Source organism: Kineococcus rugosus (assembly GCF_050871975.1).
Lineage (GTDB): Bacteria > Actinomycetota > Actinomycetes > Actinomycetales > Kineococcaceae > Kineococcus.
Window position 1 is genome coordinate 1 of record NZ_JBJLSJ010000031.1, and the last position, 56,417, is coordinate 56,417.

General features: G+C 75.0%; 53 protein-coding genes, 3 tRNA genes and 2 riboswitches (1 of these 58 running past the window's edge). Of the genes, 36 read left to right on the forward strand and 20 right to left on the reverse strand.

Annotated elements, in window-relative coordinates; all coding sequences use genetic code 11:
- Positions 1–228 precede the first annotated feature (228 nt).
- Genes ACRYM6_RS16940 through allB form a run of 4 tightly spaced genes read left to right on the forward strand, consistent with a single transcriptional unit; the run spans position 229 to position 4,565 of the window.
- A complete protein-coding gene (locus tag ACRYM6_RS16940; protein WP_432544056.1) occupies positions 229–1,728 on the forward strand; it encodes an NCS1 family nucleobase:cation symporter-1 in 1,500 nt (499 codons plus the stop codon).
- Positions 1,728–2,495: an aspartate/glutamate racemase family protein gene (locus tag ACRYM6_RS16945; protein WP_432544057.1), complete on the forward strand. Its 768-nt coding sequence runs from the start codon at positions 1,728–1,730 to the stop codon at positions 2,493–2,495. Before ACRYM6_RS16940 ends, ACRYM6_RS16945 begins: the two co-directional genes overlap by 1 nt.
- A 13-nt stretch (positions 2,496–2,508) precedes the next feature.
- Positions 2,509–3,210, forward strand: a complete 702-nt coding sequence (locus tag ACRYM6_RS16950; RefSeq protein ID WP_432544058.1) for a GntR family transcriptional regulator — start codon at positions 2,509–2,511, stop codon at positions 3,208–3,210.
- Positions 3,207–4,565 carry an allantoinase AllB gene (gene allB / locus ACRYM6_RS16955; protein WP_432544059.1) on the forward strand — a complete coding sequence of 453 codons (1,359 nt, stop codon included), beginning with the start codon at positions 3,207–3,209 and terminating at the stop codon, positions 4,563–4,565. The genes ACRYM6_RS16950 and allB overlap by 4 nt, the downstream gene beginning before the upstream one ends.
- A gap of 3 nt (positions 4,566–4,568) precedes the next feature.
- On the opposite strand, the gene ACRYM6_RS16960 is transcribed toward allB, so the two are convergent.
- Both ACRYM6_RS16960 and ACRYM6_RS16965 read right to left on the reverse strand, forming a co-directional pair.
- Positions 4,569–6,788, reverse strand: coding sequence for a SpoIIE family protein phosphatase (locus ACRYM6_RS16960; RefSeq protein ID WP_432544060.1), 2,220 nt, complete (start codon positions 6,786–6,788; stop codon positions 4,569–4,571).
- Positions 6,789–6,828: 40 nt separating this feature from the next.
- A complete protein-coding gene (locus tag ACRYM6_RS16965; protein WP_432544061.1) occupies positions 6,829–8,364 on the reverse strand; it encodes a helix-turn-helix domain-containing protein in 1,536 nt (511 codons plus the stop codon).
- Positions 8,365–8,505: 141 nt separating this feature from the next.
- Here ACRYM6_RS16965 and ACRYM6_RS16970 point away from each other — a divergent pair, with 141 nt between their 5' ends.
- The 3 genes from ACRYM6_RS16970 (at position 8,506) to ACRYM6_RS16980 (ending at position 12,770) form a co-directional block, all read left to right on the forward strand.
- Positions 8,506–9,906 (forward strand): aspartate aminotransferase family protein, encoded by a 1,401-nt coding sequence (locus ACRYM6_RS16970; protein WP_432544062.1) that lies wholly within the window; start codon positions 8,506–8,508, stop codon positions 9,904–9,906.
- A 102-nt stretch (positions 9,907–10,008) separates the two neighbouring features.
- A complete protein-coding gene (locus ACRYM6_RS16975; protein ID WP_432544063.1) occupies positions 10,009–11,655 on the forward strand; it encodes a methyl-accepting chemotaxis protein in 1,647 nt (548 codons plus the stop codon).
- Positions 11,656–11,678: 23 nt separating this feature from the next.
- Positions 11,679–12,770, forward strand: a complete 1,092-nt coding sequence (locus tag ACRYM6_RS16980; protein WP_432544064.1) for a sugar ABC transporter substrate-binding protein — start codon at positions 11,679–11,681, stop codon at positions 12,768–12,770.
- Between the two features lie 16 nt (positions 12,771–12,786).
- On the opposite strand, the gene ACRYM6_RS16985 is transcribed toward ACRYM6_RS16980, so the two are convergent.
- Positions 12,787–13,689, reverse strand: a complete 903-nt coding sequence (locus tag ACRYM6_RS16985; RefSeq protein WP_432544065.1) for a LysR family transcriptional regulator — start codon at positions 13,687–13,689, stop codon at positions 12,787–12,789.
- Between the two features lie 72 nt (positions 13,690–13,761).
- Here ACRYM6_RS16985 and ACRYM6_RS16990 point away from each other — a divergent pair, with 72 nt between their 5' ends.
- Positions 13,762–14,451, forward strand: a complete 690-nt coding sequence (locus tag ACRYM6_RS16990) for an aspartate/glutamate racemase family protein (protein WP_432544066.1) — start codon at positions 13,762–13,764, stop codon at positions 14,449–14,451.
- 6 nt (positions 14,452–14,457) lie between these two features.
- Here the strand turns inward: ACRYM6_RS16990 and ACRYM6_RS16995 are convergent, their stop codons facing one another.
- A complete protein-coding gene (locus tag ACRYM6_RS16995) occupies positions 14,458–15,987 on the reverse strand; it encodes a diguanylate cyclase domain-containing protein (protein WP_432544067.1) in 1,530 nt (509 codons plus the stop codon).
- 93 nt (positions 15,988–16,080) lie between these two features.
- Between ACRYM6_RS16995 and purS the strand changes: the two genes are divergently transcribed.
- The 5 genes from purS (at position 16,081) to ACRYM6_RS17020 (ending at position 21,015) form a co-directional block, all read left to right on the forward strand.
- Positions 16,081–16,347 (forward strand): phosphoribosylformylglycinamidine synthase subunit PurS, encoded by a 267-nt coding sequence (purS, locus tag ACRYM6_RS17000; RefSeq protein WP_432544068.1) that lies wholly within the window; start codon positions 16,081–16,083, stop codon positions 16,345–16,347.
- Complete coding sequence (gene purQ, locus ACRYM6_RS17005; RefSeq protein ID WP_432544069.1) at positions 16,344–17,021, forward strand: phosphoribosylformylglycinamidine synthase subunit PurQ; 678 nt, start codon at positions 16,344–16,346, stop codon at positions 17,019–17,021. Before purS ends, purQ begins: the two co-directional genes overlap by 4 nt.
- Entirely contained in the window at positions 17,018–19,309 is a 2,292-nt protein-coding gene (gene purL / locus ACRYM6_RS17010) for a phosphoribosylformylglycinamidine synthase subunit PurL (protein WP_432544070.1), read from the forward strand. Before purQ ends, purL begins: the two co-directional genes overlap by 4 nt.
- Positions 19,310–19,414: 105 nt before the next feature.
- Positions 19,415–20,125: a copper homeostasis protein CutC gene (locus tag ACRYM6_RS17015; RefSeq protein WP_432544071.1), complete on the forward strand. Its 711-nt coding sequence runs from the start codon at positions 19,415–19,417 to the stop codon at positions 20,123–20,125.
- Positions 20,122–21,015 (forward strand): aminoglycoside phosphotransferase family protein, encoded by an 894-nt coding sequence (locus ACRYM6_RS17020; protein WP_432544072.1) that lies wholly within the window; start codon positions 20,122–20,124, stop codon positions 21,013–21,015. The genes ACRYM6_RS17015 and ACRYM6_RS17020 overlap by 4 nt, the downstream gene beginning before the upstream one ends.
- On the opposite strand, the gene ACRYM6_RS17025 is transcribed toward ACRYM6_RS17020, so the two are convergent.
- The 3 genes from ACRYM6_RS17025 to ACRYM6_RS17035 form a co-directional block, all read right to left on the reverse strand.
- Positions 20,965–21,576, reverse strand: coding sequence for a hypothetical protein (locus ACRYM6_RS17025; protein ID WP_432544073.1), 612 nt, complete (start codon positions 21,574–21,576; stop codon positions 20,965–20,967). The genes ACRYM6_RS17020 and ACRYM6_RS17025 overlap by 51 nt on opposite strands.
- The gene (locus tag ACRYM6_RS17030) at positions 21,552–22,307 is read right to left on the reverse strand and encodes a hypothetical protein (protein WP_432544074.1); all 756 of its coding nucleotides are present in this window, start codon (positions 22,305–22,307) and stop codon (positions 21,552–21,554) included. The genes ACRYM6_RS17025 and ACRYM6_RS17030 overlap by 25 nt, the downstream gene beginning before the upstream one ends.
- A gap of 78 nt (positions 22,308–22,385) precedes the next feature.
- On the reverse strand, positions 22,386–22,871 hold the full coding sequence (locus tag ACRYM6_RS17035) for a heme-degrading domain-containing protein (protein ID WP_432544075.1): 486 nt from the start codon (positions 22,869–22,871) through the stop codon (positions 22,386–22,388).
- A gap of 278 nt (positions 22,872–23,149) precedes the next feature.
- Here ACRYM6_RS17035 and ACRYM6_RS17040 point away from each other — a divergent pair, with 278 nt between their 5' ends.
- Positions 23,150–24,619, forward strand: a complete 1,470-nt coding sequence (locus ACRYM6_RS17040; RefSeq protein WP_432544076.1) for a sugar porter family MFS transporter — start codon at positions 23,150–23,152, stop codon at positions 24,617–24,619.
- A 68-nt stretch (positions 24,620–24,687) separates the two neighbouring features.
- On the opposite strand, the gene ACRYM6_RS17045 is transcribed toward ACRYM6_RS17040, so the two are convergent.
- Positions 24,688–25,425 (reverse strand): GntR family transcriptional regulator, encoded by a 738-nt coding sequence (locus ACRYM6_RS17045; RefSeq protein ID WP_432512192.1) that lies wholly within the window; start codon positions 25,423–25,425, stop codon positions 24,688–24,690.
- A 254-nt stretch (positions 25,426–25,679) separates the two neighbouring features.
- Between ACRYM6_RS17045 and iolC the strand changes: the two genes are divergently transcribed.
- From iolC to sigJ, 10 genes are all read left to right on the forward strand, one after another.
- The gene (gene iolC, locus ACRYM6_RS17050) at positions 25,680–26,624 is read left to right on the forward strand and encodes a 5-dehydro-2-deoxygluconokinase (protein ID WP_432544107.1); all 945 of its coding nucleotides are present in this window, start codon (positions 25,680–25,682) and stop codon (positions 26,622–26,624) included.
- Positions 26,617–27,510: a Cgl0159 family (beta/alpha)8-fold protein gene (locus ACRYM6_RS17055; RefSeq protein WP_432544077.1), complete on the forward strand. Its 894-nt coding sequence runs from the start codon at positions 26,617–26,619 to the stop codon at positions 27,508–27,510. Before iolC ends, ACRYM6_RS17055 begins: the two co-directional genes overlap by 8 nt.
- Positions 27,511–27,520: 10 nt before the next feature.
- A complete protein-coding gene (gene iolB / locus ACRYM6_RS17060) occupies positions 27,521–28,435 on the forward strand; it encodes a 5-deoxy-glucuronate isomerase (RefSeq protein WP_432544078.1) in 915 nt (304 codons plus the stop codon).
- Between the two features lie 9 nt (positions 28,436–28,444).
- Positions 28,445–30,376, forward strand: coding sequence for a 3D-(3,5/4)-trihydroxycyclohexane-1,2-dione acylhydrolase (decyclizing) (iolD, locus tag ACRYM6_RS17065; protein ID WP_432544079.1), 1,932 nt, complete (start codon positions 28,445–28,447; stop codon positions 30,374–30,376).
- Positions 30,377–30,657: 281 nt separating this feature from the next.
- Entirely contained in the window at positions 30,658–31,545 is an 888-nt protein-coding gene (locus tag ACRYM6_RS17070; RefSeq protein WP_432544080.1) for a TIM barrel protein, read from the forward strand.
- 40 nt (positions 31,546–31,585) lie between these two features.
- Positions 31,586–32,677 carry an ABC transporter permease gene (locus tag ACRYM6_RS17075; protein WP_432544081.1) on the forward strand — a complete coding sequence of 364 codons (1,092 nt, stop codon included), beginning with the start codon at positions 31,586–31,588 and terminating at the stop codon, positions 32,675–32,677.
- Positions 32,674–33,498 carry an ATP-binding cassette domain-containing protein gene (locus ACRYM6_RS17080; RefSeq protein WP_432544082.1) on the forward strand — a complete coding sequence of 275 codons (825 nt, stop codon included), beginning with the start codon at positions 32,674–32,676 and terminating at the stop codon, positions 33,496–33,498. Before ACRYM6_RS17075 ends, ACRYM6_RS17080 begins: the two co-directional genes overlap by 4 nt.
- A 121-nt stretch (positions 33,499–33,619) precedes the next feature.
- A complete protein-coding gene (locus ACRYM6_RS17085) occupies positions 33,620–34,582 on the forward strand; it encodes a Gfo/Idh/MocA family protein (protein WP_432544108.1) in 963 nt (320 codons plus the stop codon).
- Positions 34,583–34,739: 157 nt separating this feature from the next.
- Complete coding sequence (locus ACRYM6_RS17090) at positions 34,740–35,741, forward strand: substrate-binding domain-containing protein (protein ID WP_432544083.1); 1,002 nt, start codon at positions 34,740–34,742, stop codon at positions 35,739–35,741.
- A gap of 163 nt (positions 35,742–35,904) precedes the next feature.
- On the forward strand, positions 35,905–36,819 hold the full coding sequence (gene sigJ, locus ACRYM6_RS17095) for an RNA polymerase sigma factor SigJ (protein WP_432544084.1): 915 nt from the start codon (positions 35,905–35,907) through the stop codon (positions 36,817–36,819).
- 46 nt (positions 36,820–36,865) lie between these two features.
- Here the strand turns inward: sigJ and ACRYM6_RS17100 are convergent, their stop codons facing one another.
- Both ACRYM6_RS17100 and ACRYM6_RS17105 read right to left on the reverse strand, forming a co-directional pair.
- A complete protein-coding gene (locus tag ACRYM6_RS17100; protein ID WP_432544085.1) occupies positions 36,866–37,864 on the reverse strand; it encodes a sugar phosphate isomerase/epimerase family protein in 999 nt (332 codons plus the stop codon).
- A 20-nt stretch (positions 37,865–37,884) separates the two neighbouring features.
- Positions 37,885–39,102, reverse strand: coding sequence for a Gfo/Idh/MocA family protein (locus ACRYM6_RS17105; RefSeq protein ID WP_432544086.1), 1,218 nt, complete (start codon positions 39,100–39,102; stop codon positions 37,885–37,887).
- A 133-nt stretch (positions 39,103–39,235) separates the two neighbouring features.
- On the opposite strand from ACRYM6_RS17105, the gene ACRYM6_RS17110 reads away from it, so the two are divergent.
- The 4 genes from ACRYM6_RS17110 (at position 39,236) to ACRYM6_RS17125 (ending at position 43,521) form a co-directional block, all read left to right on the forward strand.
- Positions 39,236–40,303, forward strand: coding sequence for a LacI family DNA-binding transcriptional regulator (locus tag ACRYM6_RS17110; protein ID WP_432544087.1), 1,068 nt, complete (start codon positions 39,236–39,238; stop codon positions 40,301–40,303).
- Positions 40,304–40,317: 14 nt separating this feature from the next.
- A complete protein-coding gene (locus ACRYM6_RS17115) occupies positions 40,318–40,707 on the forward strand; it encodes a tautomerase family protein (RefSeq protein WP_432544088.1) in 390 nt (129 codons plus the stop codon).
- A gap of 62 nt (positions 40,708–40,769) precedes the next feature.
- Positions 40,770–40,861: riboswitch (glycine riboswitch) on the forward strand.
- Position 40,862: 1 nt separating this feature from the next.
- A riboswitch (glycine riboswitch) is annotated at positions 40,863–40,965 on the forward strand.
- Between the two features lie 39 nt (positions 40,966–41,004).
- Positions 41,005–42,114: a glycine cleavage system aminomethyltransferase GcvT gene (gcvT, locus tag ACRYM6_RS17120; protein ID WP_432544089.1), complete on the forward strand. Its 1,110-nt coding sequence runs from the start codon at positions 41,005–41,007 to the stop codon at positions 42,112–42,114.
- Between the two features lie 30 nt (positions 42,115–42,144).
- On the forward strand, positions 42,145–43,521 hold the full coding sequence (locus ACRYM6_RS17125) for an L-serine ammonia-lyase (protein ID WP_432544109.1): 1,377 nt from the start codon (positions 42,145–42,147) through the stop codon (positions 43,519–43,521).
- Here the strand turns inward: ACRYM6_RS17125 and ACRYM6_RS17130 are convergent.
- Positions 43,502–44,464 carry a LysR family transcriptional regulator gene (locus tag ACRYM6_RS17130; protein ID WP_432544090.1) on the reverse strand — a complete coding sequence of 321 codons (963 nt, stop codon included), beginning with the start codon at positions 44,462–44,464 and terminating at the stop codon, positions 43,502–43,504. The genes ACRYM6_RS17125 and ACRYM6_RS17130 overlap by 20 nt on opposite strands.
- Before the next feature lie 75 nt (positions 44,465–44,539).
- Here ACRYM6_RS17130 and ACRYM6_RS17135 point away from each other — a divergent pair, with 75 nt between their 5' ends.
- Genes ACRYM6_RS17135 through purM form a run of 5 tightly spaced genes read left to right on the forward strand, consistent with a single transcriptional unit; the run spans position 44,540 to position 49,206 of the window.
- Positions 44,540–45,790, forward strand: coding sequence for an MFS transporter (locus ACRYM6_RS17135; RefSeq protein WP_432544091.1), 1,251 nt, complete (start codon positions 44,540–44,542; stop codon positions 45,788–45,790).
- Between the two features lie 40 nt (positions 45,791–45,830).
- Positions 45,831–46,202: a sterol carrier family protein gene (locus tag ACRYM6_RS17140; RefSeq protein WP_432544092.1), complete on the forward strand. Its 372-nt coding sequence runs from the start codon at positions 45,831–45,833 to the stop codon at positions 46,200–46,202.
- On the forward strand, positions 46,199–46,561 hold the full coding sequence (locus ACRYM6_RS17145; protein WP_432544093.1) for a hypothetical protein: 363 nt from the start codon (positions 46,199–46,201) through the stop codon (positions 46,559–46,561). Before ACRYM6_RS17140 ends, ACRYM6_RS17145 begins: the two co-directional genes overlap by 4 nt.
- Positions 46,562–46,573: 12 nt before the next feature.
- A complete protein-coding gene (gene purF, locus ACRYM6_RS17150) occupies positions 46,574–48,121 on the forward strand; it encodes an amidophosphoribosyltransferase (RefSeq protein WP_432544094.1) in 1,548 nt (515 codons plus the stop codon).
- Positions 48,118–49,206: a phosphoribosylformylglycinamidine cyclo-ligase gene (gene purM / locus ACRYM6_RS17155; protein WP_432544095.1), complete on the forward strand. Its 1,089-nt coding sequence runs from the start codon at positions 48,118–48,120 to the stop codon at positions 49,204–49,206. Before purF ends, purM begins: the two co-directional genes overlap by 4 nt.
- A 70-nt stretch (positions 49,207–49,276) precedes the next feature.
- On the opposite strand, the gene ACRYM6_RS17160 is transcribed toward purM, so the two are convergent.
- Positions 49,277–49,534, reverse strand: a complete 258-nt coding sequence (locus tag ACRYM6_RS17160; protein ID WP_432512214.1) for a DUF3073 domain-containing protein — start codon at positions 49,532–49,534, stop codon at positions 49,277–49,279.
- 226 nt (positions 49,535–49,760) lie between these two features.
- Between ACRYM6_RS17160 and xylB the strand changes: the two genes are divergently transcribed.
- A complete protein-coding gene (gene xylB / locus ACRYM6_RS17165; RefSeq protein WP_432544096.1) occupies positions 49,761–51,200 on the forward strand; it encodes a xylulokinase in 1,440 nt (479 codons plus the stop codon).
- A gap of 7 nt (positions 51,201–51,207) precedes the next feature.
- On the opposite strand, the gene ACRYM6_RS17170 is transcribed toward xylB, so the two are convergent.
- The 4 genes from ACRYM6_RS17170 to ACRYM6_RS17185 all read right to left on the reverse strand — a co-directional run bounded on the left by ACRYM6_RS17170 (position 51,208) and on the right by ACRYM6_RS17185 (position 54,179).
- Entirely contained in the window at positions 51,208–52,038 is an 831-nt protein-coding gene (locus ACRYM6_RS17170) for a GGDEF domain-containing protein (protein ID WP_432544097.1), read from the reverse strand.
- Entirely contained in the window at positions 52,035–52,355 is a 321-nt protein-coding gene (locus ACRYM6_RS17175) for a hypothetical protein (RefSeq protein WP_432544098.1), read from the reverse strand. The genes ACRYM6_RS17170 and ACRYM6_RS17175 overlap by 4 nt, the downstream gene beginning before the upstream one ends.
- A 102-nt stretch (positions 52,356–52,457) precedes the next feature.
- Complete coding sequence (locus ACRYM6_RS17180; protein WP_432544099.1) at positions 52,458–53,156, reverse strand: DUF6518 family protein; 699 nt, start codon at positions 53,154–53,156, stop codon at positions 52,458–52,460.
- A 96-nt stretch (positions 53,157–53,252) separates the two neighbouring features.
- Positions 53,253–54,179, reverse strand: coding sequence for an NAD(P)H-binding protein (locus ACRYM6_RS17185; RefSeq protein WP_432544100.1), 927 nt, complete (start codon positions 54,177–54,179; stop codon positions 53,253–53,255).
- A gap of 72 nt (positions 54,180–54,251) precedes the next feature.
- On the opposite strand from ACRYM6_RS17185, the gene ACRYM6_RS17190 reads away from it, so the two are divergent.
- Both ACRYM6_RS17190 and ACRYM6_RS17195 read left to right on the forward strand, forming a co-directional pair.
- Positions 54,252–54,686: a MarR family winged helix-turn-helix transcriptional regulator gene (locus ACRYM6_RS17190; protein ID WP_432544101.1), complete on the forward strand. Its 435-nt coding sequence runs from the start codon at positions 54,252–54,254 to the stop codon at positions 54,684–54,686.
- Positions 54,687–54,770: 84 nt separating this feature from the next.
- Positions 54,771–55,325 carry an MOSC domain-containing protein gene (locus ACRYM6_RS17195; protein WP_432544102.1) on the forward strand — a complete coding sequence of 185 codons (555 nt, stop codon included), beginning with the start codon at positions 54,771–54,773 and terminating at the stop codon, positions 55,323–55,325.
- Positions 55,326–55,395: 70 nt separating this feature from the next.
- On the opposite strand, the gene ACRYM6_RS17200 is transcribed toward ACRYM6_RS17195, so the two are convergent.
- From ACRYM6_RS17200 to ACRYM6_RS17215, 4 genes are all read right to left on the reverse strand, one after another.
- Positions 55,396–55,468: transfer RNA gene (locus ACRYM6_RS17200), tRNA-Phe, on the reverse strand.
- Between the two features lie 30 nt (positions 55,469–55,498).
- A tRNA-Asp gene (locus tag ACRYM6_RS17205) sits at positions 55,499–55,572 on the reverse strand.
- Positions 55,573–55,673: 101 nt separating this feature from the next.
- Positions 55,674–55,746 (reverse strand) — tRNA-Glu (locus ACRYM6_RS17210).
- An 82-nt stretch (positions 55,747–55,828) separates the two neighbouring features.
- Positions 55,829–56,417: the 3' portion of a DNA topoisomerase IB gene (locus tag ACRYM6_RS17215; protein WP_432544103.1), read on the reverse strand. Its footprint extends 518 nt past the window's final position; the window shows 589 of its 1,107 coding nt (coding positions 519–1,107); its start codon lies off the right edge, out of view; its stop codon occupies positions 55,829–55,831.

A 56,417-nucleotide genomic window follows, 5' to 3' on the forward strand; every position in this document is an offset into this window, starting at 1 on the left:
GGATGGAGCCGCCGGGAGAGGGGCGCCCCCACCCCGGCCCCCCCCGCGCCCACCCACGCGCCCCCCCGGGGCGCCCCCCCCCCCCCCCCCCCGCCCGGCCGGGCCCGACGAGGGGCCCGGCCGCGCGTGGTCACGGATATATCCGCGAGGTTACAAGCGTGAAACCTGAGGTCAATAGCGTGGTCGACGCACCGCCCGCCGGTGCACCCCACGACCGCAGGAGCTGCCATGACCGACGTGACCCGGGCCGAGGTGGAACTCGCCGCCCACTCGCACGCAGCCGGTGACGGTGTCGTCGAGGAGGGCTACGACCCCCGGCTGACGAACTCCGACCTCGCCCCGCTGAGGCAGCAGGGCTGGAAGTCCTACAACTTCTTCGCCTTCTGGATGTCCGACGTGCACAGCGTCGGGGGTTACGTGACGGCCGGCAGCCTCTTCGCCCTCGGCCTGGCCGCCTGGCAGGTCCTCATCGCGCTGCTGGTGGGGATCGTCATCGTCTACTTCCTCTGCAACCTGGTCGCCAGGCCCAGCCAGGTCACCGGGGTCCCCTACCCCGTCGCCTCCCGCGTCGCCTTCGGGGTGGTCGGAGCCAACGTCCCCGCCGTGATCCGCGGGCTCATCGCCGTCGCCTGGTACGGCATCCAGACCTACCTGGCCTCCAACGCCCTGGTGCTGCTGGCCCTGAAGATCGACCCGTCGTGGGCCCCCTACGCCGACGTCACCCAGCACGGGTTCGTCGGCCTGAGCACCATCGGCTGGATCGCCTTCGGCACCATGTGGGTCCTGCAGGCGCTGGTGTTCTGGCGAGGCATGCAGGCCATCCGGAAGTTCATCGACTTCTGCGGTCCCGCCGTCTACGTCGTGATGTTCGCCCTCGCCGCCTACCTGGTGGCGGAGGCGGGTGGGTTCTCCGAGATCTCCCTCAACCTCGGCAGCGTCGAGCACAGCGGCTTCGCCGCGGTCGGGGTGATGGTCAGCGCCGTCGCGCTGGTCGTCTCCTACTTCTCCGGGCCGATGCTGAACTACGGCGACTTCGCCCGGTACGGGACGTCGATGGCGGCGGTGAAGAAGGGGAACTTCCTCGGGCTGCCGGTGAACTTCCTCGTGTTCGCGATCCTCTGCGTCGTCACCGCCTCGGCCACGGTGCCCGTGTACGGGGAGCTCATCACCGACCCGGTCGAGACGGTCTACCGCATCGACAACCTCACCGTCGCCGTCCTGGGCTGCCTGACGTTCATCATCGCGACCATCGGCATCAACATCGTGGCGAACTTCGTCTCCCCGGCCTTCGACTTCTCCCACGTCTCCCCGCAGCGCATCAGCTGGCGCACGGGCGGCATGATCGCGGCCGTCGGGTCCGTGCTCATCACCCCGTGGAACCTGTACAACTCTCCGGAGACCATCCACTACACCCTCGACACCCTCGGTGCGTTCATCGGGCCGCTGTACGGGGTCCTCATCGCCGACTACTACCTCGTCAAGAGGCAGCGGGTGGAGGTCGCCGACCTGTTCACCATGAGCCCCGCGGGGACCTACCACTACAGGAACGGCTGGAACACCGTCGCCATCGGGGTGACCGCCTTCGCCGCCCTCGTCGCCATCCTCGTGGTGTTCTTCACCAACCCCACCGCGGCGTCGTTCAGCTGGTTCATCGGGGCCGGGCTCGGCTTCGGGCTCTACCTGGCGCTCAAGAACTCCATCCCCGCGAAGGCGAAGGCGCAGGTCTGATGCCCGCCACGATCCTGGTCGTCAACGTCAACACGACCGAGGCGGTGACCGAGGTGATCCGGGCCTCGGCCGAGGCGGCGGTGTCGGCGACGACCAGGGTCGTGGCCCTCACCCCGCGGTTCGGCCCGGCGTCGGTGGAGTCGAACTACGAGAGCTACCTGTCCGCGGTCGGCGTGCTCGACGCCGTGCAGCGCCACGACGGGGAGTTCGACGCCGTCGTGCACGCCGGCTTCGGCGAGGTCGGCCGGGAGGCGCTGCAGGACGTGCTGGACGTCCCCGTCGTCGACATCACCGAGGCCGCCGCCCACACCGCGTGCCTGCTGGGCCGCAGCTACGGCGTCGTGACGTCGCTGGACCGGGCCGTTCCCGCGATCCACGACCGCCTGCTGCTGGCCGGGCTGGCCGGGCGCTGCGCCGGTGTCCGCAGCGTCGACCTGCCCGTGCTGGAGATCGAGGCGAACCCGGAGCTCACCGCGAAGGCGTTCGTCGACCGGGCCACCCGGCTCGTCGAGGACGACGGCGCCGAGGTCGTCCTGCTGGGCTGCGCCGGCATGGCCGGGGTCCACGAGGCCGTCGCGGCCGCGCTGACCGTCCCCGTCGTGGACGGCGTCGCCGCGGCCGCGCGCCTGGCCGAGTCCCTGGTGGCCCTGGGGCTGTCCACGTCGAAGGCCCGCAGCTACGCTCCGCCGCGAACCGGGGACGTGCGGGGATGGCCCCTGCGCGCAGCCGGTGGAGGAGGACGGTCGACGGGTGGATCCGGCGAGTAGGGGGTCGCGACCGGTGCTGGACGCGATCCGCAGCGACATCGTCGAGGGCATCGTCCCCCCGGGGACGGCCCTCGAGGTCGACGTGCTCGCCGCCACCCACGACGTCAGCCGCATCCCCGTGCGCGAGGCGCTCATGACCCTCGTCGGCGAGGGCCTCGTCGAGCACCAGCCGCGGCGCGGGTACTCCGTGACCCGGCTCGCCGACGGTGAGCTGGCCGAGCTCTTCGGCGTCCGCGGGACCCTCGAACTGGCCGCGCTCGCCGTCGCGGTGCGCCTCGGGGGACCGGCCGACGTCGCCGCGGCCCGGGCTGCCCACGACGCGCTGCAGCGAGCCGTCGACGCCGGTGACGAACGCGGCTACCACCACCAGAGCCGCGCCTTCCACACGGCCCTGACGCGGCCGTCGGCCATGCTGCGCCTGCTCGGGGTGCTCGACCGGACCTGGGACCTCACCGAGCCCTACCGCCCGATGGGCGACCTCGGTCGCGACGAGGCCCGGGCGCTGCACACCGAGCACGAGGACATGCTGACCGCCTTCGCGGCCGGTGACGCGGAACGGTTGCTGGCCACCGCGGCGGCGCACCAGGAGAACCTCGCGGCCCGGGTGCGGGCCCGCGAGTTCCCCACCCGCCCGGCCGCGGCGCCGTCGCGGCGCACCCGGCACCGCACGCTGGGGGCCACGCGCGGCAACCGGACGACGGAGGACGAGCGGTGACGGACAACCCCCCGGTGGAACTGGTGCTGCGCGCGGCGCGCGCGGTCGTCGACGGTGCGGTGCGCCCGGTCTCGGTGGGGGTGCGCGACGGGCGGGTCGTCGCCGTGGAGGCGTTCGACCACCCCTGGGACACGGCTCGCGAGGTCGTCCTGGCCGACGACGAGGTGCTGCTGCCGGGTCTGGTCGACACCCACGTCCACGTCAACGAACCCGGCCGCACCGAGTGGGAGGGTTTCGCCTCCGCCACCCGCGCCGCTGCCGCCGGCGGCATCACCACGATCCTCGACATGCCGCTCAACAGCGTCCCGGCCACCCTCGACCCCGACGCCCTCGCGGTGAAGCGGGCCGCCGCGCGGGGGAAGTGCGTCGTCGACGTGGGGTTCTGGGGCGGGGCCGTCCCCGGCAACGCCGACCAGCTCGAACCGCTGCACGAGGCCGGGGTGTTCGGCGTGAAGTGCTTCCTGCTCGACTCCGGCGTCGAGGAGTTCCCCCCGCTGGACGCCGCCGGGCTGGAGCGGGCGCTCACCGCGCTCGCCCGCTTCGACGGCCTGCTGCTGGCCCACGCCGAGGACGCGGAGGAGATCGCCGCGCACACCCACCCCGGGGGCGTGCGCTTCGCCGACTTCGTCGGCTCCCGCCCCCCGAGCGCCGAGGCCGCCGCGGTGCGGACCGTCGCCGAGGCGGCCGCGCGCACCGGCGCCCGCGCGCACGTCGTGCACCTGTCGTCCTCGGCGGGGCTCGCCGAGGTCGCGGCGGCCAAGGCGGCCGGCACCAGGATCAGCGTCGAGACCTGCCCGCACTACCTGACCCTGGACGCCGGCTCCGTCCCCGACGGGGCGACGTCCTACAAGTGCTGCCCCCCGATCCGCGACCGCGCCGAGCAGGACGCGCTGTGGCGGGGGCTGCTGGACGGCACGATCGACTGCGTCGTCTCCGACCACTCCCCGTGCACCGCCGAGCTCAAGCGTCTCGACGAGGGGGACTTCGGGACCGCCTGGGGCGGGATCGCCTCCGTGCAGATCGGGCTGCCCGCGGTGTGGACCGCGGCCCGCGAGCGCGGGGTGCCGCTGGAGACCGTCGTCGGCTGGATGTCGTCGGCGACGGCCGACCTCGCCGGGTTGTCCGACCGGGGCCGGATCGCCGCCGGGAACGTCGCCGACTTCGCGGTGTTCGCCCCCGAGGAGGAGTGGGTCGTGCGGGCGGAGGCGTTGCAGCACAAGAACAAGGTGACGCCCTACGAGGGGCGGACGTTCACCGGTGCGGTCCGGGGGACCTGGCGCCGCGGGGAGCTGCTCGACCTCGACGGTGAACCCCGCGGGGAGCTGCTGCACGCCCCGCCGCGCTCCCGCGGGTAGGTCTCAGCCGCCCGGGGCGCCGCGCAGCTCGGCCCACACGGTCTTCCCCGCACCCTCCACGACGACGCCCCAGGCCGCGCTGACCGCTTCGACGATGGCCAGGCCCCGCCCGCCGAGGGCGTCGTCGGCGGCGTCGCGCTCGCGCGGGTGGCGGGTGGAGGCGTCGCGCACCGCGACGGTGAGGCGGCGGTGGGCCGGCTGGAAGCGCAGCGTGACCCCGGCGGGGGAGTCGGTGTGGACGAGGGCGTTGGTCACGAGTTCGCTGAGGACGAGCTCGGCCTCCTCGAGCAGCTCCGCGACGTCCCACGCGGTGAGGGCGGCGGCGAGGAACGCGCGCGCCCGGGCGACGGCGCGCAGGTCCGAGGACAGCGGGAGGGCCGCCTCCTCGACCTGGGTGCTGGGGCCCCGGTAGGCGAGCACGAGCATCGCGGCGTCGTCGTCGAGACGGTGCGGGATGCCCGCCATGATGCGCCCCGCGAGTTCCTCGGCGTCGGCTCCGGCGGCGGCGAGGACGTTGCGCCGCAGGGCTTCCGCTCCCGACTCCAGCTGGTCGGAGCGGGACTCCACGACCCCGTCGGTGTACATCACGACCCGGCAGTCGCCGTCGAGGCGGTAGGACCGCTCGGGGTAGGTCGCGGTGTGCTCGACGCCCAGCGGCGGGCCCGGCTCCAACGCCAGCTCCCTCAGCTCGTGCCCCTCCAGGACCAGCGGCGGCGGGTGCCCGGCGCTGGCGACGGTGACGGTGCCCGACTCCTGGTCCAGCCGCACCAGGGAGCAGGTGGCGAACAGCTCGTCGGTCTGGTCGACCAGCAGCCGGTTGGTGCGTTCCAGGGCGGCGCCGGGCCCGTGCCCCTCGCTGACGTAGGCGCGCACGGCGGTGCGCAGCTGCCCCATGAGGCCGGCGGCGGTCGTGTTGTGCCCCTGGACGTCGCCGATGACGAAGACCACCCCGTCCTCGACCTCGAGGGCGTCGTACCAGTCGCCGCCGACCTCCGCGCCGACGACGGCGGGCTGGTAGCGGACGGCGACGCGCACCCGGTCCAGCACGGGCAGGCGCTGCGGCAGCAGTCCGCGCTGCAGGGTGCGGGCCAGGTCGGTGAGGGCGGCCACCGACCCGGACAGGCTCTCGCGGGCGGCGCGCTCGGCGTCGAGCAGGTGCGCCCGTTCCAGGGCGAGGGCGACCTGGGCGGCCACGCTCTCGAAGAGGGCCACGTCGTCCGCGCGGTCCTCGCGCCCCAGCCAGTCCACGGCCAGCGCCCCGATGGCGCGCCCGCTGCGCTCGACCAGCGGGACGGCCAGCCCGGAGCGGGCCGCGGCGTCGGGGACGCCGTGGGTCTCCAGGTAGCGCGCGATCTGCTCCGGCGCGGCCACGACGGGTCGCGCGGTGAGCACGGCCTCGGTGACGGGGTTGCCGGCGTCGAGGGGCATGGATCCGGCGGTGGCCTCGTGCTCGGGGGAGACGGGCGGGTGGCCGTGGCGCACGAGCAGCCCCCGCGAGTCGTCGCGCAGGAACAGCGCGGCCGAGGTGCAGTCCATCGCCTCGGCGACCCGGCGCGGCAGCGTGCCGGTGATGTCGGCGGTCGTGGCGCTGGTGGAGAGCAGGGCGGTCACCGACTGCAGCAGCGCGGTCCGCGCGGCGGCGGTGGCGGCGGCGGCCTCGCGGTCCTCGGCGAGGCGGCGGGCCTCCAGCTGCTCGCCGAGCAGCAGCGCGTTGTCGATGGCGACGGCGGCCCCGCGGGCCGCGGACAGGGCCGTGGCCTCGGCCTCGGCGTCGAAGCGGCCGGGGGCGGAGTGCCCGAACAGCATGGCCCCGACGACGTGGGTCTCCTCGTCGACGGCGGTGACGGGGACGGCGAGGTAGCTGCGGACGGCGCGGTGGTTGCCGGGGATCCCGTGGGTCGAGCCGTGGCCGAAGCGGGGGTCGAGGTGGACGTCGTCGATGCGCACGGGGTCGGCGCCCTCGAAGGTGGGGGCGAAGAGGGCGGTGTGCCGGACGGGCTCGGCTCCGGGGAACTCCCGCACGGCGGCCCCGGCGAGGGTGAGCAGGTCCAGGCGGTCGCCGTGCACGTCGCGGTCGTGGTAGAAGAACGCGCCGTACTCGGCGCCGACGGCCTCGGTGGTGGCCCGGGTGGCGGCGTCCAGGACGGTCCGCAGGTCCCGGCCGTCGCGCAGCGCGAGGTGGGTGATGGCCAGCAGGGGCTGGTCCCTCCGTCGCTCGACCACTCACTGAGGTTAGTCCATGACGCACAGTGATCGAATGGCGTCAAGGGTCCACGGTCACGGACTGCTGCCCCCGCACCAGCAGCGCCAGGTGCAGCGCCAGCCGGGTCTCGGGGTCCTCCAGGTCCCGCCCCAGCCGCCGCGCCAGCCGCTCCACCCGGCCGTAGGCCGCCGGGCGCGACAGGTGCAGGAGGCCCGCGAGCCGCGTCATCGACCCGCCCGAGCTCATCAGGTGCGCCAGCAGCTCCAGGTCCGCGCGGCCCCCGTCGGGGCCCGCCAGCAGCGGGGCCAGCTGCTCCTCGGCGAACCCGGCCACCCGGGCGTCGTCGCGCAGGCGCCACAGCAGCCCCCGCACGCCCAGGTCGGCCGCGCGGTGGACCGCCCCGGGGACGCGCCCGGGGGCGGTCGCCGCCACCTGCGCGACGTGCCGGGCCTCGGCGAAACCCTCCCCGGTGGCGCTGAGGCGCTCCACCGCGGCGGTCACCCCCAGCGTCGCCGACGCCGGCAGCTCCCGCGCCAGCCGCGGCAGCGACCGCTCCGCGGCCCCCACCAGCAGGACGCCCACGACGTCGGGCGCCAGCACCCCCGTCAGCCCGACCACCCCCGCCGCGCGCAGCGCGCCGGCCACCGCGGGCCGGTCCGCGCCCCCCGGGGTGTGCACCGCGCCGGCCGTGAACCCGCCGCGCGCCGGCAGCCCGAGGGCGCGCAGGCGCTGCCGCAGGGCGGGCTCGTCGACGGCCCGGGCCCGCAGCAGGTCGCTCACCAGGTCGCCGTGGGCGCGGTCGACGCTGATCTCGCCGGGGCCGTCCGCCGCCAGCAGCCGCAGGACGGTCAGGACCTCGGCGGCGCGCTCGAGGACCAGGGCGACGTCCTGCCCCGCGCCCCGCCCCGGCAGGACCAGCCGGCCCCACCGCTCGCCCGGCGTCCCCACCGGGACCGCCGTCCACCCCTCCGGGCCGCCCGCGGCGCCCTCGCGGCGCGAGCGGCGCGGCCAGTCCCGCAGCACCTCCACCGTGCCGCGGGCGCCGGGCACGTGGTCCAGCACGTGGTGGGCGGGGTCCTCCAGCACCACCGGTGCGTCCAGCAGCCCCGCGGCCCGCTCCAGGACCTCCCGGGTCGAGGCCCCGGAGGTCCCCAGCGCCGCGAACGTCGAGTGCACCCGCTCGGCGAAGCGCAGCCGCTCGTGCTGGTCGTCCAGCAGGCGGGTGTGGACCCGCTCGGTGACGTCCACGAACCGCACCGCCCGGTGCAGCTCCACCAGCGGGAGGCGGGCCGCCCGGGCCGCCCGCAGCAGCGGGGCCGGCAGCGCCGGCAGGACCTCGCCCAGCTCCACGACCAGGCCCGCCGCGCCCGCCTCGACGAGGGCGGCCACGTACGCCTCGGCGTCCAGCCCCGCCCTGGCCAGGCCCAGGCCCGTCGTCAGCAGCAGCTCGCCCCCGCCGAGCAGACCGGTCACGTCGACCTGCTCGCTGACGTGCACCCAGCGGACCGGCGCGCCGAGGCGGTCCTCCCCGGCCCGCACCAGCGGGGCACCGGCCTCCAGGACGGGCAGGGCGAGGACGTCGGCGACCGTCAGCACGCCCCGAGGCTACGACGGTCCGTCGGTGCTCGGCGGGTCCCGCCGACGGAACGTCGCTGGTGGTGGGGTGCTCCCGGGCGGCAGGGTGGGGGGATCGACGTCGGCCGCCGACGCGCTGACAGGACCCGAGGAGGACCGGCCATGACCGTGACCGAGCAGACCGTGACGGGTGCGGGGGGTTCCGGCCTCGCCGAGGCGGCCCGCGACCACCTCTGGATGCACTTCGCCCGCATGGGGGCCTACCAGGACCGGCCCGCGCCCGTCATCACCCGCGGCGAGGGCGCGTACATCTGGGACGACCGGGGCCACAAGGTCCTCGACGGCCTGTCCGGGCTGTTCGTCGTCCAGGTCGGGCACGGCCGCGCCGAGCTCGCCGAGGTCATGGCGAAGCAGGCGCGCGAGCTGGCGTTCTTCCCCGTGTGGGGGTACGCGACCGAGCCGGCGATCGAGCTGGCCGACCGCATCGCCGGGTACGCCCCGGGGGACCTGAACCGGGTGTTCTTCACCACCGGCGGCGGCGAGGCCGTCGAGAGCGCCTGGAAGGTCGCCAAGCAGTACTTCAAGCTCACCGGCAAGCCGATGAAGCACAAGGTGATCTCCCGGGCCACCGCCTACCACGGCACCCCGCAGGGCGCCCTGGCCATCACCGGCCTGCCCGCGATGAAGCAGGCGTTCGAGCCGCTGACCCCCGGCGGGTTCCGGGTGCCGAACACGAACATCTACCGCGCCGAGCGCATGGGCGCCCCGACCGACCCGGTCCTGTTCGGCACGTGGGCCGCCGACCGCGTCGAGGAGGCCATCCTGTTCGAGGGCCCCGACACCGTCGCGGCCGTCGTGCTCGAACCCGTGCAGAACTCCGGCGGCTGCTTCACCCCGCCGCCGGGGTACTTCCAGCGGGTCCGGGAGATCTGCGACCGGTACGACGTCCTGCTCGTCTCCGACGAGGTCATCTGCGGCTTCGGCCGCCACGGCACGATGTTCGCCGCGGAGAAGTTCGGCTACCAGCCCGACATCATCACCTGCGCCAAGGGCATGAGCTCCGGCTACGGCCCCATCGGCGCGATGATCGCGACCGACCGCATCATGGAGCCGTTCCTGCAGGGCAAGAACTTCTTCCCGCACGGCTACACCTTCGCCGGGCACCCGGTGTCGGCCGCCGTCTCGCTGGCCAACCTCGACATCTTCGAGCGCGAGGGCCTGAACCAGAACGTCCTGGCCCACGAGCAGGCGCTGGGGGACACCCTGCGCAAGCTCCTCGACCTCGACATCGTCGGCGACGTGCGCGGCGACGGGTACTTCTGGGCCGTCGAGCTGGTCAAGGACAAGACCACGAAGGAGACCTTCGACCTCGGCGAGCGGGAGACGCTCGTCAAGCAGTTCCTGCCCGGTGCGCTGTTCCGCAACGGCCTGTACTGCCGCCCCGACGACCGCGGCGAGCCCGTCATCCAGGTCGCGCCGCCGCTGACCTGCGGGCAGGCGGAGTTCGACGAGATGGAGCAGATCCTGCGCGCCACCCTGACCGAGGCGATGACGCTGGTCTGAGGTTCCCCGGACGGTCCCCCCGACCGGCTCAGGTCGGGGGGCGACCGGCCGATGGTCCCCTGTGCGGTCGACCGGCCGCCGGGACCAGCAGGAGTGACCGGGATGTCGCAGGCGCCCACGGGCCGCACGCAGCAGGAGGAGCCGCGCCGCCGTCGCCGGTTCGCCGACCGTTCGGTGGCCACCAAGCTGGGAGCCCTCGTCGGGGTGTCCTCGGTGATGGCCGCCGCGCTGCTCGGCGTGGGCCTGACCGGCGCCTCCTCGGTCAACGACCGCGCGCACGCCATCTACGCCGAGGACCTGGTGCCGTCCGGCCAGCTGGCCGGCATCCGGGCCGGGGCCGTCGAGGCGCAGCGCGACCTCGCCAACCTCGCCCTCGCCCAGGACGACGCCGCCCGCGCGGACCTGCAGGCCCGCCTGACCGCCGGCGACGAGGAGCTCGACGGCCTCCTGGAGCAGTTCTCCGCGACGGTCCGCACCGACCAGCAGCGGGCCCAGCTGAAGGAGTTCACCGTCTGGTGGGACTCCTACCGGGCCACCCGCGACAACTTCCTCCTGCCGCTGGCCACCTCCGGCGACCCCGCCGACCGCGCCACGTTCCAGACCCTCTACCTGGGCAACGTCGCGATCCTCGCCGACCACGCCCAGGACGCCCTCGACGCCCTCGACGCCTCCAGCGACCGCCACGCCGCCGCGTCGGTGGCCGCCGCCACCGACAGCTACTCCACCGCCCGCCTCACCATGGTCCTCGTCGCCCTCGCCGGGCTGCTGGTCACGGCGCTGCTGGCCGGCTGGACGACCCGCCTGGTGGTCCGGCCCCTGCGGCGCGTCGTGGAGGTCCTCGACCGCGTCGCCCGCGGCGACCTCACCGCCACCGCCGACGTCGCCCAGCGCGACGAGGTGGGCCGCATGGCGCAGGCCCTCGGCACCGCGACCGGCGCCATGCGCGACACCGTCTCCAACCTGCACGGCGAGGCCGTCGCGCTCGCGTCGGCCGCCGAGGAGCTGCGCGCCAACAGCCGCCTCATCGCCGGCGGCGTCGACGACGTCTCCCGCCGCGCCGCCGAGGTGGCGTCCTCGGCCGGCGACGTCAGCGCGCACATCGCCGGGGCCGCCGCCGGCGCCGAGGAGATGGGGTCCTCGATCCGCGAGATCTCCTCCAACGCCTCCCGGGCCGCCGACGTGGCCGGCGACGCCGTGCGCATCGCCGCCGAGACCGGGCAGACGATGGCGCAGCTCGGGCGGTCCTCCGCCGAGATCGGCGACGTCGTCAAGACCATCACCTCCATCGCCGAGCAGACCAACCTGCTGGCCCTGAACGCCACCATCGAGGCCGCCCGGGCCGGTGACGCCGGCAAGGGGTTCGCCGTCGTGGCCGGGGAGGTCAAGGAGCTGTCCGGCCAGACCGCGCGCGCCACCGAGGACATCGCCCAGCGGATCGAGACGATCCAGCGGGACGTGGAGCGGGCGGTGGCGGCCATCGGCAGCATCGGCGCGGTCGTCGCGGAGATCAGCGACTACCAGGGCACCATCGCCGCCGCCGTCGAGGAGCAGGCCGCCACGACCCAGGAGATGGGCCGCAGCGTGGCCGACGCGGCCGGCGGGGCGGGGCAGATCGCCGCCACCGTCGACACCGTCGCCACCGCCGCCCAGACCACCGGGTCCGGGGCCTCCGACAGCGAGCGCGCCGTCGGGGAGCTGGCCGAGATGGCCGCCCGCATGCGCACCGCCGTCTCGCACTTCACGTACTGACGACCAGAGGCCGGAGAACCACGATGAGCCGCACCACCGCGCGCACGGCGACCCTGCTCGCCGGGGCCACCCTCCTCGCCGGCGCCCTCGCCGGCTGCGGCGGGGGCACCACCGCCACCACCCCGGCCGCCGCGCCGGAGGGGCCGCACGTCGCCTTCCTGGTCCCGTCCACGTCGCTGCGCTCGATGGCCTACGACGTGCCGAACTTCTCCGTCGAGCTCTCCCACCGCTGCCCGACGTGCGTGGTGGACGTGCACACCGCCGAGGACCAGGCCGAGCAGAACGCCCAGGCCCAGGAGGCGATCCGCGACGGCGCGCAGGCCGTCGTCGTGGTCGCCCTCGACGGCGCGCAGGCCGGTGACCTGGTCTCGGCGGCGAACGCCGCCGACGTGCCCGTCGTCGCCTACGACCGGCTGGTCAAGGGCGCGGCGATCGACTACTACGTCTCCTTCGACGGCGGGGCCGTCGGGGAGCTGGGCGGGCAGGCGGTCCTGGACGCGGTCGGCGGCGACACCGCCGGGGGCGCGATCGTCATGCTCCAGGGCGACCCCGCGGACAACAACGCCGGGTTGTTCGCCGCCGGGGCCCACTCCGTGCTCGACGGGAAGGTCGACATCGCCTCCGAGCGCTACGTCGCCGGGTGGAGCGCCGACCAGGCCGCCGTGGAGATGCGCTCGGCCCTGGCCGACCTGGGCGGACGCCGCCTGCTGGGCGTCTACACCGCCTACGACGGCCTGGCCGCCGGGGCGCTGCAGGCGCTCACCGAGGCCGGGCTGTCCGGGGTCCCGATCACCGGGCAGGACGCGGAGACCGCTGCGCTGCAGCGCATCCTGGCCGGCACGCAGACCATGACGGTGTACAAGGACCTGCCCGGTCAGGCCCGCGCCACCGCCGACCTGGTCGCCGACGTCCTGGACGGGAAGACCCCGGAGACCACCGGCACCACCGACAACGGGGCCGGGTCGGTCCCCACCGTCCTCCTGCAGCCGCAGGCGGTCGGGAAGGCGCAGGTCCAGAGCGAGGTCCTCGCCGACGGCTACACGACGGTCGACGCGCTGTGCGCCGGGGCCGCGAGCCAGACCTGCGCGGCCGCGGGGATCTCCGCGGGCAGCTGAGCGCCGCGCGGCCCCCTCACCGGGCGAGGCGGTCGGCGAAGGCCGTCGCGGGCCCGGTCGCCGGGGTCCCCTCCCGGACCAGGACGGCCAGGTCGCGCCCGGTGGGCGGGTCGAGGGGCAGGGCCGCGAGGCCGGGGCGGCGGTGGGCGGTCAGCGCCAGCTCGGGCAGGACCGCCAGCCCCTGACCGGCCGCCACCATCGCCTGCATCAGCACGTAGTCGTCGGTGACCTGGTGGTGCAGCCGGGTCCGGACCCCCGAGCGGGCGCAGTGCCGTTCCCACCGGGCCCGGCAGGTCGGGCACCCCGCGAGGACGTCGGTGCCCCCCAGCGCGGCCAGGGGGACCCGCGGGCCCCGCGCGAGGGGGTGGTCGGTGGGCAGGACGAGCACGAGGGGGTCGTGGCCCAGCGGCCGGACCGCGGTGCCGGGGTCGGTGGGGCCGGCGGGCTCGCCGGTGTCGTGGAAGACCACGGCCACGTCGGCGGCGCCCTCGCGCAGGGCCTGCAGCGCGGCCGGCGGTTCGGCCTGCAGGACGTCGACCCCGAGGTCGGGCTCGCTCGCCGCGAGGTCGCGGACGGCGTCGAGGACGAGCGTGGCGCAGGCGGTGGGGAAGGCGGCGACGCGCAGGCGCGCGGGCCGGTCGGTGGCCAGGGCCGGCAGGCAGTCCCCGGCCGCGCGCAGCGCGGCGGCGACGTTCGCGGCGTGCCGGGCGAGCACCGCGCCGGCCGCGGTGGGGCGCACCCCGCGCCCGTGGCGCTCGACGAGGGCGCACCGGGCGGCCCGTTCCAGCCGGCGCACGTGCTGGGCGACGGCGGGGTGGGTCCACCCCAGCTCCCGGGCGGCACCGGACAGGGACCCGTGGCGGACGACCAGGTGCAGCACGACGAGGCTGCGGGGGTCGAGGTCCAGCGGCGTCGACATGGAAGCCATGGTTGCAGGTGGTGCCACGAGATCGCTCTTCTCCTTCCGCCCGCGGGCCGTCACGCTGGACGGGTGCAGAGGATCGGGGTCATCGGGGGGATGAGCTGGGAGTCGACCGCGGAGTACCTGCGGTTGATCAACCAGGGGGTCCGCGGACGCCTGGGGGGGCTGCACTCGGCGCGGCTGGCCGTGGGGGCGGTCGACTTCGCCGACGTGGAAGCGCTGCAGGTCGCCGGCCGCTGGGGGGCGGCCGGCGACCTGCTGGCGGCGGAGGCGCGGGGGCTGGAGGCCGCGGGGGCGGACCTGCTGCTCATCGCCTCGAACACGATGCACGAGGTGCACGACGCCGTCGCCGCGGCGGTCGCGGTGCCGGTGCCGCACCTCGCCGACGTCACCGCCGCGGCCGTCACGGCGGCGGGGCTGTCCCGCGTGGGGCTGCTGTCGACGCGGTACACCGCCGAGCGGGAGTTCTACCGGGGCCGGCTCGCCGACCGGGGGGTGACCACGCTCGTGCCGGACCCGGCCGGCCGCGAGGAGGTCCAGCGGATCATCTTCGAGGAGCTGTGCACGGGCCGGGTCGAGGCCGCGTCCCGGCAGCGGCTGCTGGCGGTCGCGCAGGACCTGCTCGCCGCCGGCGCGGAGGGGATCGTGCTGGGCTGCACCGAGCTGGAGCTCAGCGTCGGCGCGGACGACCTGCCCGTCCCCGTCTTCCCCACCACCACCCTGCACTGCCGGGCGGCGCTGGACCTGGCCCTGGGCTGAGCCGGTTCAGGCCTCGTCGACGGCCAGCACGCTGCGGCACCCGCCGGCGCGCTTGGCGGCGTACATCGCGGCGTCGGCCCGGTGCAGCAGCGCCTGGGCCGCCTCGCCGGGGACGGCGGGGGCGATGCCCACGCTGGCGCTGATGGTGGCGGGGCCGGCGCTCAGCAGGAACGGCTCGCGCAGGGCCGCGACCAGGGCGTCGCCGGTGTCCTCGACCTGCCCGGGGTCCCGGTCGGGCAGCAGGACGGCGAACTCGTCCCCGCCCAGGCGCGCCGGCCGCCCCTGCGCCCCGACGGTGGCCAGCAGCCGCCGGGAGACCTCCACGAGCAGCTCGTCCCCGGCCGCGTGGCCCAGGGTGTCGTTGACGGCCTTGAACCCGTCGAGGTCGACGAAGAGCACCGCGACGGCGGTCTGGTCCGCGACCGCGTCGGTGAGCTGCTGGGTGAAGGCGCGCCGGTTGCCGAGCCCGGTGAGCGGGTCCAGCAGGGCCGCCCGCTCGGAGGCCTCGGCCTGCGCGACCCGGTGCACCGCGGTGGCCGCGATGAGGGTCAGCGCCTCGACCGCGGAGGTGTCGAAGCCCGCGGAGTCCCGGTTGGTGGGCGCCGGGGTGACGATCCAGCGCGGGGCGCCGTCGGGGCCGGGCGGCAGCGGGCGGCCGCTCTCGCCCGGGCCGGGGGCGCGGTCCAGGACCCGCAGGAGGCCGCCGGACAGCAGCGCCGAGCCGTGCCGCTCCAGCGCGGCGACGAGCTCGGCGTCGGTGCTGACGGTGTGCATCCGCACCGAGGCCTGGAAGAGCTCGTGCTGCTGGGCGCGCCGCTGGGTGGCGGTGCGCCAGCCCCAGGAGGCGACGACGACGGCCGCGCCGGGCACCAGGGTCAGGTTCGTGACCCAGCCGGGCATCGCGAGGTCCACCGCGGCGGACAGGTAGCCGAGGCTGGCCACGACGAGGAACAGCGCCCCGCCGACGAACGTCCCCGGGTGCAGCAGCTCCGCGGCCAGCGGCCGGTGGTGCTCCACGGCGATGGACACCGCGGACAGCAGGGCGTCGAGGAGGTAGTAGGTGCCCGCCGCGAGCAGCACGGCCAGCAGCTGGCGGGGGCTGACCGGGTCGGCGGCCGGCTGCACGGCCACGCTCACCGCGGTGGCGCCCAGCGCGGCCAGCAGCGAGGACCCGGCGTTGAACAGCCGGCTGGTCCAGGCGCGGCGGTCGACCAGGTACGAGGCCAGGCCGGTGCAGCACCAGGCCAGCAGCGCCGTCGCGGGCCGGTCGGCGTGCGAGGTGAGCAGGAAGAACAGCAGCACCGGGGCGAAGGGCACGAGGATGCCGGTGTTGATCCCGGTGACCATGAGCGGGAAGCGGGTCAGCAGCCAGCCCGTCGGCAGGCAGACCGCCAGGGCGACGAGCAGGGAGGGGTCGGACCCCTCGGCGCGCCAGGTCAGCAGCGCCCCCACCAGCACGCCCAGGCCCAGCACGAAGACGACGGTGTCGACGAGGGCCGACGCGCTCGGGCGACGGAACCTCCGGCTGGATCCCACGTCGTCACGTCGGCACGGGCGGCGCGGTCCTTGAGCCCTCCCGGCGGCGGTAACCTGGGGATCGCCGATCCCCCTCTCGAAGGAGCGCCGCGCATGGGCCGCGTCGTCATCGACGTCATGCCGAAACCCGAGATCCTCGACCCGCAGGGGAAGGCCGTCGTCGGCGCCCTCCCGCGCCTGGGGTTCGATCTCTTCACCAGCGTCCGCCAGGGCAAGCGCTTCGAGCTGGAGGTCGAGGGGGACGTCACCCCCGAGGTCCTCGCCCAGGCGCGCCAGGCCGCCGAGAAGCTGCTGTCCAACCCCGTGATCGAGGACGTCGTGAGCGTCCGCGAGGCGAGCGCGGCCGAGGCCCGGGCGTGAAGGTCGGGGTCGTCACCTTCCCCGGGTCCCTCGACGACGGCGACGCCCGCCGCGCGGTGACCCTCGCCGGTGGCGAGGCCGTCGCGCTGTGGCACGCCGACGCCGACCTCCGGGGCGTCGACGCCGTCGTGCTGCCCGGCGGCTTCTCCTACGGCGACTACCTGCGCTGCGGCGCCATCGCCCGGTTCGCGCCCGTCATGACCGAGGTCGTGCGCGCCGCCGGGGGCGGGATGCCCGTCCTGGGCATCTGCAACGGCTTCCAGGTGCTGTGCGAGTCGCACCTGCTGCCCGGCGCCCTGGTCCGCAACGACCACCAGAAGTTCCTGTGCACCGACCAGCGCCTGCGCGTGGAGTCGGCCGCCACCGCCTGGACCTCCTCGTTCACCGAGGGGCAGGAGATCACCGTCCCGCTGAAGAACGGCGAGGGCGGGTTCGTCGCCGACGAGGCCACCCTGGACCGCCTCGAGGGCGAGGGCCGCGTGGTCTTCCGCTACCTGGGCGGCAACCCGAACGGGTCCCTGCGCGACATCGCCGGGATCAGCAACGACCGCGGCAACGTGGTGGGGCTCATGCCGCACCCCGAGCACGCCGTGGAGGAGGTCTTCGGACCCGGGCTGGACGGCCTGGGCCTGTTCACGTCCGTGCTGACGGCCGGGCTGGAGGCCATCGCGTGAGCACCCTCGACACCGTCACCCGCGCCGCGCAGACCCCCGACCACCCGCAGCCGTGGTCGGAGCTGGGCCTGAAGGCCGACGAGTACCAGCGGATCCGCGAGATCCTCGACCGCCGCCCCACGGGCGCGGAGCTGGCCATGTACTCGGTCATGTGGAGCGAGCACTGCTCCTACAAGAGCTCCAAGGTGCACCTGCGGACCTTCGGCGACCACGTCACCGAGGCCATGAAGGAGCACCTCATGGTCGGCATCGGGGAGAACGCCGGGGTCGTCGACATCGGCCAGGGCTGGGCGGTGACCTTCAAGGTCGAGTCCCACAACCACCCCAGCTACATCGAGCCCTACCAGGGCGCGGCCACCGGCGTCGGCGGGATCATCCGCGACATCATGGCCATGGGCGCCCGCCCGATCGCCGTCATGGACTCCCTGCGGTTCGGCGCGATCGACCACCCCGACACCGCGCGCGTCGTGCCCGGGGTCGTCTCCGGCGTCGGCGGGTACGGCAACTGCATCGGGCTGCCCAACATCGGCGGCGAGGTCGTCTTCGACCCCACCTACCAGGGCAACCCGCTCGTCAACGCCCTGTGCGTGGGCGCCATGAAGCACGAGGACCTGCACCTGGCGAACGCCCGCGGCGCGGGCAACCTCGTCGTCCTGTTCGGCGCCCGCACCGGCGGCGACGGCATCGGCGGCGTCTCGGTGCTGGCCAGCGAGACGTTCGACGCGACCGGCCCCTCGAAGCGGCCGGCGGTGCAGGTGGGGGACCCGTTCCAGGAGAAGGTGCTCATCGAGTGCTGCCTGGAGCTGTTCCACGCGGGCCTGGTCGAGGGCATCCAGGACCTCGGCGGCGCCGGGCTGTCCTGCGCCACCAGCGAGCTGGCCTCCGCCGGGGACGGCGGGATGCTCATCCACCTCGACCGCGTCCCGCTGCGCGACCCCTCGCTCTCGCCCGAGGAGATCCTCATGAGCGAGTCGCAGGAACGCATGATGGCGATCGTCACCCCCGCCAACGTCGACGCCTTCCTCGCGGTCACCGCGAAGTGGGACGTCGAGACCGCGGTCCTCGGGGAGGTCACCGACGGCGACCACCTCGTCGTGCAGTGGCACGGCGAGACCGTCGTGGACGTCCCGCCGCGCACCGTCGCCCACGACGGCCCGGTGTACCAGCGCCCGTACGCCCGGCCCGCCTCGCAGGACGCCCTGCAGGCGGACGTCCCGGACTCCCTGCCGCGCCCGTCGACCGACGAGGAGCTGCGGGCGACGCTGCTGCGGATGGCCGGGTCGCCGAACCTGTCCTCGCGGGCCTGGGTCACCGACCAGTACGACCGGTACGTCCTGGGCGGCACCGCGCTGGCCACCCCCGACGACGCCGGGGTCGTGCGCGTCGACGAGGAGACCAACCTCGGCGTCGCGCTGTCCCTGGACGGCAACGGCCGGTTCGCCCGGCTCGACCCCCGCACCGGCGCCGCGCTGGCGCTGGCCGAGGCGTACCGCAACGTCGCCGCGGCGGGCGCGAAGCCGCTGGCCGTCACCGACTGCCTGAACTTCGGCTCCCCCGAGGACCCCGGCGTCATGTGGCAGTTCGCCGAGGCCGTGCAGGGCCTGGCCCTGGCCTGCGAGGAGCTCGGGGTCCCCGTCACCGGCGGGAACGTGTCGCTGTACAACCAGACCGGCGACGAGGGGCTGGACTCGGCGATCCTGCCGACGCCCGTCATCGGGGTCCTCGGCGTCCTGGACGACGTCCGCCGCCGCACCCCCTCGGGGTGGCGGGAGTCGGGGCAGAACGTCTACCTGCTGGGCACCACGCGCGGGGAGTTCGGCGGGTCGGAGTGGGCCTGGGCCGAGCACGGCCACCTCGGCGGGCTGCCGCCGGTGCTGGACCTCGCGCACGAGAAGCTGCTGGCCGACGTGCTCGTGCAGTGCTCGCGCGACGGCCTGGTCGACGCCGCGCACGACCTGTCCGACGGCGGCCTCGCGCAGGCCCTCGTCGAGTCGGTGCTGCGCTACGGCGTCGGGGCGCGGGTGTGGCTGGACGAGCTGTGCGAGCGCGACGGGATCGACGCGTTCACGGCGCTGTTCTCCGAGTCCGCCGGCCGGGCGATCGTGTCCGTGCCGCGTGAGGAGGAGGTGCGGTTCACCGACATGTGCACCGCGCGCGGCCTGGCGCACCTGCGCATCGGCGTGACCGACGCCGAGCCCGGCGTCCTGGACGTCCAGGGCCGCTTCCAGGTGCCGGTGGCCGAGCTGCGCGCGACGCACACCGCGACGCTGCCGGCGCACTTCGGCTGAGCACACCCGTCCCCGGAGGGCCGGTCCGCGCTGCGGGCCGGCCCTCCGTCGTCCCCGCGCCGGCAGGGGTGGTCGGGGCGCCCGATCCACGACAGGGTGGGCGCCGTGCCGAGGGTCGAGATCGCCGTCACCGACGTCGCCGGGGTCCGCGTCGCGCGGGCCGCGGGGGCGCACCGCGTGGAGCTGTGCGTCGCGCTGGAGGTCGGCGGGCTCACCCCGTCGGTCGGCCTCGTGGAGCGGGCCGTGGAGGCGGCCGGTCCCGTCGGGGTGCACGTGCTGCTGCGCCCGCGGCCGGGGGACTTCCAGCACGACGCCGACGAGTTCGCCGTCGTCCTGCGCGACGGCTGGGCCTCCCTGGACGCGGGCGCGGCCGGGCTGGTCGTGGGCCCGGTGCGCCCCGACGGCCGGCTCGACGTCGACGCGCTGCTGCGGTTGCGCGAGCTGGCCGGCGACGCCGAGCTGACGGTGCACCGCGCCTTCGACGTCCACCCCGACGTCGAGCGGGGGGTGCAGGACCTCCTGACCGCGGGCGTCGACCGCGTCCTGACGTCCGGCGGCGCCGCCTGCGCCCACGACGGGACCGCCCGCATCGCCCGGACCGTCGCGGCCGCCGCCGGCCGGGTCGCCGTCACGGCCGGCGGTGGCGTGCGCCCCGAGCGGATCGGCGAGCTGGTCGCGGCGACGGGGGCCGACGACGTCCACCTGTCGGCCCGCCGCCCGGCCGCCCCCGACGAGGGGTTCGGCGCCCGGTCCGTCGTGGACCCCGACGTGGTCCGCGCGGCGGTCCGCGCGGCCGGGGCGGCGGTGCCGGCGTGAACCCGCGGATGCACGACGACGAGGTCGAGGTGCCGCAGGCGCTGGTCGCCGAGCTCGTGCGCACCCGGTTCCCGGACTGGGCCGGGCTGCGGCTGACGGCGCTGCGCGGCACGGGCACGGTGAACGCGGTGTTCCGGCTCGGCGAGGACCTCCTGGTCCGGCTGCCGCGCCGCCCCGGCGAGGCCGCGCGGCTGCCCGCGGAGCTGGCGGCCACCCGGGAGCTGTTCGGCCGCACCCGGTTCCCCACGCCGGAGGTCGTGGCGGTGGGTGAGCCCGCGGCGGGGTACCCGTTCGGCTGGAGCGTCCTGCGGTGGATCCCCGGCACGCCCGCCGACGAGGTCGACACCGCCGGTGCGCAGGACCTGGCGACCGACCTCGCCGAGTTCGTCCGCGGGGTCCGCGACCTGTCGCTGCACGGGCGCCGGTTCTCCGGCGACGGCCGCGGCGGCGACCTGCACCGGCACGACGGGTGGGTGCGGGAGTGCCTCGCGCGCAGCGGGGACCTCCTCGACGTCCCCGCGCTGCGCGCCCTGTGGGAGCGCTGCCTGAGGCTGCCGCACGTGTCGGCGGACGTCGTGACGCACGGCGACCTCGTCCCGGGGAACGTGCTCGTCGGTGGCGGGCGGCTGGCGGGGGTCCTCGACGTCGGCGGCCTGGGGCCGGCCGACCCCGCCCTGGACCTCATCGCGGGGTGGCACCTGTTCGAGGGCCCGGCGCGGGAGCGGTTCCGGGCCGGGTGCGGCGGCCGGGACCTGGACTGGGTCCGGGGCCAGGCGTGGGCGTTCGTGCAGGCGGTCGGGCTGGTCCGGTACTACGCCCGCACGAACCCGGCGATGAGCTCAGTCGGCGCGCGCACGCTCGGCCGGGTCCTCGCCGACCCGCTGGTGTGACCGCTCGCGGGTGGTGACGAGCGCGACGACGACGGCGACGTCCACGACCACGGCCAGCAGGGCCGGGCCGCCGTCGACGACCCGGTCGGTCACGTCCACCCGCGGCGCCCCCACGTGGTCGGCCCGCTGCCGCGCGGCGGGACCGGTGACCAGGGCCCACCCGGCGACCGCGGTGGTCAGGGCCGTCCACAGGGCGCACCCGGCGGCCAGGGTGCCCAGGACGAGGCGGGGGCGCCCGCTCCCGCGGGCCAGCCACGCGGGCCGCCCCGAGACGACGACCGCGGCCAGGGCGAGCAGGGCGGCCGCGGTGGTGACGGCGGGGGGAGTGAGCTGCGTCAGGAGCGTCACGACCTCCCACCGGTCGGCGAAGGGGCGCCCGGACTCGCGGGCCCACAGCCCGCCGTTGACGGACGCCTGCACACCGTCGTCGGTCAGCACGTGCACCACGGTGACCGCGGACAGCGCCACGGGCGCGGCGGCGGCGGCGACCAGCGCACCGAACACCCACGACCACCGGTCGGCCCGCGGGCCGTCGCTCACGGCTCCGGGCGGCGGTACCACGCGTACTCCTCCTCGCTGGGGCGCGGCAGCTCCTCCGGCCCGGGGTCCGGCGCGGGCTCGGACGCGGGTGCGGGTTCGGGCTCCGGTTCGGGCTCGGGCTCGGGGTCCGGCGGTGGGGCGGCGCGCGGCGCGGGGGCCGCCGGGCCCAGCAGGACGACGGCGGCGACGACGGCGAACGCGGCGCACGCGAGGGCGGTCGCCACCGGCGTCGCGAAGGCCACGAACTGCGAGGGCCAGCCCGCGCCGTACCCGGTCTGCTCCTGCCGGGTCGACAGCACGAGGGTGGTGGCCTGGGCGGTGGCGGCGAGCGCGCAGCCGGCGCCGGTGGCGGCGGCCACGGCCCGCAGCGGCCGCGCCAGCCGCCAGCGGCCGCGGCCGGCGAGGTGCAGGCCGGCGAGCGCGGCGGTCGCGGCGGTGGCGGCGAGCAGGGGCCGGTCGAGCACGACGAGCCCGCTCAGCACGGCCCAGCGGTCCCAGAAGCCGATGTCGGGGGCGAGGGTCGGGGTGCCGTCCTCGGCGTACCCGGTCAGGTAGGGGTCGTCGACGGCGCCGGTCAGGACGCGGGCGGCGACGACGGCGACCAGCACCGGCTGGGCGAGGGCCACGACGGCGAGCACCCACGCGGCCGCGGCGAGCGGGCGGGGCAGGGGCCCGGCGCGCTCCGGGTCCTCCGGCGGGTCCTCCTGCGGGGCCGGGGCCGGTGGCGTCGCGCCGTGCGGGGGGTCGACCACGCCACCACCCTAGGAGGGCCCGGGCGCCGGGAGGTGGACTTCCCCGGCGCCCGGCGCCTCCGTCGGGCCCGCCCCGTCTCAGCCGGCCGAGGCGAGGAACTCGGCGAGGGCCCCCACGACGAGCGCGTGGTCGTCGGCCTGGGGCAGGCCCGAGACGGCGACGGCGCCGACCACCCCGACGCCGCGGACGCGGAGGGGAAAGGCCCCGCCGTGCGCGGCGAACGTCCCGGGGTCGAGCTGGGAGGCGGCGTCGACGTCTCCGCCCGCCAGCCGCCGGCGCGTCCCGGCCAGGTACGAGGAGCACCCGAACTGGTCGACGACGTTCATCTTGCGCCGCAGCCAGTCGTCGTGGTCGGCCACCGACCCGGGCAGCGCGGCGTGGAACAGCCGCTGGCCGTTGCGGCGGATGGCGACCGCGACGGGCAGGCCGGCGGCGCGGGCGCGCTCGACGAGCAGGCCGCCGAGCCGCCAGGCGTCGTCCTCGTCGAAGCGGTCGAGCACGAGGCGCTCCTCGTCGGCGGTCAGCCGGGCCAGCAGCTCGACGTCGGTCTCGGGGGTGCTCACGGGGACTCCTGGGGTCGGGGGCGGGGGAGGGGCCGGGGCGATCCTCTCGCGTCCCCGGCCCGGACGGGGCGGGGGTCCGGGCTGCGCGGTCCCGCAGCGTGGCGGACACTCGACGGTGAGGTGACCGAGGGCTCCCTGAGGTGCCTTTGTCTTGACATCTTGACGATTACCGACCTACCGTCCCCCGGTGTCGTCACCGCCGGTGCCGCGGTGACCGCCGAGCCCGCCCGGACGGTGAGCTCGAGCGCGAGACCCAGCGCCAGGACGAAGGAGTTCTCTTGTCGACCACCCAGGGCCAGTCGGATCCCGTCGGTGGGGGCGTGCGCCACGCGCTGCCGCCGCTGACGGCCGGACCGCACGCCAAACGCCTCGGCACCGTCGCCCTGGTCGCCACCTTCGGCGGTCTGCTCTTCGGGTACGACACCAGCGTCATCAACGGCGCCCTCGAGCCGATGGTCGTCGAGCTCGGCCTCACGACGCTCACCGAGGGCGTCGTGACCAGCTCGCTGCTGTTCGGCGCCGCCGTCGGCGCCATCTCCGGCGGCCGGCTCTCCGACGCCTGGGGGCGTCGCAAGGCCATCCTGCTGATGGCGGTGTTCTTCTTCGTCGGCGCCCTCGTCTGCGTGTTCGCCCCCAACTTCGAGGTCATGGTCGTCGGGCGGGTGCTGCTGGGCCTGGCCGTCGGTGCGGCCTCGACCGTCGTCCCGGTGTTCCTGGCCGAGCTGGCGCCGTACGAGATCCGCGGCTCCCTCTCGGGCCGCAACGAGATGATGATCGTCGTCGGCCAGCTCGCCGCCTTCGTCGTCAACGCGATCGTCGGCAACGTCTGGGGCGAGTACGGCGGCGTCTGGCGCATCATGCTGGCGGTCGTCACGCTGCCGGCGGTCGCGCTGTTCGTCGGCATGCTGCGCGTGCCGGAGTCGCCGCGCTGGCTGATCGACCGCGGCCAGTACGACGAGGCCGTCGAGGTCCTCAAGCAGGTCCGCTCGCCCGAGCGCGCCGAGGCCGAGGCCCGCCAGATCGCCGACCTCACCTACGAGGAGTCCAAGCGGGAGAACCTCGACTGGCGCAGCATCCTGTCGAACCGCTGGCTGCGCCGGATCCTGCTGGTCGGCATCGGCCTCGGCGTCGCGCAGCAGCTCACCGGGATCAACTCGATCATGTACTACGGCCAGGTCATCCTGAAGGAGGCCGGCTTCGCCGACGGCACGGCCCTCGTCGTGAACATCGCCCCCGGGGTCATCGCGGTGATCGGCGCCTTCATCGCGCTGCGCATGATGGACAGCTTCAGCCGGCGCAAGACCTTCATCATCGGCTTCACCCTGACGACGGTCTGCCACCTGCTCATCGGCCTCGGCTCGCTGCTGCTGCCCGTCGGCAACCCGCTGCGGCCGTGGGTGATCCTCTTCCTCGTCGTCGCGTTCGTCGGCTCCATGCAGACGTTCCTGAACGTCGCGGTCTGGGTCACCCTCGCCGAGATCTTCCCGCTGAAGATGCGCGCGTTCGGCATGGGCGCCTCGGTGTTCGTGCTGTGGCTGACCAACGCCTTCCTCGGCCTGTACTTCCCGACCCTGGTGGACGCCCTGGGCATCACCGGCTGCTTCTTCGGGTTCGCCGTGGTCAACCTGCTGGCGCTCGCCTTCGTCAAGAGCCAGGTCCCCGAGACCCGCGGGCGCACCCTGGAGGAGCTCGAGGAGGCCGTCACCACCGGCCGCATCTACGACAAGGCCGTGCGCGACTTCGCCTGAGGGCGCTCCGCGCGCACGCGGCCCCGGGGACCGGAGTCCCCGGGGCCGCGTGCGTGAGCGGGCCGGGCTCAGCGGTCGACGAGGGTGACCTCGAAGGCGTAGCGGCTGGCGCGGTAGACGTGCCGGCCGTACTCCACGACGCGGCCGGAGTCGTCGTGCGTCGTGCGTTCCATGGTCAGCAGCGGGGAGCCGCGGCGCTCGTCGAGCAGGGAGCACTCCTCGCTGCTGCCGCGGCGGGCGCCGATCCGCTGGCGGGCCACGCGCATGCCGACGCCCCGGCTGCGCAGCAGCTGGTACATGCCGCGCTCGGTCAGGGCCTCGACGGAGAGGTCGGTGAAGGGCGCGGGCAGCCAGTTCTCCAGGACCGCCAGCGGCTCGCCGCCGGACATCCGCAGGCGGCGGATGTGCAGCAGCGGGGTGCCCGGGCTGACGGCCAGGCTGCCGGCGACGTCGTCGTCGGCGCCGCTCATCTCGTGCAGCAGGACCTGCGTCGAGGGCTGCTGCCCGGACTGCACGAGGTCGTCGTGCAGGCTCGTCAGCTCCACCGGCCGGGTGACCTGGCCGTGGACGACCTGGGTGCCGACCCCGCGCTTGCGCACGAGCAGCCCCTTGTCGACGAGCTGCTGGATCGCCCGGCGCATCGTGGGCCGGGACAGCCCCAGCTGGTCGGCGAGGTGGATCTCGTTGTCCAGGCGCGAGCCCGGGGGCAGCCGGCCACCCTCGATGGCCTGCTCGATCTGCCGCGCCACCTGGAAGTACAGCGGGACGGGGCTCGAGCGGTCGAGGTCGACGAACAGATCGCTCACCACTGGTTGCTCCTGAGTCGTGGGGGGCGCGCCCGCAACGTCGCCGACGGCCGTCCGCACATGGTAACGGTCCCGAGGTCCGTACGTCAGGAGGTGTGTTTGTCAGGACAAAGCTTGACAGAAGGACCTCTCACGGAGCACGCTCGACCCTGCCACCGCGCCGCTGCGGCCCGGGACGGCAGAGGGCAACCGGACTGGGAGGACTCCTCGTGAGCGAAGGCGTGAGCAACTCGGCCGCGCTGGACGTCGTGACCATGGGCAGGGTCGGCGTCGACATCTACCCGTTGCAGGACAACGTGGGCCTGGAGGACGTCGAGACCTTCGGGAAGTACCTCGGGGGCAGCGCGACGAACGTCGCGGTCGCCGCCGCCCGGCACGGGCGCTCCTCGGCCGTCATCACCCGCACCGGCCGCGACGCCTTCGGCACGTTCATCCACAAGGCCCTGGCCGAGTTCGGCGTGTCCGACCGGTTCGTGACCGCGGTGGAGGACCTGAACACCCCGCTGGCGTTCTGCGAGATCTACCCGCCGGACAACTTCCCGCTGCTGTTCTACCGCCAGCCCACCGCGCCGGACCTGCAGATCAGGGCCGAGGAGCTCGACCTCGACGCGATCCGCGACGCGGGCGTGTTCTGGGCGACCGTCACGGGGCTGTCGGAGGAACCCAGCCGCGGGGCGCACTTCGCCGCGTGGCGGGCCCGCGCGCGCAAGCCGTTCACGGTGCTCGACCTCGACTACCGCGAGATGTTCTGGGCCTCCCCGGAGCTGGCGACCGAGCAGGTCCGCGCGGCCCTGCCGCACGTCACCGTCGCGGTCGGCAACAAGGAGGAGTGCGAGGTCGCCGTCGGCGAGACCGAGCCCCGCCGGGCCGCCGAGGCGCTGCTGGACGCCGGGGTCGAGATCGCCATCGTCAAGCAGGGGCCCCGCGGCGTCCTCGGGGCGACCCGGACCGCCGACGGCACGACGGGGTTCGTCGAGGTCCCCCCGACCCCGGTCTCCGTGATCAACGGGCTGGGGGCCGGCGACAGCTTCGGCGGCGCCCTGGTCCACGGGCTGCTCTCGGGCTGGGAGCTCGAGCGCACCCTGCGCTTCGCCAACGCCGCCGGCGCGATCGTGGCCACCCGCCGCGAGTGCTCCACCGCCATGCCGTTCACCGCCGAGGTGGAGGCCCTGCTCGAGGAGGTCGCTGCCCGTGCCTGACACCACCCCAGCGTTCGCGAAGGACTACGCCGAGGTCGCCGAGATCCGCGCCCGCCACCCCGAGCGCATCGCCGAGCTGTCCCGGGCCCGCCGCCGCCGCCCGCTGCTGGAGGCCGACGGCCGGCTCATGGTCATCGCGGCCGACCACCCCGCCCGCGGGGCCAACGGCGTCGGCTCGAACCCGATGGCGATGGCCGACCGCACCGAGCTGCTCGACCGCCTCCGGGTGGCCCTGGCGGTCCCCGGCGTCGACGGCCTGCTCGGCTCGGCCGACATCATCGAGGACCTCACGCTCCTGGGGGCGCTGGAGGGCAAGGTCGTCTTCGGCTCCATGAACCGCGGCGGCCTGCAGGGCGCCACGTTCGAGCTCGACGACCGCTTCACCGGGTACGACGCGCAGGCGATCGAGGACATGAACCTCGACGGCGGCAAGTTCCTCACCCGCATCGCGCTGGACTCCGAGGGCACCCTGCCGACGCTGACGGCCTCGGCCGACGCGATCAGCGACCTGGCCGCGCGGAGGCTCGTCGCGATGATCGAGCCGTTCTGGTCCTCCGTCCGCGACGGCAAGGTCGTCCACGACCTGACCGCCGAGGGCGTCATCAAGTCCATCAACGTCGCGCAGGCGCTGGGCCGCACCACGGCCTACACCTGGCTGAAGATCCCCGTGGTGGACGACATGGAACGCGTCATGGACACCACGACGTTCCCGACGCTGCTGCTCGGCGGGGACCCCGCGACCTCCCCGGAGGAGACGTTCGCCACCTGGCGCAAGGCGCTCGCCCTGCCCTCGGTGCGGGGCCTGACCGTCGGGCGGACGCTGCTCTACCCGCCGGACGGCGACGTCGAGTCCGCCGTGAAGACCGCCGTCTCGCTCGTCCGCTGAGGAGCCCGCAGTGACCGACCCGAACCTGTACGTCCCCGCCGGTTCCGCCGCGGCGGACGGTTTCGACCTGGTCGTCACGCCGGAGTCCGCCGGCTGGGGGTTCTCCAGCCTGCGGACCCTGACGCTGGCCCCCGGTGCCTCGCACACGTTCCCCACCGGTGAGGACGAGCTCCTCGTCCTGCCGCTGTCGGGTTCGGCGTCGGTCACCGTCGAGGGCGAGACGATCGAGCTCACCGGTCGCACCGGCGTCTTCGACGGCGTGAGCGACTTCGCGTACGTCGGCCGCGACAGCGAGCTGACGGTCCACAGTGCCGCAGGCGGCGTGTTCTCGTTCCCGGGCGCACGGGCGACGCGCCGCCTGCCCTTCCGGTACGGCCCCGCCTCGGGCGTGCCCGTCGAGCTGCGCGGGGCCGGCCAGGCCAGCCGCCAGGTCAACAACTTCGCCACCCCGGCGGTGTTCGAGACCGACAAGCTCATCGCCTGCGAGGTCATCACCCCCGGCGGGAACTGGTCCTCCTACCCGCCGCACCGGCACGACCGGTCCAGCGACGTGGAGAGCGAGCTGGAGGAGATCTACTACTACGAGTTCCGGGCGCTGGCCCCCGAGGGCGTCCCGACGGTCCCCGGCGGGCTGGGGCTGCAGCAGGCCTACGGCGACGACGAGCGCCCGCTGGAGGTCCTGGAGGAGGTGCACGGCGGGGACGTCGTGCTGCTCCCGCACGGCTGGCACGGCCCCTCGGTCGCGTCCCCGGCCTACGACATGTACTACCTCAACGTCATGGCCGGTCCCGAGGCCGAACGCGCCTGGAAGATCTGCGACGACCCGGCCCACGGCTGGGTCCGGTCGACCTGGGAGGGGCAGGCCGTCGACCCGCGGCTGCCCTTCTACTCCACCCCCGACACCGACGTCCGCGCCGAGAACTGAGAGAGACCGATGAGCGCAGTACCCCCGAACCCGGCCGTGCAGACGGTGCGGCTGACGGTCTCGCAGGCCGTCGTGCGTTTCCTCCAGGCGCAGTTCAGCGAACGCGACGGCGTCCGCCGGCAGTTCTTCGGCGGGGTGTTCGGCATCTTCGGGCACGGCAACGTGGCCGGGGTCGGGCAGGCCCTGCTGGAGGCCGAGGAGGGTGCGCTCGGCGACGGCTGGGTGCCCCCGGCGCAGGTCCCGTACATCACGGGGCGCAACGAGCAGTCGATGGTGCACGCGGCCGTCGGGTACGCCCGCCAGCAGGACCGCCTGCAGACGCTCGCGGTGACCGCCTCGGTCGGCCCGGGCTCGTCGAACATGCTGACCGGCGCGGCGCTGGCCACCATCAACCGCATCCCGGTGCTGCTGCTGCCCAGCGACGTCTTCGCCACCCGCGTCGCCTCCCCGGTGCTGCAGGAGCTGGAGCAGCCCCACGGGTACGACGTGACGGTGAACGACGCGTTCCGCCCGTTGTCGAAGTTCTTCGACCGCGTGTGGCGCCCGGAGCAGCTGGTCTCGGCCCTGCTGGGGGCGATGCGCGTGCTGACCGACCCCGCCGAGACCGGCGCGGCGACCGTCTGCCTGCCCGAGGACCTGCAGGCCGAGGCGTGGGACTTCCCCGTCGACCTGTTCAGGGAGCGCACCTGGCGCATCGCGCGCCCGGTGCCGGAGCAGGTCGCGATCGAGGAGGCCGCCGCGGTCATCCGGTCCGCGAAGGCCCCGCTCGTCGTGGCCGGCGGCGGTGTCGTGTACTCGCAGGCCACCGAGGCGCTCAAGGCGTTCGTCGAGGCGACGGGCATCCCGGTCGGGCAGTCCCAGGCCGGCAAGGGCGCCATCCGCTACGACCACCCGCTGTCCCTGGGGGCCATCGGCTCCACGGGCACGACGGCGGCGAACGAGATCGCGGCCGAGGCCGACGTCGTCATCGGCATCGGCACCCGGTACTCGGACTTCACGACCGGTTCGCGCACCGCGTTCCAGAACCCGGACGTGCGGTTCGTCAACGTCAACGTGGCCTCGCTCGACGCCGTGAAGCACGCCGGGGTCCCCGTGCAGGGCGACGCCCGCACCGCCCTGGAGCTGCTGACGAGCGCCCTGGAGGGCTTCTCCACCCCCGACGCCTACCGGGAGCGGGCCGCCCGCCTGAACCGCGAGTGGGACGCCGTCGTGGAGGAGTTCTACGGCTCGGGCATCGGCGAGCGCACGGGGCTGCTGGCCCAGGCCGAGGTCATCGGCGCCATCGACGAGGTCGTGTCCGACCGCGACGTCGTGGTGTGCGCGGCGGGGTCGCTGCCCGGGGACCTGCACTGCATGTGGCGCAGCCGCGACCCGAAGCAGTACCACGTGGAGTACGGCTACTCCTGCATGGGTTACGAGATCCCCGGCGGCATCGGGGTGGCGCTGGCCGCCCCGGACCGCGACGTGTTCATCACGGTCGGGGACGGCTCGTACCTGATGTCCCCGACGGAGCTCGTGACGGCCGTCCAGGAGGGCGTGAAGGTCATCGTGGTGCTGCTGCAGAACCACGGCTTCGCCTCCATCGGCGCCCTGTCGGAGCAGCACGGTTCGCAGCGCTACGGGACGAAGTACCGCAAGCGCTCGGCGTCGGGCCGGCTCGACGGCGACAAGCTGCCGGTGGACCTGGCGGCGAACGCCGAGAGCATGGGGGTCCGGACGCTGCGCCCGACGAACCGCAAGGAGCTCGTGGAGGCGCTGCACGACGCCAAGGCGTCCACCGAGTCGACCGTCGTGCACGTCGAGACCGACCTGTACTCCGAGGCGCCCGACGGCGGCGGCTGGTGGGACGTGCCGGTCTCGGAGGTCTCGCACCTGGAGTCCACCCGCACCGCGCGCACCTGGTACGAGGGCAAGAAGGCCGCGCAGCGGCCGCTGATCTGACCCGAGAGGACCGCGACCTCCCCGGAGCACGCCGGCCGGGGAGGTCGCCTCGCGTTCTGCGGCAACGGTTCGGTCACGGACCACCGCCGGATGCCGACACCCCCGGTGCCCGTTACCGTTCACGGGTGCCCGCACGGCACCCCCGCGCGCTTGATGCGCCTGGGAGGTGAGTATGTAACGACAATCGCTTGACAGCCTGCGGCTGTTCGCGCGACAGTTCCTGCAGTCGCACTCCCCGCCGGGGAACCTGCGACGCACGACGACGTGGAGGAAAGTTCCCCATGGGCCGCTCCATCACCATCGGCACCGCCCCCGACTCCTGGGGCGTCTGGTTCGCCGACGACGAGCTCCAGACCCCCGCATCCCGCTTCCTCGACGAGGTCGTCGAAGCCGGCTACGAGTGGATCGAGCTCGGCCCCTACGGCTACCTGCCGACCGACCCGGCGGAGCTGTCCGACGCGCTGGCCGCGCGCGAGCTCAAGGTGTCCGCCGGCACGATCTTCGCCGCCCTGCACCGCCCCGACCACTACGCCGAGGCGTGGGCGCAGGTCGAGCAGGTCGCCAAGCTGACCCAGGCCATGGGCGGCACCCACCTGGTCGTCATCCCCGGCCAGTGGCGCAGCGACAAGACCGGCGAGCAGATCGAGCCGCGCGACCTCGACGACGAGTCGTGGGCCCGCCTGGCCGAGGGCATGAACCGCCTGGGCCGCGACGTCAAGAACGGCTACGGCCTGCAGGTGGCGGTCCACTCGCACGCCGACACCCACATCGACACCCAGGACCAGGTCGAGCGCTTCCTGGGGATGACCGACGCCGACCCGGTCAAGCTCTGCCTCGACACCGGTCACGTGTCGTACTCCGGCGGGGACAACCTGGCGCTCATCGAGAACTTCCCCGACCGCATCGCCTACGTCCACCTCAAGCAGGTCGACCCGGCGATCGTGGCGAAGGTGAAGGAGCAGGACCTGCCCTTCGGCGAGGCCGTCAAGCTCGGCGCGATGGTCGAGCCCCCGCAGGGGATCCCGGCCATGCCGCCGATCCTGGAGGCCCTGGAGGGCCTGGGCCGCGACATCTTCGCGATCGTCGAGCAGGACCTGTACCCGGTCGCGTTCGACAAGCCGCTGCCGATCGCGACCCGCACCCGCACCTACCTCAACTCCTGCCGCTAAGCCCGCCGGTTCGGCTCGGCACCCCAGAGAGGACGGATCGATGGAGATTCGCACGGACGCGGGCGGGGCCCCCAGCCCCACCCCGGCCCCGACGACGCACGCGGGCGGCAGGGCCACCTCGGCCGACGACCGCGTGCAGCGCCGCTCACCGCTGGCCAGCCTGCTCTCGCGCCCGGAGATCGGGTCGCTGATCGGGGCCATCGCGCTGCTGGTGCTGTTCCTGGTGGTGGCCCCGACCCTGCGGTCGGGGGCGTCGCTGTTCACGGTGCTGTACTCGTCGTCGACCATCGGCATCATGGCGGTGTCGGTGGCCCTGCTGATGATCGGCGGCGAGTTCGACCTGTCGGCCGGCGTGGCGGTGACCACGGCGTCGCTGACGGCGTCGATGGTGGCCTACCAGCTCCACCTGAACGTGTGGGTGGGCGTGCTCGCGGCGCTGGTGCTGGCGCTGGCGGTGGGGCTGTTCAACGGCTGGCTGCTGGTGCGGACGGGGTTGCCGTCGTTCATCATCACGCTCGGGTCGTTCTTCATGCTGACGGGCCTGAACCTGGGCGTCACGAAGGTGATCACCGGCGGGGTGTCCTCGCCGACCATCAGCGACATGGACGGGTTCGCCTCGGCGAAGGCCTTCTTCAACTACACGCTGCCGATCGGCAACGGGCTGCGGGTGCCGATCCTGTTCTGGCTGGTGCTGGTGGTCGTGGCGACGTGGATCCTGCTGAGGACGAGGATCGGCAACTGGATCTTCGCGGCCGGGGGCGACCCGGCGGCGGCCCGGGCGGTCGGGGTCCCGGTCAAGGCCACGAAGATCGGGCTGTTCATGGCGGTGGGCTTCACCGCGTGGCTGCTCGGGATGCACAACCTGTTCGCCTACTCCAACGCCCAGTCCGGCAACGGCGTCGGCAACGAGCTGTACTACATCATCGCGGCGGTCGTGGGCGGGTGCCTGATGACCGGCGGGTACGGATCGGCGATCGGCGCGGCGATCGGTGCGCTGATCTACGGGGTCGTCACGAACGGCATCGTGTACGCCGGCTGGCAGGCGGACTGGAACCGGCTGTTCCTGGGCGCGATGCTCGTCATCGCGACCGTCGTCAACCTCGTCGTGAAGAACCAGGCGGCCAAGCGATGACCCCGAACGCGTCCACGCTCTCCCCGAACACCGAGATCCTGTCCCTGCGCGACGTCGGCAAGCGCTACGGCAACGTGCACGCCCTGCGCGGGGTGTCCCTGTCGGTGAGGCAGGGTGAGATCACCTGCGTGCTCGGCGACAACGGCGCCGGCAAGTCGACGCTCATCAAGATCATCGCCGGGTTGCACGCCCACACCGACGGGACCCTGGTCGTCAACGGCGAGGAGGTGACGTTCACCTCCCCGCGCGAGTCGCTGGACCGGGGCATCGCCACCGTCTACCAGGACCTCGCCCTGGTGCCGCTGATGTCGATCTGGCGCAACTTCTTCCTGGGCCAGGAGCTCCGCAAGGGCTGGGGCCCGTTCGCCCACCTGGACGTGAAGCGGATGATGCAGATCACCGGCGAGGAGCTCACCAAGATGGGGATCTCCGTGCCGGACCTCGACCGCCCGGTCGGGGCCCTGTCCGGCGGCCAGCGCCAGTGCATCGCGATCGCCCGGGCCATCTACTTCGGCGCGAAGGTGCTGATCCTGGACGAGCCGACGGCGGCCCTGGGGGTCAAGCAGTCCGGCGTGGTGCTGAAGTACGTGGCCAAGGCCCGCGACGCGGGGCTGGGCGTCATCTTCATCACCCACAACCCGCACCACGCCTACCTGGTGGGCAACCACTTCGTGATCCTCAACCGCGGGAACGTGTCCCTGGACTCCTCCCGTGCTGACATCACCCTCGACCGTCTCACCAACGAGATGGCCGGCGGCGCGGAGCTCGAGGCGCTGAGCCACGAGCTGTCCGCCGTCACGGCAGCGACCGACGCCAACTGAGAACAGGAGCGACCGCCCCCTCATGAGCACCACGAGCACCACGCCCAGCCTGAACCCGGACAGCGCCCGGCAGGGCTACGACCGGGACCGCCAGGTGCGGGTGGCCGTCCTCGGGGTCGGCATGATGGGCCAGGACCACGCCCGCCGGCTGGCGACGCTGACGGCCGGCGCCGAGCTCGTCGCCGTCAGCGACGTCGACGTGGCGCGCACCGACGCCGTGGCGAAGGAGTTCGGGGTCCGCGCGATCCACGACCCCAAGGCCGCCATCGTCGACCCCGAGGTCGACGCCCTGGTCATCGCGACGCCGGGCTTCACCCACGAGGAACTGGTCCTGCTGGCCCTGGAGGCGGGCAAGCCGGTGCTGTGCGAGAAGCCGCTGACGACGTCCGCGGAGACCTCCCGGCGCATCGTCGAGCGGGAGGCCGAGCTCGGCCGCCCGCTCGTGCAGGTCGGCTTCATGCGCCGCTTCGACGCCGGCTACCAGCAGTTGCGCGCCGCCATCGCCTCCGGCGACCTCGGCGCCCCGCTGTTCCTGCACTGCGCGCACCGCAACGCCACGACGCCGCCGAACTTCAACTCCGAGCAGCTCATGCTCGACTCGGTGGTGCACGAGGTGGACGCCACGCGCTACCTGACCGGGGAGGAGATCGTCGCGGTCCGCGTCCTCGCGCCGCGCTCGACCACCTCCGCGCCCGAGGGCCTGCTCGACCCGCAGTTCGTCATCATGGAGACCGAGTCCGGCGTCCTGGTGGACGTCGAGATCTTCGTGAACACGACGTTCGGGTACGAGGTCCGCACCGAGCTGGTGGCCGAGAAGGGCCAGGCCCGCATCGGCCAGCACGAGGGCATGGTGACCCAGTCCGCCGCCGGGTGGGGCGGGTCCATCGCCAAGGACTTCAAGGAGCGCTTCGGCGCCGCCTACGACACCGAGTTCCAGCGCTGGATCGACGCGGTCCGCGACGGGCGCAACGTCGACGGCCCGGGCGTGTGGGACGGCTACGCCGCCGCGGCCGTCTGCGCCGCCGGCGTCGAGTCCCTGCGGACGGGGCAGCGGGTCGAGGTCGACCTCGGTCCGCGCCCCTGACCCCGGGGCGACGCTGCGGCGGCCGGCCGATCCGGTCGCCGCAGCACCACGGATGCACCGCCCGGCCCGGCCGTCGGCGCAGGTGATCACCACGAAGGGCCGGACCGACCGCCGATCCGCACCGTGCGGACGGCACCTGTCGACGAGGATGGGGAGCATGAAGACGTCTCGCAGAGGTTTCCGCACCACGGCCCTGCTCGCGGTGGCCGCTCTCGGCCTGGCCGCCTGCAGCAGCTCCGGTGGTGCCCAGGACGACGAGGACACCGCCGGTGGCGGTGAAGCGGCGAGCACCCCGAAGTACAAGGTCGCGCTGGTGACGCACGCCTCCTCCGGCGACACCTTCTGGGACATCGTCCGCAAGGGGGCTGAGGCGGCGGCCAAGAAGGACGGCATCGAGCTGCAGTACGTGAACAACGACAACGCGTCCCAGCAGGCCACCCTGATCCAGAACGCCGTGGACTCGAAGGTGGACGCCATCGCGGTGACGATGCCGAACGTCGGCCCGCTCACGGCGTCGATCGCGAACGCCCAGTCGGCCGGGATCCCGGTCATCGGGCTCAACGCCGGGTACAACGACTGGAAGGAGCAGAACCTCATCGGCTACTTCGGCCAGGACGAGGCCATCGCCGGGCAGGCCGGTGGGGCGCGGCTGGCCGAGGAGGGCGCGAAGAAGGTCCTCTGCGTGATCCAGACGCAGGGCCAGTCGCAGCTGGAGGACCGCTGCAAGGCGATCACCACCGGCCTCGGCGCGGCCGGCACGGTCGAGAACATCTACGTCAACGGCACCGACGCGGCCGCGACGCAGTCCACGATCACCGCCAAGCTGCAGCAGGACACCAGCATCGACCACGTCATCACCCTCGGGGCCCCGATCGCGCTCATCGCGGTGGACTCCGTGCGGGAGTCGGGCAGCGCCGCCAAGATCGCCACCTTCGACACCAACGGTGAACTCGTGGCCGCCATCAAGGACGGCAGCGTCGCGTGGGCGATCGACCAGCAGCCGTACCTGCAGGGCTACGAGGCCATCGACGCCCTGTGGCTGTACCTGACCAACGCCAACACCCTCGGGGGTGGTGAAGCGGTCCTGACCGGACCGGCGTTCATCGACTCCGAGAACATCGACGCGGTGTCCGAGTACGCGAAGGCCGGCACCCGCTGACCTGAGCACCGCACCGCACGCACCACTCCGGACCCCGGTGGGCTCTGCCCACCGGGGTCCTCCCGTTCCCGGTGGGCGGACCGGGGAGGTGGCGCGACCGCGGGCGAGCACCCCGTGGCACCCTGCCCCCAGGTGGTCGGCGGGTGGCGGGGAGGGGGGACCGGTGGCGGTCGAGGAGGCGGTGGACGTCCACGCCGAGCGGCGGCGGCTGGTGGCGCTGGCGTACCGGGTGCTCGGCACGACGGCCGAGGCCGAGGACGCCGTGCAGGAGACGTACGTCCGCTGGTACCGGATGGGCGAGGCCGAGCGGGCGGCGGTGGCGAACCCGGCGGGCTGGCTGACGACGGTCGCGAGCCGCGTCTGCCTCGACGCGCTCGGGTCGGCGCGGCACCGCCGGGAGAGCTACGTGGGGCAGTGGCTGCCCGAACCGGTCCCGGCGCAGCACTTCACCGGGGCGGCGGCGGAGGCGGCCGACCCGTTCGAGCGGGTCAGCCTCGAGGAGTCGGTGAGCACGGCGGTGCTGGTGGTCATGGAGGCCATGACGCCGGCGGAACGGGTCGCGTTCGTGCTGCACGACGTGTTCGCGCTCCCGTTCGGCGAGATCGCGACGATCGTGGGCCGGACCCCGGCCGCGGTGCGGCAGCTGGCGTCCTCGGCGCGGCGGCGGGTCCGCGAGCGCGGGGCGGTGGGGGTGGACCGCACGGTGCACGACGACGTCGTCCGGGCGTTCGCGCACGCCGCCGGCACGGGGGACCTGGCGGCGCTGTCCGCGCTGCTGGACCCGTCGGTGACGCTGACCAGCGACGGCGGCGGGGTGGTCAGCGCGGCCCGGCGGCCGGTGCTGGGCGTCTCGAACGTGGCGCGGTTCGTCCTGGGCACGATCGCCCAGGACCCGGCGCTGCGGCTGGAACCCGCCGTCACCGGGGACGGGCTGGCGTTCCGCGTGGTGCGCGGGGACGAGGCGACCGGGGTCGAGGTGCGCGGGGTGGTGAACTTCGGCGTCGTGGACGGGCGGGTGCGCGACGTGTGGATCCAGGTGAACCCGGCCAAGCTGCGGACGTGGGGCGCCCGCCCGTGACGGGGCCCCGGCCGCCGGTCCGCGCGGTCGGGGCCCCGGGCCGGGGTCAGACCCCGGCGAGGGCCGCGGCGTCCCGCAGCACCTCCGCGGCCACCTCGAGGCCCTCGACGCGGCCGAGCTCGACGTCCTCGTGCTCGATGTTGCAGGCCATGTCGGGGTCGACCTCGTGCAGCGCGCGCAGGAACTCGGCCCAGAACGCGGTGTCGTGGCCCTTGCCGAGGGCGACGAAGTCCCAGGCGGACTCCTTCGGCCACTCGTTGACCCACTCGTCGCCGCCGAGGTTCGTGCGGTCCTCGGACGGGTCGAGACGCCGGAAGCGGTTGTCGAGCACGCCGTGGATCGCGGCGGCCGGGTTGATCCGGACGTCCTTGGCGGCGGCGTGGAACACCAGCGGGCCGAGGTCGCGGACGACGGCGACGGGGTCCATCTGCTGCCAGAACAGGTGCGAGGCGTCGAGCTCGACACCGAGGTGCGTGGTGCCGGCGCGCTCGACGAGCTCACGGACGCTCGCCGGGTTGAAGACGAGGTTCTGCGGGTGCAGTTCGAGCGCCACCTTGACGTCGAGGTCGCGGCCGAGCGCGTCGATCTCCTGCCAGAACGGGACGGCGACGGACCACTGGTGCTCGAGGATGTCCAGGTCGCGGGAGTTCCAGGCGTTGACGACCCAGGTCGGGTGGACCGCGGTGGCGTCGGCGCCGGGCAGGCCGGACATCGTCACGACGCGGTGCTGGCCGAGGCGGTGGGCCAGCCGGATCGAGCGGCGGACGTCCTCGGCGTGCTCGGCGCCGATGACCTCGTTCGGGTGCAGCGGGTTGCCGTTGCAGTTCAGGCCGGCGGGGGAGACGCCGGTGCCCTCGAAGATCCCGAGGAAGTCGTCGCGGGCGGTGTCGCTGACGAGGATGTCGTCGAAGGTGGGGACGTGCACGGCCGGGAGGAAACCGCCGGTGTTGATCTCGATGCCGGTCAGGCCGAGTCCGGCGATGACCTCCAGGGCCTCGGGCAGCGAGCGGTCGTGCAGGATCGCGTCGTAGACGCCGAGCTTCATCGCTTCTCCTCCTGGTCGGCTCAGTCGACGGGGACGGGTTCGCCGGTGCCGTCGGCGGCCTTCGTGACCGCCTCCAGCACGCGCAGGTTGTGCAGGCCGTGAGCCATCGGCGGCACCACGGGCAGGTCGCCGATCGGGGTCCCGACGCCCCCGGCGATCTCGTTGAGGAACGCCCGGCACTGGAAGGTGAAGAAGTCGTTCTGGCCGTGGCCGACGCTGGGGAAGTCCATCGGCAGGCCGCCGGCGACGTAGGGGTGCGCGGGGCCCACGAGCACCTGGCGGTACCCGCTGACCGCGCCGGGGGCGGTGTGGTCGGCGATGGTGAACTCACCCGTGCGGTTGAGGTCGAAGGCCCCGGCGCCGTTCTCGGTGAAGATCTCGAAGCCGAGGCCGTTGGGCAGGCCGTGGGCGATGCGGGAGACCGAGAACGTTCCGGTCGCGCCGTTCGCGAACGTCGCGGTGAAGGTGACGAGGTCCTCGTTCTCGACGTCCTCGAACTCGGTGCCGATCTCGGCCATCGCGTGCCCGACGACGGCGCCGACGGGTTTCGGGCGGCGCGCGGTGACCTGGGAGAACACGGTGCCGCGCACCGACTCCAGCGGCCCGCAGAAGAACTCGCCCAGGTCGACCAGGTGGCTGCCGATGTCGGCCAGCGCGCCCGAGCCCAGGCCGCCCTTGTACCGCCAGCTGATGGGCGCGTCCGGGTTGGCGGCGTAGTCGCACCAGTAGTGCCCGTTGAAGTGGCGGACCTGGCCGAGGTGGCCGTTGAGCACCTGCTCGCGCAGGCCGTTGATCGCGGGGGAGCGGCGGAAGGTGAACCCGACGGCGGCGACCTGGTCGGGGTGGGCGGCGGCCGCGGCGACCATGGCCTCGGCGTCGGCGACCGAGGGGGCCAGCGGTTTCTCGCACAGGACGTGCTTGCCGGCGGCGAGCAGCCCCTCGACGATCTCGCGGTGCAGGTGGTTGGCGACGACGACGCTCACGGCGTCGACGTCGTCGGCCTCGGCGATCGCCTGCCAGCTCGTCTCGGCGCGCTCGTAGCCGTAGCGGGCGGCGGCGGCCTGCGCGAAGGGGGCGTGCGCGTCGGCGACGGCGACGAGGCGCACGGGCGGCAGCCCTTCGCCGTGGGGGCCGCCGGCGAGCGTGGTGGCGGCGCGGTAGCCGGCGGTGTGGGCGCGGCCGGCCATGCCGGCGCCGATGACGGCGACGCCGAGGGGGCGGGTTCGGGTGGCGGACATCCTCGTGGGCCTTCCGGGGGCAGGGGTGGGGGAGCGCCAGCGGGGGCGCGGACCGGCTTTCAAACCGGTTTGAACCGCTGCGAGTAGAATCGGTTCGATCCACCGTCGCTGTCAAGCTGCCCCAGGAGGTCCGGTGCCCGGTCCGGTCGGTCGCCCCACGATCAAGGACGTCGCCGCGCTGGCGGGCGTCTCCAAGGGGATGGTGTCCCTGGCGCTGCGGGGCGCTCCGGGGCCGAGCGCGCAGACCGCCGCCCGCGTGCTGCGCGCCGCCGAGGAGCTCGGCTACCGCGCGGACCGGGCCGCGAGCTCGCTGGCGCTGCGCCGCACGCGGCTGCTCGGGGTCGCGATGAACGTGCGCAACGCCTACCACGCCGAGCTCGTCGAGGAGCTGGTGTCGGCGGCCGGGGAGACCGGGTACGAGGTGGTCCTGGCGGCGGTGACCCGCACCCGCGGCGAGCGGGCCGCCGTCGAGACGCTGCTGGACTCCCGGTGCGAGGCGCTGCTGCTGCTCGGTCCCGGCTCCAGCGCCGCCGAGCTCGCCGAGCTCGACGCCCGCACCCCGGTGGTGGTGCTGGGGCGCCGGGCCCGCGCGGGGTCGGCGCCGGGGCGCGGCCCCGACGTCGTGCGCGCCTCGGACGAGGTGGGGATGCGGCTGGTGGTCGAGCACCTCGCCGCGCTGGGGCACCGCGACCTGCTGCACGTCGGCGGGGGACCGGGGGACATCGCCGAGGACCGCCGCGCGGGGGTGGAGGCGGCCGCGGCGGCCCGGGGCCTGCGGGTCCGCACGGTCCAGGCGGGTTTCGACGAGGAGGCCGGGGTGGTCGCGGCCCGCCGCGCGCTGGGGGAGGGGTGGGCGCCGACGGCCGTGGTGGCCGCCAACGACCGGGTGGCGGTCGGGTTCCTGGACGTGCTGAACCGCGAGGGCGTGACCGTCCCGGGCGACGTCTCGCTGACCGGGTACGACGACAGCCCGCTGGCCCGGCTCGGGCACGTGCGGCTGACGTCGGTGAGTCAGGACCCGGCCGAGCAGGCGCGTTGCGCGGTGCGGCTGGCGGTGGGCCGGCTCGACGGCCCGGGGGACGAGGGCGAGACCGGGGGCGGTGGGGCCGTCGACGTGGTGCTCGAACCGCGGCTCGTGGTGCGCGGCACGACCGGGGGTCCCGGCGCCGGGCTCGCATGTCAGAATGACAGGACAAACTAGTCCTGGAGGTTCCCGTGCCCCTGCTCCGCTTCGACCTCGTCGCCGGCCGCACCCCGGCCGAGCTCACCGCGCTGCTCGACGCCGCGCACGCCGCCGTCGTGGAGGCCTTCACCGTCCCCGACGGCGACCGCTACCAGGTCGTCCACCAGCACCCCGCGGGCGAGCTGGTCGTCCACGACACCGGCCTGGGCATCGAGCGCACCCGGGACGTCGTCGTCCTGCAGGTGACCAGCCGCCGGCGCTCCCAGCAGCAGAAGGAGGCCTTCTACCGGCTGCTGACGCGCAACCTCCAAGAGCAGGCCGGCGTCGCCCCCGCCGACGTCGTCGTCTCGATCGTCGAGAACTCCGACGCCGACTGGTCCTTCGGGCACGGCCGCGCGCAGTTCCTCACCGGCGAGCTGTAGCCGCCCCGGTGGCCGTGTGCGAGGCTGTCCGGCGAAGCACGCACAACTGAACACACGGCCGCTGCGCCCCGGCGGGAGAGCTCCACCGCCCGCGGTGGACACCGAAGGAGCAACCACCCCGGAACCTCTCAGGTCCACGTACCGCCACGGGCAGGCCGCTCTGGAAAGCAGGACCCCCCGGGGTCCTCACCGACGGGGAAAGCCCGTGCGCGGCGCCGCGCACCGGGTGAAGCTCTCAGGTCCCGTGACAGAGGGGGTCCACCCGGCCGCACCCGCGGCCGCGACGAGAGGAGCCCCGTGACCACCGCCGCCACCCCCACCGCCAGCCCGCTCGCCGCCCGGCACGCGGCCCTCGGCGCCTCCTTCACCGACTTCGCCGGCTGGTCCATGCCGCTGCGCTACACCTCCGAGCTCGCCGAGCACCGCGCCGTGCGCGAGACCGCCGGCCTGTTCGACCTCTCCCACATGGGCGAGATCCGCGTCACCGGCCCCGGCGCCGCCGCCGCCCTCGACGCCGCCCTCACCGGCCGCCCCTCCGCGATGCCCGTCGGCCGCGCCGCCTACGGCCTCGTCGTCGACGCCGACGGCGGCATCGTCGACGACCTCGTCACCTACCGCCTCGGCGAGCAGGAGTTCCTCGTCGTCGCCAACGCCGCGAACGTCGAGCCCGTCGTCGTCGCCCTCGCCGACCGGGCCCGCCCCCACGACGCGCACGTCGCCGACGAGACCGCCCGCTGGGCCCTGCTCGCCGTCCAGGGCCCCGCCTCCGCCGCGGCCCTCGCCCCCCTGGTGGACGCCGACCTCGGCGCGCTCGGCTACTACCGCTGCACGCCCGCCATCCTGGGCGGCACCGACGTCCTGCTGGCCCGCACCGGCTACACCGGCGAGGACGGCTTCGAGGTCCTCGTGCCCGTCGCCGACGCCGAGCGCGCCTGGGACCTCCTGCTGGCCGCGACCCGCGAGCACGGCGGCGTGCCCGCCGGGCTGGCCTGCCGCGACACCCTGCGCCTGGAGGCCGGGATGCCGCTGTACGGGCACGAGCTGCGCCGCGACGTCACCCCCTACGCCGCCGGCCTCGGGCGCATCGTGCACCTCGACAAGGACCCCGGCACCGTCGGGCTGGACGCGCTGCGGCGCCTGGCCGCCGAGGAACCGCCGCGCGTCCTCGTCGGGCTCGCCGGCACCGGCCGCCGCGCCCCCCGGGCCGGGTACGCCGTCGTCTCCGGCGGTGCGGTCGTCGGCGAGGTCACCAGCGGGGCGCTGTCCCCGACGCTGGGCCACCCCGTCGCCCTGGCCCTCGTCGACCGCGCCCACGCCGCCCCCGGCACCGCCCTGGGCGTCGACGTCCGCGGCACCGAGCTGCCCGTGCAGGTCGTCGCGCTGCCCTTCTACCGCCGGGAGCGCTGAGGCGTGAGCGGACCGCTGTCCGTCTTCGACATGTTCTCGATCGGCATCGGCCCCTCGAGCTCGCACACCGTCGGCCCCATGCGGGCCGCGCGCGCCTTCGCCGAGGACCTCGACCTGGACCGGGTGCACTCGGTCACCGTCGACCTGCTCGGCTCCCTGGGAGCCACCGGCCGCGGCCACGGCAGCGACCGGGCCGTCGTCCTGGGACTGCTCGGGGAACGCCCCGAGGACGTCGACCCCGACGCCGTCGAGGGGTACCTCCGGGAGGTCCGCCGGACCCGGGAACTGCCGCTGCTGCGCCGGCGCACCATCGGCTTCGACCCCGACGCCGACGTCCGGCTGGACGGGCGGACGTCGCTGCCGGCCCACCCCAACGCCATGGTGCTCACCGCCCGCGACGCCGCCGGTGCCGTCGTCGCCGAACGGACGTCCTACTCCGTCGGCGGCGGGTTCGTGAAGGACCACCCGCTCGAACCCGACGCCCCCGTCGCCGATCCCGGCCCGGGCCTGCCGTGGGGTTTCCGCACCGGCGCCGAGCTCCTGGAGAACTGCCGCGCCACCGGCCTGGGCATCGCGGACCTGGTGCGCCGCAACGAGGAGAGCCTCCGGCCCGCCGCCGACGTCGACGCCGGGCTGCTGCGCGTCTTCACCGCGATGCGGGCCTGCGTCGACCACGGCCTGGTCACCGACGGGGTGCTGCCCGGCGGGCTCGGCGTCCGCCGCCGCGCGCCCGGGCTGCACCGGCAGCTGCTCGCCGAGGAGGGCCGCTCCGGCTCCGACGTCCTGCACGCCATGGACTGGGTGAGCCTGTTCGCGCTCGCCGTCAACGAGGAGAACGCCGCCGGCGGGCGGGTCGTGACCGCCCCCACCAACGGGGCCGCGGGCATCGTCCCGGCCGTCCTGCACTTCTACCGCCGCTTCGTGCCCGGCGCCGACGACGCCGGGACCGTCCGGTTCCTGCTCGCCGCCGGCGGCGTCGGCATCGTCCTGAAGGAGACCGGCTCCATCTCCGGGGCCGAGGTCGGCTGCCAGGGCGAGGTCGGGTCCGCGAGCGCGATGGCCGCCGCCGGGCTCACCGAGGTCCTCGGCGGGACCCCCGAGCAGGTCGAGAACGCCGCCGAGATCGCCGTCGAGCACCACCTCGGGCTGACCTGCGACCCCGTCGGCGGGCTCGTGCAGATCCCCTGCATCGAGCGCAACGCCGTCGGCGCCACCACCGCCATCCACGCCGCCCGCACCGCGATGCGCGGCGACGGCCGGCACGTCGTCAGCCTCGACACCGCCATCGCCACGATGCGGCAGACCGGCGCGCACATGCGCTCGGAGTACAAGGAGACCTCCCTGGGCGGGCTGGCGCTCACCGTGGTGGGCCGCCCGGCCGTGGGGGTCAACGTCCCCGAGTGCTGAGCCCCGCGCGGCGGACGTCGTCGTCGACGGCCGCCGCGAACGCCGTGACCGCCTTGCGGGCCGGTCGGTCCGGGGTGGGGCGGACCGTGGCCAGCGACAGCGACCACGCCAGGTCCCCGGCGGCGCCGAGCCGGACCGGCTGCTCGTGGACCCCGGCCGGCACCGGCACCGTGCCGGGCACGAGCGCGACGCCCAGGCCCGCGGCGACGTAGGCGGGGAACGTGGACACGTCCGGGACCTCCAGGACGACCGCGCGCCGGGCCCCGGCCCGCTCGAACAGCGCGTCCACCTGGAGCCGGTTGCCGAACCCCGGCGGCCCGTCGATCCACCGCTCCCCGGCCAGGTCGGCCAGGTCGAGGGGGGAGGGCGAGGCCAGCGGGTGCGCGCGGGGCAGCAGCAGCCGGAAGCTCGTGCGCACCAGCGGCCTCAGCTCCACCCGCCCCGGCGGGCGGAACGGCCAGGACAGGAACGCCACGTCGAGCTCACCCTCGACCAGCGCCCGCAGCAGCCCCCGCGAACCGTCCGCCACGACGCGCATCGACACCGAGACCCGCGGGTGCGCCGCGGTGAACCGGTGCAGCAGACGGGGCAGGTCCACGGGCTGCATCGTCGTGACGACGCCCACGGCCAGCGGGCCGGAGGGCCCGTCCCCGGCCTCGCGGACCACGGCGCGGGCCTCCCCGACCCCCGCCAGCACCCGGCGCGCCTGCGGCAGCAGCGCCCGGCCGGCGTCGGTGGGCACGGCCCGGCGGGACGTGCGGGTGAACAGCACGGCGCCCAGGTCCTCCTCCAGCGCGCGCACCACCGTGCTCACCGCCGACTGCGCCGCCCCCAGGCGCCGGGCCGCGGCGCTGATCGTCCCGGTCTCCACCACGGCCAGGAACACCTCGAGCTGGCGCAGCTCCACGACCCCTCCCACCGCCTCACCCGTCGCAGCGGCCATCGCTGTGGACGATGGATGCTCCCACCGCCCAGCGCTGGGACGGAAGGTCGGGGGCGCCGGCCGGTTGCAGCGGGCATGACCTCGCCCCGCCGGCACCGCCTCGGCTTCCTGATCGTCGCGACCGCCTTCGCCACCGCGATGGCCTTCGCCACCGTGCCCACGCCCCTGTGGGCCCTGTACCGGCTCCGCGACGGGCTGCCGACCGTCGTGGTCACCGTCGCCTTCGCCGTCTACGCCGCCGGGGTGGCGATCACCCTGTTCACCGTCGGGCACCTGTCCGACCACCTCGGCCGCCGCCGCGTCCTCGTCCCCGCCCTGGCCCTCGAAGCCGTCGCCGCGCTGGCCCTGACCCTCACGCCGGACGTCGTCGTGCTCATCGCCGCCCGGCTGCTCACCGGCCTGGCCGTCGGGGCCGTCACCCCCACCGCGACCGCCTGGCTGGCCGAGCTGCACGGGCGCACGGCCTCCCGCCGGCCCGGCACCGCCGCCGTCGTGGCGACCGCCGCGAACCTGGGCGGCCTCGGCCTCGGCTCCCTCGCCGCCGGGTTCCTCGTCGGGCACCTCGGCGACCCGCTGCGCGTGCCGCACCTGGTCTTCCTGGCCCTGCTCGTCGCCCTCACCGCCGCCGTGGCCCTCGCCCCCGAGACCGTCCCCGCCGGCGTGCGCGCCGAGCACCGCCCCTACCGCGTCCAGCGCCTCGTCGTGCCCGCCGAGGCCCGCGGCCGCTACCTCGCCGCGGCGCTCGCCTCCTTCGGGCTGTTCGCCGTGATGGGCCTGTTCAGCTCGCTGGCCCCCGCCGTCCTGACCTCCCTGGGGCACCCCGGGGCGGTGGCCGCCGGCGCCACGGCGTTCTCCGTGTTCGCCGCCGCGGCCCTCAGCCAGGTCCTGCTCGTGCGGCTGCACCCGCACCACCAGGTGCGGCTCGGGCTCGTCCTGACCGCCGCCGGGGTCCTCGTCCTGGGCTCGGGGGTCCTGGCCGGGAGCGTCGTCCTGTTCACCGGCGGCGGGGTCGTCGCCGGCGCCGGGGTCGGCGTCCTGCTCAAGGGGTCGCTGGCGACGGCGACCGCGCTGGCCCCCGCCGCCGCGCGCGGCGAGGCGGCCGCGGGCATCTTCCTGGCCGGGTACCTGGGCATGGCCGTCCCCGCCCTCGCGGTCGGGTTCAGCTCCTCGGCCGGGGTCGCCCTGGACGTCTCGGTGCCGGCCCTGGCCGCCGGCGTGCTGCTCGTCCTGGCCGCCGTGGCCCTCGCCCTGCACCGGGACCCCGCACCGGCCGCGGCCCCGGTGCCCCCGGCGCCCGCCGGGGCCGGGGACCGGGTGCGAGCATGAGGCGGTGCCCACCCGCCGCCGAACCGACCCGGGCGAGGGGATGACCGCCCTCCGCCTCGCCGTCCAGACCCTCGACGAGGGCGCCACCCCCACCCGCGCCGTGCTCGCGACCGCCGTCCGGTACGCGCTGGAGGAGCTGGCGGCCCGCCACCCCGGCGGCAGCGTCGAGGTCCGCGTGCCGCCCTTCGCCGCCGTCCAGGTCCTCCAGGGCCCCAGGCACACCCGCGGCACCCCGCCAGCCGTCGTCGAGATGGACGCACCCACCTGGCTGGCGCTGGCCACCGGGTCGCTGACCTTCGATCAGGCCCGCGCGGCGGGGCGGGTGCGGGCCAGCGGCCAGCGCGCCGACCTCGGCGCCCTGCTGCCGCTGGTGGCGCCGCCGGACGCCGGAGCACGTACCGTTCTCCCGTGAGCGAGCAGTCCCAGCCCCCGCCGGCGCAGCCCCCCGCCGAGGAGGGCGCGGCCCCCGGGGCCGAACGCGAGGCCGAGCGCGAGGGCACGGCGTTCGTGCAGGTCACCCGCCGCCGGGCCCCCCGGTTCCGCGCCTTCGCCGTCACCGGCCTGCTGCTGGCCTTCGTCGTCGCCGCGGTCGTCGCGTTCACCACCCCGCCCTCGGCGGGGTACTCCCAGCAGGCGCTGTTCGGCTACCTGTTCTGCTCCCTGGGGCTCGTGCTCGTCCTGCTCGGGGCGCTCGTCGCGGTGCTCGTGGACCGGCGCACCGGGACCCGTCCCGAACCGCGCGAGCGGCGCGGCAAGCGCCGCGGGGTGTGACACACTCGACCCGTGGCCCGCGGTGACGGACGTCTGAACCACGACCTGCTCCCCGGCGAGAAGGGCCCTCAGGACGCTTGCGGCGTCTTCGGGGTCTGGGCGCCGGGTGAGGAAGTCTCCAAGCTCACCTTCTACGGCCTCTACGCCCTGCAGCACCGGGGCCAGGAGGCAGCCGGCATCGCCGTCAGCAACGGCGAGCAGATCCTCGTCTTCAAGGACACCGGTCTGGTGTCCCAGGTCTTCGACGAGTCCGCCCTGGAGTCCCTGCAGGGGCACATCGCGGTCGGGCACGCCCGGTACTCCACCACCGGCGGCGGGGGCTGGCAGAACGCCCAGCCGACCCTGGGCGACACCGCCGGCGGGACCGTGGCGCTGGCGCACAACGGGAACCTGACGAACCAGTTCGCGCTGCGCGACATGCTCGCCGAGCGCTACCCCGAACAGGCGCCGCAGCTGCCGCTGCGCGGGCGCCCCTCGCCCAGCGAGATCGCCCGCGGGAACACCACGGACACCGCGATCCTCACGGCCCTGTTCCGCGGCGACCCCGACCACACCCTCGAGGCCACCGCCGCCGAGGTCCTGCCGCACGTGCAGGGCGCCTTCTCCCTCGTCTTCATGGACGAGCACACCCTGTACGCCGCCCGCGACCCGCAGGGCATCCGCCCGCTCGTCCTCGGCCGCCTCGAACGCGGCTGGGTGGTCGCCTCGGAGACCCCCGCGCTGGACATCTGCGGCGCCAGCTTCGTGCGCGAGGTCGAGCCCGGTGAGCTCATCGCCATCGACGCCGACGGCCTGCGCAGCACCCGGTTCGCCGAGGCGAAGCCCAAGGGCTGCGTCTTCGAGTACGTCTACCTCGCCCGCCCGGACACCTCGATCAACGCCAAGGTCGTGCAGGAGGCGCGCGTCGAGATGGGCCGCGTGCTCGCCCGCGAGCACCCCGTCGAGGCCGACCTCGTGATCCCCACCCCCGAGTCCGGGACCCCCGCCGCCATCGGCTACGCCGAGGAGTCCGGCATCCCCTACGGCCAGGGCATGGTCAAGAACTCCTACGTGGGCCGGACCTTCATCCAGCCCAGCCAGACGATCCGGCAGCTCGGCATCCGGCTCAAGCTCAACCCGCTCAAGCACGTCGTGGCGGGCAAGCGGCTGGTCGTCGTCGACGACTCCATCGTCCGCGGCAACACCCAGCGCGCTCTCATCCGGATGCTGCGCGAGGCCGGGGCCGCCGAGATCCACGTCCGGATCTCCTCCCCGCCGGTGAAGTGGCCCTGCTTCTACGGCATCGACTTCGCCACCCGCGCCGAGCTCATCGCCAACGGCCTGTCCGTGGAGGACATCGCCCAGAGCATCGGGGCCGACTCCCTCGGGTACATCTCGGCCGACGGGATGATCGCCGCGACCGACCAGCCGGAGGACCGGCTGTGCACGGCCTGCTTCACCGGCCGCTACCCCGTGCCGCTGAACGACCTCGACCGCCTCGGCGAGCACTCGATGGACAAGCCGCGCATCCCGATCACCCCCGTCGACCGCCACGAGAGCCACCAGGGAGCACAGCAGTGACCGGAACCACCTACGCCTCCGCGGGCGTCGACGTCGTCGCGGGGGACCGCGCCGTCGAGCTCATGAAGGCGTCCGTCGCCCGCACGCAGGGCCCGGAGGTGGTCGGTGGCTTCGGCGGGTTCGCCGGCCTGTACGACGTCTCGGTGCTGAAGGACTACCGCCGTCCGCTGCTGGCCACCAGCACCGACGGCGTCGGCACGAAGGTCGCGGTCGCGCAGGCCGTCGACCGGCACGACACGATCGGGTCCGACCTGATCGGCATGGTCGTCGACGACATCGTCGTCTGCGGCGCGACGCCGCTGTTCATGACGGACTACATCGCCTGCGGCCGGGTCGTCCCCGAGCGGATGGCCGCGATCGTCGCCGGCATCGCCCGCGCCTGCGAGGAGGCCGGCGTCGCCCTCGTCGGCGGCGAGACCGCCGAGCACCCCGGGCTGCTCGGCCCGGAGGAGTACGACGTCGCCGGTGCCGTCACCGGGGTCGTCGAGCACGACGAGCTGCTCGGCGCCCACCGCGTGCAGGCCGGGGACGTCCTGGTCGCGATGGCCTCGTCCGGGCTGCACTCCAACGGGTACTCCCTGGTCCGGCGCGTCTTCGCCGACGCCGGCTGGGCCTACGACCGGCACGTCGAGGAGTTCGGCCGCACGCTCGGCGAGGAGCTGCTCGTCCCCACCCGCATCTACGCCCGGCCCGCGCTGGCGACGCTGGCCACCGGTGGGGTGCACGCGATGAGCCACGTCACCGGTGGTGGCCTGGCCGCGAACCTGGCCCGCTGCCTGCCCGAGCACGTCACGGCCGAGGTGGACCGCTCGACGTGGACGCCCGGTGCGGTCTTCCGCCTGGTGCGCGACCTCGGCGGCGTGCCCGCCGACGACCTCGAGCGCACCCTCAACCTGGGCGTGGGCATGCTGGCGGTCGTGGCGGCCGACAGCGCGCAGGCGGTCGTCGACACGGTCGAGCGCGCCGGCATCCCGGCGTGGGTGTGCGGTGAGGTCCGGGAACGGACCGAGGCCGACGGTGCGAGCAACGGCAAGGGGATCGCAGGAGGCGTGACGCTCCTCCGGGGTTCTCACCAGGGCTGGTGAGGTCCGGGGGAGCGCCACGCCTCGTGCGCTACCGCGAGCTACTGCGCGATCTGGTCCTGCGTGCGTCCGGTCAAGCCCGACGCTTGGACGACCAGTCGTCGTAGTCGTCCGTGGCGGTGTACTTCGACCAGTTCTCGGGGTTGTCGTCCGAGTCGTCGTCTTCCACGTCAGACTCCGGCGCCTCGGGGGCGGTGTCGCGCCCCGTCTGGCGGTACGGGTCGGGCCCGTGAAGCTCACGTTGCAGAGCGTTGTAGTCGGTGTCGGGACTGAAGTACTTCAGCTCCCGAGCGACCTTCGTCTGCTTGGCCTTCTGACGGCCGCGCCCCATGGCGTCGACCCCCTCGCGCGTCGGCCGGGGCGGTCTGTGCCACCCCGGAGCAGCTGTCATCTCTCCGTGCCCCCAAAGGTACAGGTTCAGGAGACGTTCCGGCATCCCGGTCGGGCGGTCCGGTCCCGGACGGGTCAACGCGGCCGGTCCCGGCCCCCTCCCGGCCCCCTCCCCACCACCGCCGAGCCCGCTCCGCGGCGTCCCGCCGATCGTGTTAGCTGTGCCCATGACCAGCCCCAGGACCAGCACAGGAGCCGGTGGGGCCGCGCGCGCCGTGGCCGGGATCGACTCCTCGACGCAGTCGTGCAAGGTCGTCGTCCGCGACGCCGAGACCGGTGAGCTGCTGCGGATCGGGCGGGCCGCGCACCCCGACGGCACCGAGGTCGACCCCGCGCACTGGTGGCGCGCCCTGGAGGAGGCCGTCGCCGACGCCGGCGGGCTCGACGACGTCGCCGCGATCGCCGTCGGCGCCCAGCAGCACGGCTCGGTGCTGCTCGACGAGACCGGCGGGGTCGTCCGGCCCGCGCTGCTGTGGAACGACGCCCGCTCCGCGGCGGCCGCGCAGGCGCTCACCGACGAGCTCGGCGGCCCCCGGGCGTGGGCCGAGCAGGTCGGCAGCGTCCTGGTCGCCTCCCTCACCATCACCAAGCTGCGCTGGATCGCCGAGCACGAACCCGAGAACGCGGCCCGCACCGCGGCGGTCTGCCTGCCGCACGACTGGCTGACCCACCGGCTCAGCGGGTCGGACCGGCTCGTCACCGACCGCGGCGACGCCAGCGGCACCGGGTACTGGTCGCCGGCCGACGGCCGCTACCGCGAGGACCTGCTGGAACGGGCGTTCGGCGCGGTGCCCGCGCTGCCGGAGGTGCTGGGCCCGGACGTCGCGGCCGGCACCAGCCGCAGCCCGCTGTCGGACGGGGCCCTGCTGGCGCCCGGAACGGGCGACAACATGGCCGCCGCCCTCGGCGTCGGCGCCCGCGTCGGCGACGTCGTCGTCTCCATCGGCACCTCCGGCGTCGTGAGCGTCGTGAGCGACCGGCCCACCCGGGACGCCAGCGGCCTCGTCGCCGGCTTCGCCGACGCCACCGGCCGCTACCTGCCGCTGGTCTGCACGCTCAACGCCGCCCGCGTGCTCGACTCCGCCGCCCGGCTGCTCGGCGTCGACCACGCCGAGCTGTCGCGGCTGGCCCTGACCGCCCCCGCGGGCAGCGGCGGGCTCGTCCTGGTGCCCTACCTGGAGGGTGAGCGCACCCCCGTCCGCCCCGACGCCACCGGCGCCCTGCACGGCCTGACGCTGGCGACGTCCACCCCCGCCCACCTCGCCCGCGCGGTGGTCGAGGGGCTGCTGTGCGGGCTCGCCGACGGCCTCGACGCGCTCGTCGCGCAGGGCGTCGAGGTCGGGCGGGTCGTCCTCGTCGGCGGCGGCGCCCGCTCGGAGGCGGTGCGGGTCCTGGCCCCGGCCGTCCTGGGCCGCCCCGTCGTGGTGCCCGAACCGGGGGAGTACGTCGCCGACGGCGCGGCCCGGCAGGCGGCGTGGGTGCTCGCCGGCGGCGACGAGCCGCCGCAGTGGTCCCTGGGCCGCTCGCAGACGTTCGAGGCCGACCCCACCCCGGCCGTGCGCGAGCGCTACGCGCAGGTGCGCGACCTGACGGCCACCCGGGTGTGAGGTCCGGTCACGGCGCGCGGTGCGCCCGCTTGTCCTCGTACATGCGGGCGTCGGCCTCGGCCAGCACCGCGTCCGTGGACCGGTCCGGGTCGTCCTCCGCCCAGCCCACCGACAGGCCCACCCGGGCCCCCTCGGCGACCTGCACGACGCTGCGCCGCAGCCGCCGGGCCAGCGCCTGCACGTGCTCGGCCGGGACGGGCTCGACCAGCACGACGAACTCGTCCCCGCCCACGCGCGCGACGGTGTCGCCGGGGCGCACCTCCGCCGCGAGCCGTCGCGCGACGTCGACGATGACGGCGTCCCCGACCCGGTGGCCGAACGCGTCGTTGACCGCCTTCAGACCGTCGACGTCGCACAGCAGCACGAACGTCCGCAGCCCCGTACCGGCCCGGGCCCGGGCGCGGGCCCGCTGCCAGCGGTCGGCCAGCAGGGCCCGGTTGGGCAGGCCGGTGAGGGCGTCGTGCCGGGCGCGGTGACCCAGCTCCCGCTCGGCGGCGAGGCGCTCGGTGACGTCCCAGACGGCCAGGACGACGTGCTCGGCGGCGCGGGAGCGGGCCACGACCTCCACGCGCAGGTCCGGCCGGGCCCGCGGGCGCACCCGCACCGGCCCCAGCCGCTCACCGGGCCGGCTCGCCGCCCGCGCCAGGGCCCGGGCGGCCCGGTCCCGGTCGCGGTCCACGACGAGGTCCAGCACGTCGGTGCCCACGAGGTCGGCGGGAGCGGCCGTGACGAACCGCGCGACGTCCGGGGAGGCCCACAGGACGGTCGAGCCGGACAGCAGGACCGTCGCGGGCGCGTGCGCGGCGAGGGCCCGCCAGTCGGCCCCCGCGGGGGTCACGAGCCGGCGGTGCCGGACCGTCCGGCCAGGTGGTCGCCCACCCCGGCCAGGGCCGCGGCCGCGGCCGTCGTCGTCAGCACCGCCGGCCACGGCCCGACGCGCTTCGACAGCGGGTGGGAGGCGCCGACGAGCCCGACGGTGCCCAGGGCCAGCGCGGCGGCCAGCGCGGGGGAGCGCCGGCCCCAGCGGGGCAGGGCCGCGCCGAGCCCGGCCAGCAGGGCCACCCCCGCCAGGCGCCGGTTCCCGGTGCCGCGGCCGACGGCGTAGCCGCCGAGGACGGCGGGGGCGATGAGGGCGGGGCTGGGGATCGTCGGCACGCCAGGAGGCTACCCGCGCCCCCGGACGGTCGGCCCCCCGCTCCCGGGCGAGCGGCTCCAGCGGGCGCGGCGGCGGTGCGTGCAGCGGTCACCGGTACCGGTTCAGGTCACGACGCGGTGCAGCAGCACCTCCCCGGCCACCCCCAGGGGCAGCACCAGCAGCGACCAGGCCGCCGCCGCGCCGGCGCCCCGGGCCCGCGTCCCGGCCACCCGCGCGGCCGGCGCGGTGGCGCCGAGCACCGCCACCAGGGCGGCGCCGAGGACGCAGAAGACGACGGCGTCACCGGTGTAGCGCAGGTAGTAGCCGTAGGTGACCGCGCCCTCCGCGAGGAACACCCCGCCCAGCAGCGCCGCCCCCAGCGCGGCCACCCGCCGCGACGCGGCGCGCCGCCACCACCACCCGGCCAGCCCGAGGACCGGCCCCCCGAGCAGGCCGGTGCCGGCCCACAGCGCGACCGTGGCGGGGTTGACGCCGAAGCCCCGCAGGGCGGACGTGGCGTAGTAGCCGGCGACCTCCCCGGAGCACACCAGGACGCCGGCCAGGACGGCGACCCCGGCCCGCCTGCTCCACGCGCCGACCAGGAACGCCGGGGCGACCCAGGGACCCACCGCGTTCGCCAGCCCGGCGAAGGGCCAGGGCAGCACCGTCTGCAGGCCGGACGTCGCCGCCCCCCAGAGCAGACCGACCAGCACCGCCGCCCCGAGCGCCGGCGCCGCGCCGAGACCACCCCCCGCTCCGGTGCGTCGGCCCCCGGGTCCGGGAGCGGGGGGTGGGGTCGTCGTGGCGGCGGGATCGGTCACGGTCGAAGGTTCCCGCACCGCGGGTGGGCGCCGCGTCACCGCGGGGGCGGATCGTCGGGCGCGGTCCCTCATCCCGCGGGAGCACCCCGTGGCGGTTCAGGCCGCGCTGAGCTCGGCGCGGTGGGCCCGGGCGAACTCGGCGACGGTCGTGGCGGGTCGTCCCAGCAGGTCGGGGACGTCGCTGGTGCACAGCCGCCCGTCGTCCGCGCCGCGGCGCACGACGTCGACGAACTGGTGGACCAGGCCCCTCGCCTGCCACCGGGGGACCCCGGTGGCGCGCAGCACGCCGTAGAAGGCGGGGGCGGGCACGTGGACGTAGCGCACGCGGTGCCCGAGGGTCGCGGTGAGGATGTCGGCGACCTCGGGGTAGGACAGGGGGCGGTCGCCGGTGAGGCGCAGGACCCGGCCTCCCTCGCCGGGTCCTCCCTGCGCGGCGGGGTCGGTGAGGACGCGGGCGGCGACGGCGGCGACGTCGACCACGTCGATCCAGGCGGTGGCCCCGTGCCCGCTGGTCTGGGGGAGCCACCCGCGGCGGATGGCGCCCGCTTCCACCAGCAGGTTCTTGGTGAAGGCGCCCGGCAGCAGGAGCGTCCAGGCCAGGCCGCTGCGCCGCAGGTGCTCGTCGGCCAGGGCGTGGTCGCGGGCCCAGGGGATGGCCGAGCGGGGGTTGGCGTCGGAGGCGGAGACCTTGACCACGTGGCGGACCCCGGCGGCGACGGCGGCGTCGATCGCGTCGCGGTTCTGGCGGAACTGCTGCGGGCCGGGAGGGGTGTTCAGGAAGACCTGGTCGCACCCGCGCATCGCCTCGCGCAGGCTCGCGGCGTCCTCGAAGCTGCCCAGGACCGCGTCGACGCCGCGCTCGGTGAAGGCGCGCACCTGGGCGGGGCGCCGGCACAGCACGCGGAAGGGGACCTGCCGGGTGGTCAGCTCCTCGACGAGGTGGGTGCCGATGTCGCCGGTGGCTCCGGTGACCAGGGTGAGCGGGGTGGTGGCGCTGTCCTGTCGGCGGGTGGGTGCGGGCACGTGGACCTCTCTAAGTAGCAGGAACCTGTTGGTGAAAGACTGCACCGCACCCGAGGAGGTGGCAACCCGACCGTGGACCTGACCGAAGGCGACATCGACGCCCTGGTGACGTGGTCGCTGATCCGCGCCGCGCACCGCGCCCAGCGGGAGCTGACGGCGCTGTTCGCCGAGCACGGGCTCTCCCCGGTGCAGTTCGGGGTGCTCTCGCACCTGGCCACCGGCGCCGCGTTCACCCAGGCCCAGCTGGCGCGCGAGGTCCTGGTGCGCCCGCAGTCGATCACCGGGGTGCTGGACGGGATGGAGGAGCGGGGGCTGATCGCCCGGGGCTCGGAGCGCTCCAAGGGACGGCGCAACCCGCTGGCCCTGACCGCCGCGGGTCGCGAGCTGCTGGCCGAGGTGTGGCCGGCGGTGCGGGAGGCCAACCGGCCGGAACGGCTGGGCATGAGCGCGGCGGAGGTGGCGGCGCTGAACGGCGTCCTGCTGAGGATGGTCCAGGGACCCCGGTGACGTGCCCGTGGCGCCGGTGCCCCGCCGGCGCCCCGCCGGGCGCGGGTCTGCCGCTCACCCCGGCCGGTGCGGCACGATCGGGGGGTGAGCGGTGTCCACGGGGGTCAGGTCGTCGCCGTCAGCCGTGACGGCGAGCACCGGTTCAGCAAGGTCGTCACCGACGTGATCACCCTGCTGGCCGGGCTCGGTGTCGAGGGGGACGCCCACGCCGGCACCACCGTCCAGCACCGTTCCCGGGTCGCGGTCGACCCGACGCGACCGAACCTGCGGCAGGTGCACCTCATCCACGGCGAGCTGCACGACGAACTGCGCGCGGGAGGTTTCGAGGTCCACCCGGGCGACCTGGGGGAGAACGTCACCACCCGCGGCCTGCACCTGTTGGACCTGCCGCGCGGGACCCGCCTGCACCTGGGTCCGGAGGCGGTCGTGGAGCTCACCGGGCTGCGCAACCCGTGCGCGCAGATCAACGCCTTCCAGCCGGGCCTGCTGAAGGCCCTCACCCCGCGCGACGCGGAGGGGAACGTGGTGCGCAAGGCCGGGGTGATGGCCGTCGTGCTGGCCGGCGGGCCGGTCCGCGCCGGCGACGCGGTGGTCGTCGAGGTGCCGTCGCGACCCTGGCAGGCCCTCGAACGCGTCTGAGCGGGGCCGGGTACGGACGACGAAGGCCCCGGCGCGGTGCGCCGGGGCCCTCGTGACGTGGAACTCCAGGTGGCCAGGAGCGGGGTCGAACCGCTGACCTTCCGATTTTCAGTCGGACGCTCTACCAACTGAGCTACCTGGCCGTGCCGGGCCGGGTGAACCGGCACGACGAGCGACCCCGACGGGACTCGAACCCGCGACCTCCGCCGTGACAGGGCGGCGCGCTAACCAACTGCGCTACGGGGCCTCAGTGAGGCCTTGTCTTGCTTGCCTCGCGGCCTTGCTTGCAGCAACCTTACCCGATCCGCGGGAGTGGTGGTGACCACCCTCTGGACCGGAGTCCCTGCGTACCCCCAACGGGATTCGAACCCGTGCTACCGCCTTGAAAGGGCGGCGTCCTAGGCCACTAAACGATGGGGGCGCACCCCGGCGTTGCCGTCGGGGCCCGTCCAGCATAGGGGACGGGCAGGAGTGCTGCCGACGAGGCCCCCGGTCGCCCGGGGTCAGGCCGCCCGGCCGGTCCCCGGGACCGACAGCCGCCGCGACGCCACCACCGGCCGGCGGCCCCGCGCGATGGAGCGGGTCACCGCCTCGGGGTCGGTGTGCAGCAGGTCCCGCACGGCCTGCTCGACCGCGCCGTGGGTCGCCGGGTGCCCGAAGCCGCCCGACCCCAGGTCCTCCAGCGCGGGGGCGATCGTCACGCCGTCGCCGAACAGGTCGACCACCCGCGGGTCGATGTAGCTGCTGCGGCACACGCTCGGCGTGTTGCCCAGGTACTCCGAGACCTCCGCGCACGCCCGCGTCACCGCGCGCTTGCGGGCCGTGGGGGTGCCGGCCACCGGCAGCGACACCGCCAGCGCCACCGCGGCCAGGACGGTCGCGTGCCACGTCCGGAAGTCCTTGGCGCTGACGTCCGGCCCGATCGTCTCGTGCAGGAAGTCGTTGACGTCGTCGGCGGTCACGTCGTGCCAGCCGCGCGGGGTCCGCCACACCAGCAGGTCGTCCCCGCCGCCGCGGCGGCGCTTCAGGGAGCGCACCACCTCCCGCACCGCCGGGTCCGAGACCACCGCCGTGCGGTCCTTGCCGGACTTC

Coding starts and splice junctions, on each gene's coding strand:
- ACRYM6_RS17100 (WP_432544085.1), bottom strand. CDS start 37,864: ATGAAGCTCGGCGTCTACGACGCGATCCTGCACGACCGCTCGCTGCCC.
- ACRYM6_RS17090 (WP_432544083.1), top strand. CDS start 34,740: ATGAAGACGTCTCGCAGAGGTTTCCGCACCACGGCCCTGCTCGCGGTG.
- ACRYM6_RS17160 (WP_432512214.1), bottom strand. CDS start 49,534: ATGGGGCGCGGCCGTCAGAAGGCCAAGCAGACGAAGGTCGCTCGGGAG.
- ACRYM6_RS17075 (WP_432544081.1), top strand. CDS start 31,586: ATGGAGATTCGCACGGACGCGGGCGGGGCCCCCAGCCCCACCCCGGCC.
- ACRYM6_RS17070 (WP_432544080.1), top strand. CDS start 30,658: ATGGGCCGCTCCATCACCATCGGCACCGCCCCCGACTCCTGGGGCGTC.
- purS (WP_432544068.1), top strand. CDS start 16,081: ATGGGCCGCGTCGTCATCGACGTCATGCCGAAACCCGAGATCCTCGAC.
- xylB (WP_432544096.1), top strand. CDS start 49,761: ATGACCAGCCCCAGGACCAGCACAGGAGCCGGTGGGGCCGCGCGCGCC.
- ACRYM6_RS16970 (WP_432544062.1), top strand. CDS start 8,506: ATGACCGTGACCGAGCAGACCGTGACGGGTGCGGGGGGTTCCGGCCTC.
- ACRYM6_RS16940 (WP_432544056.1), top strand. CDS start 229: ATGACCGACGTGACCCGGGCCGAGGTGGAACTCGCCGCCCACTCGCAC.
- ACRYM6_RS16980 (WP_432544064.1), top strand. CDS start 11,679: ATGAGCCGCACCACCGCGCGCACGGCGACCCTGCTCGCCGGGGCCACC.
- ACRYM6_RS17105 (WP_432544086.1), bottom strand. CDS start 39,102: ATGTCCGCCACCCGAACCCGCCCCCTCGGCGTCGCCGTCATCGGCGCC.
- ACRYM6_RS17125 (WP_432544109.1), top strand. CDS start 42,145: ATGTTCTCGATCGGCATCGGCCCCTCGAGCTCGCACACCGTCGGCCCC.
- ACRYM6_RS17130 (WP_432544090.1), bottom strand. CDS start 44,464: ATGGCCGCTGCGACGGGTGAGGCGGTGGGAGGGGTCGTGGAGCTGCGC.
- iolD (WP_432544079.1), top strand. CDS start 28,445: ATGAGCGCAGTACCCCCGAACCCGGCCGTGCAGACGGTGCGGCTGACG.
- ACRYM6_RS17085 (WP_432544108.1), top strand. CDS start 33,620: ATGATGGGCCAGGACCACGCCCGCCGGCTGGCGACGCTGACGGCCGGC.
- ACRYM6_RS17080 (WP_432544082.1), top strand. CDS start 32,674: ATGACCCCGAACGCGTCCACGCTCTCCCCGAACACCGAGATCCTGTCC.
- ACRYM6_RS17140 (WP_432544092.1), top strand. CDS start 45,831: ATGACCGCCCTCCGCCTCGCCGTCCAGACCCTCGACGAGGGCGCCACC.
- ACRYM6_RS16985 (WP_432544065.1), bottom strand. CDS start 13,689: ATGTCGACGCCGCTGGACCTCGACCCCCGCAGCCTCGTCGTGCTGCAC.
- iolC (WP_432544107.1), top strand. CDS start 25,680: ATGGGCAGGGTCGGCGTCGACATCTACCCGTTGCAGGACAACGTGGGC.
- ACRYM6_RS16975 (WP_432544063.1), top strand. CDS start 10,009: ATGTCGCAGGCGCCCACGGGCCGCACGCAGCAGGAGGAGCCGCGCCGC.
- ACRYM6_RS17135 (WP_432544091.1), top strand. CDS start 44,540: ATGACCTCGCCCCGCCGGCACCGCCTCGGCTTCCTGATCGTCGCGACC.
- ACRYM6_RS16945 (WP_432544057.1), top strand. CDS start 1,728: ATGCCCGCCACGATCCTGGTCGTCAACGTCAACACGACCGAGGCGGTG.